Annotated in this window: 47 protein-coding genes, 1 other RNA gene and 1 pseudogene (1 of these 49 running past the window's edge); 47 read left to right on the top strand and 2 right to left on the bottom strand. The window is 50.5% G+C overall.

The features are described from left to right. Positions 1-519 precede the first annotated feature (519 nt). The 14 genes from hemW (at position 520) to AB4124_RS11950 (ending at position 14,281) form a co-directional block, all read left to right on the top strand. Positions 520-1,686: a radical SAM family heme chaperone HemW gene (gene hemW / locus AB4124_RS12015; protein ID WP_076320567.1), complete on the top strand. Its 1,167-nt coding sequence runs from the start codon at positions 520-522 to the stop codon at positions 1,684-1,686. Positions 1,687-1,762: 76 nt separating this feature from the next. Further along, positions 1,763-2,224: an N-acetyltransferase gene (locus tag AB4124_RS12010; protein WP_076320568.1), complete on the top strand. Its 462-nt coding sequence runs from the start codon at positions 1,763-1,765 to the stop codon at positions 2,222-2,224. A 108-nt stretch (positions 2,225-2,332) separates the two neighbouring features. Further along, the gene (gene hrcA, locus AB4124_RS12005; RefSeq protein ID WP_076320569.1) at positions 2,333-3,367 is read left to right on the top strand and encodes a heat-inducible transcriptional repressor HrcA; all 1,035 of its coding nucleotides are present in this window, start codon (positions 2,333-2,335) and stop codon (positions 3,365-3,367) included. A 13-nt stretch (positions 3,368-3,380) separates the two neighbouring features. Further along, entirely contained in the window at positions 3,381-4,922 is a 1,542-nt protein-coding gene (locus AB4124_RS12000; protein ID WP_076320570.1) for a TCP-1/cpn60 chaperonin family protein, read from the top strand. Between the two features lie 63 nt (positions 4,923-4,985). Further along, positions 4,986-5,597: a nucleotide exchange factor GrpE gene (grpE, locus tag AB4124_RS11995; RefSeq protein WP_076320571.1), complete on the top strand. Its 612-nt coding sequence runs from the start codon at positions 4,986-4,988 to the stop codon at positions 5,595-5,597. 85 nt (positions 5,598-5,682) lie between these two features. Further along, positions 5,683-7,521: a molecular chaperone DnaK gene (dnaK, locus tag AB4124_RS11990; RefSeq protein WP_076320572.1), complete on the top strand. Its 1,839-nt coding sequence runs from the start codon at positions 5,683-5,685 to the stop codon at positions 7,519-7,521. A 93-nt stretch (positions 7,522-7,614) separates the two neighbouring features. Further along, a complete protein-coding gene (gene dnaJ / locus AB4124_RS11985) occupies positions 7,615-8,733 on the top strand; it encodes a molecular chaperone DnaJ (RefSeq protein ID WP_098742700.1) in 1,119 nt (372 codons plus the stop codon). Positions 8,734-8,957: 224 nt separating this feature from the next. Then, positions 8,958-9,329: a hypothetical protein gene (locus tag AB4124_RS11980; RefSeq protein WP_076320574.1), complete on the top strand. Its 372-nt coding sequence runs from the start codon at positions 8,958-8,960 to the stop codon at positions 9,327-9,329. A 49-nt stretch (positions 9,330-9,378) separates the two neighbouring features. Next, positions 9,379-9,579, top strand: coding sequence for a YfhD family protein (locus tag AB4124_RS11975; protein WP_009590798.1), 201 nt, complete (start codon positions 9,379-9,381; stop codon positions 9,577-9,579). 299 nt (positions 9,580-9,878) lie between these two features. Continuing rightward, entirely contained in the window at positions 9,879-10,856 is a 978-nt protein-coding gene (gene prmA, locus AB4124_RS11970) for a 50S ribosomal protein L11 methyltransferase (RefSeq protein ID WP_076320575.1), read from the top strand. A gap of 2 nt (positions 10,857-10,858) precedes the next feature. Beyond that, positions 10,859-11,542 carry a site-2 protease family protein gene (locus AB4124_RS11965; RefSeq protein ID WP_441972987.1) on the top strand — a complete coding sequence of 228 codons (684 nt, stop codon included), beginning with the start codon at positions 10,859-10,861 and terminating at the stop codon, positions 11,540-11,542. Between the two features lie 80 nt (positions 11,543-11,622). Further along, positions 11,623-12,393 carry a 16S rRNA (uracil(1498)-N(3))-methyltransferase gene (locus AB4124_RS11960; protein ID WP_076320577.1) on the top strand — a complete coding sequence of 257 codons (771 nt, stop codon included), beginning with the start codon at positions 11,623-11,625 and terminating at the stop codon, positions 12,391-12,393. A 2-nt stretch (positions 12,394-12,395) separates the two neighbouring features. Next, positions 12,396-13,739, top strand: a complete 1,344-nt coding sequence (mtaB, locus tag AB4124_RS11955; RefSeq protein WP_076320578.1) for a tRNA (N(6)-L-threonylcarbamoyladenosine(37)-C(2))-methylthiotransferase MtaB — start codon at positions 12,396-12,398, stop codon at positions 13,737-13,739. An 86-nt stretch (positions 13,740-13,825) separates the two neighbouring features. Then, entirely contained in the window at positions 13,826-14,281 is a 456-nt protein-coding gene (locus AB4124_RS11950; RefSeq protein ID WP_076320579.1) for an NUDIX hydrolase, read from the top strand. On the opposite strand, the gene AB4124_RS11945 is transcribed toward AB4124_RS11950, so the two are convergent. Continuing rightward, positions 14,278-15,249, bottom strand: a complete 972-nt coding sequence (locus tag AB4124_RS11945) for a Na/Pi cotransporter family protein (RefSeq protein WP_441972984.1) — start codon at positions 15,247-15,249, stop codon at positions 14,278-14,280. The genes AB4124_RS11950 and AB4124_RS11945 overlap by 4 nt on opposite strands. Positions 15,250-15,486: 237 nt before the next feature. Between AB4124_RS11945 and AB4124_RS11940 the strand changes: the two genes are divergently transcribed. The 31 genes and pseudogenes from AB4124_RS11940 (at position 15,487) to AB4124_RS11790 (ending at position 54,680) form a co-directional block, all read left to right on the top strand. After that, positions 15,487-16,860 (top strand): class I SAM-dependent rRNA methyltransferase, encoded by a 1,374-nt coding sequence (locus AB4124_RS11940; RefSeq protein WP_076320581.1) that lies wholly within the window; start codon positions 15,487-15,489, stop codon positions 16,858-16,860. Between the two features lie 311 nt (positions 16,861-17,171). After that, the gene (gene addB / locus AB4124_RS11935; RefSeq protein ID WP_441972982.1) at positions 17,172-20,702 is read left to right on the top strand and encodes a helicase-exonuclease AddAB subunit AddB; all 3,531 of its coding nucleotides are present in this window, start codon (positions 17,172-17,174) and stop codon (positions 20,700-20,702) included. A 5-nt stretch (positions 20,703-20,707) separates the two neighbouring features. Then, positions 20,708-24,823: a helicase-exonuclease AddAB subunit AddA gene (addA, locus tag AB4124_RS11930; RefSeq protein WP_441973039.1), complete on the top strand. Its 4,116-nt coding sequence runs from the start codon at positions 20,708-20,710 to the stop codon at positions 24,821-24,823. Positions 24,824-24,874: 51 nt separating this feature from the next. Then, positions 24,875-26,053: an exonuclease SbcCD subunit D gene (locus AB4124_RS11925; protein ID WP_441972980.1), complete on the top strand. Its 1,179-nt coding sequence runs from the start codon at positions 24,875-24,877 to the stop codon at positions 26,051-26,053. A 1-nt stretch (position 26,054) separates the two neighbouring features. Continuing rightward, positions 26,055-29,507, top strand: coding sequence for an AAA family ATPase (locus AB4124_RS11920; protein WP_441972978.1), 3,453 nt, complete (start codon positions 26,055-26,057; stop codon positions 29,505-29,507). A 284-nt stretch (positions 29,508-29,791) separates the two neighbouring features. After that, positions 29,792-30,151 carry a histidine triad nucleotide-binding protein gene (locus tag AB4124_RS11915; protein ID WP_071222932.1) on the top strand — a complete coding sequence of 120 codons (360 nt, stop codon included), beginning with the start codon at positions 29,792-29,794 and terminating at the stop codon, positions 30,149-30,151. A 185-nt stretch (positions 30,152-30,336) separates the two neighbouring features. Beyond that, positions 30,337-30,510, top strand: a complete 174-nt coding sequence (rpsU, locus tag AB4124_RS11910) for a 30S ribosomal protein S21 (protein WP_005547957.1) — start codon at positions 30,337-30,339, stop codon at positions 30,508-30,510. A gap of 16 nt (positions 30,511-30,526) precedes the next feature. Next, the gene (locus AB4124_RS11905) at positions 30,527-30,967 is read left to right on the top strand and encodes a GatB/YqeY domain-containing protein (protein ID WP_053489149.1); all 441 of its coding nucleotides are present in this window, start codon (positions 30,527-30,529) and stop codon (positions 30,965-30,967) included. Positions 30,968-31,281: 314 nt separating this feature from the next. Next, positions 31,282-32,586, top strand: a complete 1,305-nt coding sequence (locus AB4124_RS11900; protein ID WP_083659561.1) for an NfeD family protein — start codon at positions 31,282-31,284, stop codon at positions 32,584-32,586. Positions 32,587-32,678: 92 nt separating this feature from the next. Then, complete coding sequence (gene floA, locus AB4124_RS11895) at positions 32,679-33,680, top strand: flotillin-like protein FloA (protein WP_076320586.1); 1,002 nt, start codon at positions 32,679-32,681, stop codon at positions 33,678-33,680. A gap of 18 nt (positions 33,681-33,698) precedes the next feature. Further along, positions 33,699-34,277, top strand: coding sequence for a hypothetical protein (locus tag AB4124_RS11890; RefSeq protein ID WP_076320587.1), 579 nt, complete (start codon positions 33,699-33,701; stop codon positions 34,275-34,277). Positions 34,278-34,418: 141 nt separating this feature from the next. Further along, on the top strand, positions 34,419-34,712 hold the full coding sequence (gene yqfC, locus AB4124_RS11885; protein ID WP_441972975.1) for a sporulation protein YqfC: 294 nt from the start codon (positions 34,419-34,421) through the stop codon (positions 34,710-34,712). Beyond that, entirely contained in the window at positions 34,709-35,902 is a 1,194-nt protein-coding gene (gene yqfD, locus AB4124_RS11880) for a sporulation protein YqfD (RefSeq protein ID WP_441972973.1), read from the top strand. Before yqfC ends, yqfD begins: the two co-directional genes overlap by 4 nt. 6 nt (positions 35,903-35,908) lie before the next feature. Then, the gene (locus AB4124_RS11875) at positions 35,909-36,880 is read left to right on the top strand and encodes a PhoH family protein (protein ID WP_339271919.1); all 972 of its coding nucleotides are present in this window, start codon (positions 35,909-35,911) and stop codon (positions 36,878-36,880) included. Positions 36,881-36,894: 14 nt separating this feature from the next. Further along, positions 36,895-39,171, top strand: coding sequence for an HD family phosphohydrolase (locus AB4124_RS11870; protein WP_441972970.1), 2,277 nt, complete (start codon positions 36,895-36,897; stop codon positions 39,169-39,171). Positions 39,172-39,198: 27 nt separating this feature from the next. Beyond that, positions 39,199-39,696: an rRNA maturation RNase YbeY gene (gene ybeY / locus AB4124_RS11865; RefSeq protein ID WP_441972968.1), complete on the top strand. Its 498-nt coding sequence runs from the start codon at positions 39,199-39,201 to the stop codon at positions 39,694-39,696. Continuing rightward, on the top strand, positions 39,696-40,079 hold the full coding sequence (locus tag AB4124_RS11860) for a diacylglycerol kinase family protein (RefSeq protein ID WP_076320592.1): 384 nt from the start codon (positions 39,696-39,698) through the stop codon (positions 40,077-40,079). Before ybeY ends, AB4124_RS11860 begins: the two co-directional genes overlap by 1 nt. Before the next feature lie 19 nt (positions 40,080-40,098). Then, on the top strand, positions 40,099-40,506 hold the full coding sequence (cdd, locus tag AB4124_RS11855; RefSeq protein ID WP_076320593.1) for a cytidine deaminase: 408 nt from the start codon (positions 40,099-40,101) through the stop codon (positions 40,504-40,506). A 72-nt stretch (positions 40,507-40,578) separates the two neighbouring features. Beyond that, positions 40,579-41,481, top strand: coding sequence for a GTPase Era (gene era / locus AB4124_RS11850; RefSeq protein ID WP_339271920.1), 903 nt, complete (start codon positions 40,579-40,581; stop codon positions 41,479-41,481). A gap of 134 nt (positions 41,482-41,615) precedes the next feature. Next, positions 41,616-41,756, top strand: coding sequence for a YqzL family protein (locus tag AB4124_RS11845; RefSeq protein WP_441972965.1), 141 nt, complete (start codon positions 41,616-41,618; stop codon positions 41,754-41,756). A gap of 36 nt (positions 41,757-41,792) precedes the next feature. Beyond that, the gene (gene recO, locus AB4124_RS11840) at positions 41,793-42,548 is read left to right on the top strand and encodes a DNA repair protein RecO (protein WP_339271921.1); all 756 of its coding nucleotides are present in this window, start codon (positions 41,793-41,795) and stop codon (positions 42,546-42,548) included. Positions 42,549-42,918: 370 nt separating this feature from the next. Beyond that, positions 42,919-43,806: a glycine--tRNA ligase subunit alpha gene (glyQ, locus tag AB4124_RS11835; RefSeq protein WP_071223067.1), complete on the top strand. Its 888-nt coding sequence runs from the start codon at positions 42,919-42,921 to the stop codon at positions 43,804-43,806. Next, complete coding sequence (glyS, locus tag AB4124_RS11830) at positions 43,799-45,874, top strand: glycine--tRNA ligase subunit beta (protein WP_441972963.1); 2,076 nt, start codon at positions 43,799-43,801, stop codon at positions 45,872-45,874. Before glyQ ends, glyS begins: the two co-directional genes overlap by 8 nt. Before the next feature lie 327 nt (positions 45,875-46,201). Beyond that, entirely contained in the window at positions 46,202-46,681 is a 480-nt protein-coding gene (locus tag AB4124_RS11825) for a YaiI/YqxD family protein (protein ID WP_430113142.1), read from the top strand. Between the two features lie 41 nt (positions 46,682-46,722). After that, entirely contained in the window at positions 46,723-48,540 is a 1,818-nt protein-coding gene (gene dnaG / locus AB4124_RS11820; RefSeq protein ID WP_430112694.1) for a DNA primase, read from the top strand. 42 nt (positions 48,541-48,582) lie between these two features. Continuing rightward, a complete protein-coding gene (rpoD, locus tag AB4124_RS11815) occupies positions 48,583-49,713 on the top strand; it encodes an RNA polymerase sigma factor RpoD (protein WP_076321292.1) in 1,131 nt (376 codons plus the stop codon). Between the two features lie 266 nt (positions 49,714-49,979). Then, entirely contained in the window at positions 49,980-50,738 is a 759-nt protein-coding gene (locus tag AB4124_RS11810; protein ID WP_441972960.1) for a tRNA (adenine(22)-N(1))-methyltransferase, read from the top strand. Continuing rightward, complete coding sequence (locus AB4124_RS11805) at positions 50,714-51,829, top strand: Nif3-like dinuclear metal center hexameric protein (protein ID WP_441972958.1); 1,116 nt, start codon at positions 50,714-50,716, stop codon at positions 51,827-51,829. The genes AB4124_RS11810 and AB4124_RS11805 overlap by 25 nt, the downstream gene beginning before the upstream one ends. 153 nt (positions 51,830-51,982) lie before the next feature. Then, positions 51,983-52,389: RNase P RNA component class A (gene rnpB, locus AB4124_RS11800), an RNA gene on the top strand. Between the two features lie 534 nt (positions 52,390-52,923). After that, on the top strand, positions 52,924-53,202 hold the full coding sequence (locus AB4124_RS11795; RefSeq protein WP_441972956.1) for a hypothetical protein: 279 nt from the start codon (positions 52,924-52,926) through the stop codon (positions 53,200-53,202). A 157-nt stretch (positions 53,203-53,359) separates the two neighbouring features. Then, positions 53,360-54,680 (top strand): annotated as a pseudogene (locus tag AB4124_RS11790) (IS3 family transposase). Positions 54,681-54,757: 77 nt separating this feature from the next. Here AB4124_RS11790 and AB4124_RS11785 read toward each other — a convergent pair. Then, a complete protein-coding gene (locus AB4124_RS11785; protein ID WP_441972954.1) occupies positions 54,758-56,683 on the bottom strand; it encodes a S8 family peptidase in 1,926 nt (641 codons plus the stop codon). Between the two features lie 253 nt (positions 56,684-56,936). Here AB4124_RS11785 and AB4124_RS11780 point away from each other — a divergent pair, with 253 nt between their 5' ends. After that, a complete protein-coding gene (locus AB4124_RS11780) occupies positions 56,937-57,443 on the top strand; it encodes a YpuI family protein (RefSeq protein WP_006209041.1) in 507 nt (168 codons plus the stop codon). 136 nt (positions 57,444-57,579) lie between these two features. Then, a protein-coding gene (locus AB4124_RS11775) for a DUF1540 domain-containing protein (protein ID WP_006209042.1) crosses the window boundary here: on the top strand, positions 57,580-57,671 show its start. It continues 133 nt past the right edge of the window; 92 of the gene's 225 nt are visible here — the first part of the coding sequence; it begins with the start codon at positions 57,580-57,582; its stop codon lies beyond the right edge, outside the window.

Raw genomic sequence — 57,671 nt, 5'->3', positions numbered from 1 at the left:
GTATAGCCTTAGTAAATGATGGGAAAGCCGATTCTCGGCTTTCCTTTCTTTCATTCCAAGAGGCATAGCGTTATAGTAGAGAAGGAACTTCCATGAAGTTACTTAAAGAGGTTGTTCAAAAAGTCATCTTTTGATAAGAAAACCTGATCGATGTCAGTTCAAGGATGAGCGACCGCGATTCAAAGGTAGGCTTTCTTGCGATATAGAATTTCATCAGCTCTGCTGATAACGTATAAATTCTATATCTAACACGAAGCAGCACATGAAGCTTAATCGACATCGAATATTGAATTCAGCCGGGCCTTCCGGTGCTCACGTAGGTTTTGCAAGCTTATGCTTCCGAAGCCGTTTTCTCATGAAAACGTTCAGCTCCGCTCCTCAGTCCCTAGCTTCATCCAACTAAAGCGTTTTGAAAAAACGCACATCGGAAGCATAAGCTTCGGTGCTGAAAACCTGACTTTTTGAACTCGCACTTAAAGTAAGTCATGCCAGAGGTGTACATGAGGGGGCAAGAAAAGAATGAAGGCAAACGATCAACGGACGGAAGCAGTGTACATTCACATTCCGTTTTGTACCAATAAATGTTTTTACTGCGACTTCAATTCCTATGTGTTGAAGGATCAGCCGGTGATGGATTATCTGCGCGCGCTGGATAAGGAGATGGAGCTAACCGTTCAGGCCAACTCGCCGGGACGAATCAAAAGCATTTTTGTAGGCGGCGGGACCCCTACGGTGCTGAAGCCAAATGAAATGGAATACTTCTTGCAAAGCGTGAAGCGTCATTTTCCGGAATGGTCCGATCGTATTGAATTTTCGATGGAAGCGAATCCCGGCACCACGGATTTGGAGAAACTGTCCGTGATGCGCGAAGGCGGCGTGAACCGGATCAGCTTCGGGGTGCAGGCGTTCCAGAACAGCTTGTTGACCGGCATCGGCCGGATTCATGATACGGATGACGTGTATCGAAGTCTCGAGAATGCCAGAAGAGCAGGCTTTGAAAACATGTCCATCGATTTGATGTTCGGGCTCCCGAATCAAACCTTGGACATGCTTGCGGAAAGCGTGGATAAGGCGCTAGAGCTTGGACTTCCGCATTATTCAATCTACAGCTTAAAGGTTGAAGAAAATACGCTGTTCCATACGATGTACCAGCGAAACCAGCTGCCGCTTCCGGATGAGGAGGATGAGCTGAATATGTATCTTCTATTAATGGAGCGGATGCAGGCTGCCGGATATAAACAGTATGAGATCAGTAATTTTGCCAAACCCGGCTTTGAGAGCCGGCATAACATGACGTATTGGCGCAACGAGGATTATTATGGCTTGGGCGCGGGAGCGCACGGATACGTCGGTCGTCAGCGCCATGTGAACATCAAAGGCGTCAACCCATATAATGAAGCAGCGAATCAAGGACTTCCGCGATTGGAGAGCTTTGAGGTATCAAGGGAAGAAGCGATGGAGGATTTCCTTATGGTCGGGCTCCGCGTGCTGGATGGCGTTTCGCGCAGCCGGTTCCGGCAGCAATTCGGAACTTCCATGGAAGAAGTATTCGCCGGGCCGCTGAATAAAATGGTGAGTGCGGGACTTCTTGATTCTACGGAGGACGGATATAAACTGAGCAGTAAAGGCATTCTGTTCGGCAACGATGTGTTCGCTGAATTTATAGGCAGTTTGACGGCAAATTAATCTATTGAACTTATATGCGCTCTGTTGTATATTTATTCATAACATGACGGAGCGTGTAAAGGGGAGACGGACAACCATGTCGGCGGTATGCAGAAAGGCGAAGTTAGAAGATGTCGAGCCGCTGTATCAGATGATTCAGGGATATGCGGAACAGGGGATTATGCTGCCCCGGTCCAAAAAAGTGTTGGAGAAACAAATCGGGGAATTCGTTGTGGCCGAATCCGAAGGGAACGTGATCGGCTGCGGTTCCTTGTGTCAGCTGGGAAATGATTTGGTGGAGATTCGTTCACTCGGCATCTCTGATGGTTATAAAGGGCAAGGGATCGGCTCCATGCTCGTGGATTCCCTTCTGGAGGAAGCGAAACGCCGTGAGCTTCCGAAAGTGATGGCCTTGACGTATGAAGTATCCTTTTTCATCAAAAACGGTTTTGCCGTCGTGGAGAAGGAGATTTTTCCGGAGAAGGTGTGGACCGACTGCGTTCACTGCAAGAAGCAGCATGCTTGTGACGAAATAGCTGTTCTTAAAGTACTGAACTGACTTGACAATCCTCAGGTCGGTTTGGTATTTTTGTTATATCGGTTAGCACTCGATGACGATGAGTGCTAACGAAAGAGAAAATAAGCAGTCAGCAAGGAGGGGAGCGACATGTTAACAGATCGTCAACGCATGATTTTGAATGCCATTGTGGATGACTATATCCGTTCTGCCGAACCGGTTGGTTCAAGAAGCATTTCCAAACGCGGGGATGTCGGATACAGTCCGGCAACCATTCGAAACGAGATGGCTGATCTGGAGGAACTCGGATTTCTGGAGCAGCCTCATACATCAGCTGGACGAATTCCGTCACATAAAGGATATCGTTATTATGTTGATCATCTCACGTCGTCGTTTTCCTTGAACCCTGCGGAACTGCATATGATGAAATCCTTTTTTGCAGAAAAGCTGAACGTGATGGAGCAGATGATACAGCATACAGCGAGCATTCTGTCTCAGATGACTAATTATACTTCCATCCTGCTGGGACCGGAAGTTTTTCATACGTCTTTGCGTCATTTCCAGCTTCTTCCTCTCCATGAGGATCAAGCGGTAGCCATCATCGTCACCAGCACAGGGCAAGTCGAGAACAAAATTGTTTCGATTCCGCAGGGTGTGTCCGTTTCGGATCTGGAGCAAGTGGTAAATCTTCTGAACAAGAAGCTGGTCAATGTGCCTCTATATAAACTCAAGACCCGTTTGTATACGGAGATTGGCGAGGAAATGCAGCGGCATATTTCACATTATGAAGATCTCATGAGTATGCTGGATATCGCCCTTAACAATGAACCGGACCATCGCGGCATATATCTCAGCGGCACGACCCACATGCTGAATCAGCCGGAGTTCAAGGATGTTGATAAGGTAAGGGAAATCTTCGAGCTTCTGGAGCAGACACCCGCACTGTTGAAGCTCATGGCCCCCGCTCCCGGTGAGCATGGTGTCCAAGTGAAGATCGGTACGGAGAATACGCATGAGGCGATTTCCAATTGCAGTTTGATCACAGCGACTTATTCAATAGACGGAAAAGCGCTCGGTTCGATTGGTATTCTCGGTCCTACAAGAATGGAATATGCACGGGTGATCGGCATCTTGAATGTGTTATCCCATGACCTGACGAAGCTGCTGTCACACTGGTACAAGTAAAGGAGTGAGACAGATGAGCCAAGGACAACATAGCCAAGTGGACGGAGATGAGCGTTATTCTACGCTATTGAACAACAGTAATGCCGTCCGGGCCGTCACGTCCGCTGTTGAAGGCACGCTTGGTCCCAAGGGGCTCGACGTGATGCTGGTGGGTCCCCGTGGCGAAGTGGTCATTACCAATGATGGGGTTACGATTCTGGATAAAATGGATGTCACCCACCCGGCAGCGCGCCTGCTCATTCAGGTGGCAAGAGCGCAGCAGGAGAAAATCGGCGACGGAACCACAACGGCTACCGTACTTGCAGGCGCACTCGTGCAGGAAGGGGTCTCCCGCATAACCCGCGGGGTCCCTGCTTCCAAGGTGGTGGAGGGGCTGCGTCAGGGGATCGAGAAGTCGATGCAGCTCTTAACAAAGCGGGTTCGGCTGATTGACGGATTGGATGATCCGCTTCTGGAACGGACGGTGTACGTTGCTGGGCGTGAACGGAAGGACATCGTGGAGCTGATTATGCAAGCCGCGCGGAAAGCCGGAATCACCCGTCTTCAGGATCCTTCCTACTCGCTCGCAGACAGTATAATTGCTCTGGAGAATGCCGAGAATGAAGTGTTCGAGGGGGTTCTGCTCCGGCAGCGGCCGATCTTCGCCCGGGAGTCCAAGTCGTATGACGATGCAAAAGTGTTGGTGCTCTTTGATTCCCTGGAACCAGATGAGATCGATGAAGAGGCGCTCACAACCGAAGCCGGATTTGCCCAATATATGGACCTCCGAAAAGTGTTCGCTTCCGATTTAGAGAGATTGTCCGAACTGTCCGTAAAACTCATCCTGCTTGAAAAAGGCATCCATCCGGATGCAGAGCAGTTTTGCCTGGATCACGGCATGATGGTTGTGCCGCGCGTGTCACGTGCGGATCTTCGCCGGGTAAGCGACATGACGGGAGCTACTCCCATACGCCGGAAGGCGTTACATAAAGACTCGAAGGAGCTTGCAGCCCTTCTGGGTGATACCCCGCGTGTCGCTTACGATGAAGGCATTGAGAAAATCCGGCTGGCCTGCGGCAGCCAGGACCGGGAACGTATTGTGACGGTCATTGTTGGGGCAAGCACTTCGGAAGTCGTAGGCGAGGCGGCCAGAATTGCGGGAGATGCGGCCTCGGCACTGCAGGCTGCCGTTTCCGGCGGGGTACTTCCAGGCGGCGGGACAAGCGAACTCGCGGTGTCCTACGAATTGGAACGGATCCGGGAGGCTCAGAAAGGCATGGAAGCCTTCGGTATGGAAGCCGTTTCGGCCGCGCTGCGCAAGCCGATGTCGCAGATACTTCTCAATGCCGGTTACAATCCGCTCGAGAAGATGGAAGAAGTGCGTGCTGCGCAAATCCGTGCAGACTCTGATTGCATGGGCATTGATTGCGACAGCGGCCGGGTTGTTGATTACGAGGAGCTGGGCGTGCTGGATCCGGCTCCGGTTAAACTTCATGGCCTGCGAGCAGCCGGCGAAGTTGCTGCAGCCGTGCTGCGGATTCATCACGTCATCAAGATGAAAGAAATAGGCGAATAACCCTTACGGGATAAAATGAATCACAGACAGTCTGTTTTAGAATATGAAGGAGGTGAAGGCGTCTTGAATAATGAGCATAAGGATGCCGTTCAAGATACAGTTACAGAAGAAACGATGGAAGAAACTTTGGAGAACACGCCAAACTCGGGTGAGAGTGGGTCTGCGGAGGAAGCCGTAAATCCCGAACAGGAGATTCCTGTAACGGATTCGGCGGATGATGCAGGTTCAGCTGAGCTTGAGAAACTTCAGGCCGAGGTGCTGGAGCACCAGCAGCGTACCCTGCGAGTACAAGCGGATTTCGATAACTTCCGTCGTCGTACACAGAAGGAGAAAGAAGATCTGGGCAAATACGCTTCTTCCAAACTGATTACAGAGCTTCTGCCTGTCATCGATAACTTTGAGCGTGCGCTTCAGGCATCCGAGGAAAACCCGGAGTTTGAATCTTTCTCCAAGGGAGTTAACATGATCTTCCGCCAGTTGGAATCTGTTCTCGCTACCGAAGGTTTAACGGCGATGAAGAGCGTAGGCGAGCCGTTTAATCCGGAGTATCACCAAGCGATCATGCAGGTGGAGAGCGATGAATACGAGGAAGGCATCGTAGTTGAGGAAGTGCAGAAGGGGTATATGCTAAAAGACAAAGTATTGAGACCTGCGATGGTTAAAGTGAGCATGTAAGCGACTTTCGATAGTCGTTTATCATATAAAAATTGATGAAGATCATGCGAGGATTCGTGTGAATGAATAAGGAGGAAAATTTTACATGAGCAAAGTTATTGGTATCGACTTAGGAACAACCAACTCTTGCGTAGCCGTAATGGAGGGTGGGGAAGCAGTAGTTATCCCGAATCCGGAGGGCGCCCGTACGACCCCATCCGTTGTCGGATTTAAGAAAGACGGCGAGCGTGTCGTTGGGGATACAGCAAAACGTCAAGCGATCACAAACCCGGATCGTACCATTATCTCCATCAAGCGTCATATGGGTACGAATCATAAAGAATCCATCGACGGCAAAGATTATACGCCGCAAGAAATCTCCGCCATCATTCTGCAAAAGCTGAAATCCGATGCGGAAGCTTACCTGGGCCAACCTGTAACCCAGGCGGTTATTACGGTTCCTGCATACTTTAATGACAGCCAGCGTCAAGCGACCAAGGATGCCGGTAAAATCGCGGGTCTTGAGGTTCTGCGTATCGTAAACGAGCCGACAGCAGCAGCTTTGGCATACGGTATGGAGAAATCCGAAGACCAGACCATTCTGGTATATGACCTGGGCGGCGGTACATTCGACGTTTCCATTCTGGAACTCGGCGATGGCTTCTTCGAAGTAAAAGCAACCAGCGGTGATAACAAACTCGGCGGTGACGATTTTGACCAGGTCATCATTGACTATATGGTAGCCGAATTCAAAAAAGAGCAAGGCATTGATTTGAGCAAAGACAAAGCAGCGGTTCAACGTCTGAAAGACGCTGCGGAAAAAGCGAAAAAGGAATTGTCCGGCGTACTGACTACCACGATTTCTTTGCCGTTCATCACCGTTGCTGACGGCGTGCCTCAGCATCTTGAGCTCAACCTGACTCGTGCTAAATTCGAAGAATTGTCTGCTTCTCTTGTAGAGCGTACGCTTGGACCGACTCGTCAAGCGCTTAGCGATGCAGGTTTGACAGCTAACGATATTCATAAAATCGTTCTTGTCGGTGGTTCCACTCGTATTCCTGCCGTACAGGAAGCGATTAAGAAATTGACAGGCAAAGAGCCTCATAAAGGCGTAAATCCTGACGAAGTGGTTGCGCTTGGTGCAGCTGTTCAAGCCGGCGTATTGACAGGTGACGTTAAAGACGTCGTATTGCTCGACGTAACTCCGTTGTCCCTCGGTATCGAGACAGCAGGCGGCGTATTCACCAAAATGATCGACCGTAACACCACGATTCCAACAAGCAAATCCCAAGTATTCTCCACGTATGCCGATAACCAGCCGAGCGTTGAAATTCACGTGCTGCAAGGTGAGCGCGAAATGGCTGCCGGCAACAAAACGCTGGGACGCTTCATGCTTGGAGATATTCCTCCAGCACCACGTGGCGTACCGCAAATCGAAGTTACCTTCGATATCGATGCGAACGGGATCGTAAACGTTTCGGCGACAGATAAAGGTACAGGCAAGAGCCAGAAGATCACAATCACGTCCTCCAGCGGCTTGAGCGACGCTGAAGTTGAACAAATGATGAAGGACGCCGAGCTTCATGCCGAAGAAGACCGTAAACGCAAAGAGCTGGTAGAGGCTCGCAACAATGCGGACCAACTCGTATACACAACCGAGAAAACACTCAAGGATCTGGGCGACAAAGTTGATGCTTCCGAAGTGGAAAAAGCGAACGAAGCAAAAGACAAAGTGAAGAAGGCCCTTGAATCCGATAACCTCGAAGAGATTAACGCTTCGGTAGAGGAGCTGACTCAAATCGTACAGCAGCTGTCCGTGAAGCTGTATGAGCAAGCAGCACAAGAGCAGCAGGGTGCTGAAGGTGCCGACTCCGGTGCGGCTAATAAAGACAATGTCGTAGATGCAGATTACGAGGTTGTTGACGAAGATAAAAACAAAGGTTAATCTGAATAGATTGTATGGGAAGGTCAAAGCTGCGCATCTTCGCACTTTGGCTTTCCTTATGTAAAAGAGTAATAAAGAGATTGGGGTGAAACCGTGGCTGATAAGCGTGATTATTATGAGGTGCTCGGTGTCGGCAAGGATGCATCGGACGATGAGATCAAGAAGGCGTACCGTAAAATGGCTCGCCAATATCATCCGGACGTGAACAAAGCGGCTGACGCGGAAGCCAAATTCAAGGAAGTGAAAGAGGCTTACGACGTATTGAGCGATGGTCAGAAACGTTCGACTTATGACCAGTACGGACATATCGATCCGAACCAAGGCATGGGCGGAGGCGGTTTCTCCGGTGATTTCGGCGGTTTTGGAGATATATTTGATATGTTCTTTGGCGGTAATGGACGCCGTGATCCGAATGCGCCTCAGCGGGGGAACGATCTGCAATACACGATGACAGTTGAATTTAAGGAAGCGGTATTCGGTAAGGAAACGGATATTACCATTCCGAGAACGGAGACATGTGATACCTGTCACGGTTCCGGGGCGAAGCCGGGCACGCAGCCGCACACATGTTCGGTATGTAACGGCAGCGGACAGCAAGAAGTCGTGCAGAATACGCCGTTTGGACGGATGGTAAACCGTCGCGCTTGTTCGAACTGTAACGGAACAGGGAAGATCATCAAAGACCGCTGCTCGACCTGTAACGGCAACGGTAAAGTGAAGAAGCAGCGCAAGATTCATGTTCGCGTGCCTGCGGGTGTGGACGACGGAGCTCAACTTCGTATGACAGGTGAAGGCGAAGGCGGCTTCCGCGGCGGCCCGGCCGGTGACTTGTATATCGTAATCCGCGTGAAGCCGCATGACTTCTTCGAACGCGAAGGGGACGACATTTATTGCGAAGTGCCGCTTACCTTTGCTCAGGCTGCGCTTGGCGACGAGATTGAAATCCCGACGTTGACGGAGAGAGTGAAGCTGAAGATCCCGGCCGGCACGCAGACGGGTACCTTCTTCCGCCTGAAAGGCAAAGGAGTGCCTCGACTCCGCGGCATGGGACAGGGTGACCAGCACGTCAAGGTTGTGGTCGTTACGCCAAGCAAGCTGAGTGATGAACAGAAAGAGCTGCTTCGACAGTTTGCTTCACTTGATGGCGAACAGACCCATGAACAGGAACAGTCTTTTTTTGACCGTGTAAAAAAAGCATTCCGCGGTGACTAATACAAACTTATGGGGCTAAACTCCCCTCATAGCATAAAGAACAGCAGCAGGCTAAAGGTGATCAACCTTTGGCCTGCTGTTTTTTTGTTTCTGGGAGCTGCTGGAGTGTCTGCCAGCTTAAACAGGCCCGTTTCTCAAGAATAAAACACTTAATGATGAAGCAAGCTAGGGAAGCTCCATCTTTGGAAGATGCAATCTTGAATAGGAAATGCAGGTGAAATGAAGTGGCAGAGAAAAATATTTTGGCGTATTTCAAAAGTCCGGAAGAAGCCCAGCATGCAGCCCGTAAATTGCAGTCGCTGCGCGTTGCCGATATGTCCATCGACCGGTTTAGCGCGGATCCCGGCGGGGAGCTTAACAATCCGATGAATCCGTTGACAGGTAATATTGCAAGCTTAACAACGCTGACCTTAAATGCGGATATTTCGGGGCCGGGGGCCGGAATCCTGGGGGCGGCGGATCCATCAGCCAGCGGGATGAGTAGCGGCGGACAGGACGGAACCGAGGGCCGGGATATTTTGCTGACGGTGGTATTGGACGAAGGCGTATTCCCGCAAGCTATGCGGTTAATCGAAGAATCCGGCGGCATGATTTGAGGTTATAGGCACAGCTCTGATCGTTTATACGGAAAGGAGAATAGCACACATGATGAGACGCGTAAAAAAAGGGAAAATCTCGAGCAAAACCGAAAAGATGATTGCGCTTCAATCCGCTAAGGCGGAGGATGTCGAGTTTTCGGCTATGGAAGCCGACCACGATGATGTGGAGGCGCTGCGCAGAAGCGAGGCAGCGGATGAACGCCAATTGAAGAAAATTCTCGATGAAACCAGTAAAAATGTAGATTGATCATTATGATTATCAAGTGATGAAGGAGTCCTCTTACCTTTCTTGTTACGGAGGTGGTAAGCAGGGCTTTTTTTGAAGACATAAGAAAGTATAAACTTTGGAGGCTTATCGTTCTTATTTCGCAACAAAAATTTCTGCCATATGTGGTCAGTCATCTGGAGAGAGTACGTTGATAACGTTTTTCGTATTCGATCGACTTGTAAGAAAAGTCATCATGGTATTTTAGTACAAACTTTGTATCCGGGGTCCTCTATATAGTACAATAATATTTATGTATGAATGAGGAGGAACAGTAGCACATGTTATGGCATGAATTAACGATACATACCACGGAGGAAGCCGTGGAGATGATTACGAATTTCCTGCATGAAGCGGGAGCCGGAGGCGTTTCGATTGAAGAATCCGGTACGACGAACAAGAAGCGGGACACATCCCTTGGACAGTGGTTTGATGAGATCGTTCCTTTTAATGATATTCCTGAAGGTCAAGCCGTTATTAAAGGTTATTTTGATGAGACGGTCACCTTAGAAGCGATCCGTGATGAGATAGCGCCACGCGTGAATGAACTGAAGGAATTTGGGATTGATACAGGCGAAGTCAGGTATGAGATGAAGACGGTTGATGAGAATGAATGGGCAACGGCCTGGAAGCAGTATTTCAAACCGATCCGCGTGTCCGAGCGGTTAACGATCAAGCCGACATGGGAAGAGTATACGCCGGAATCCGATCAAGAATCGATTATTGAGCTGGACCCGGGCATGGCATTCGGCACAGGAACGCATCCGACAACTTCGTTATGCTTGCGCACACTGGAGATGGTGATCAAGGGCGGAGAGGAAGTCATAGATGTTGGGACAGGCTCAGGTATTCTTTCCATCGGCGCAGCGCATCTGGGAGCTTCACGGATACTGGCTCTCGATCTGGATCCGGTTGCTGTATCCAGTGCAATAGAGAATACCCGTCTTAACGGCTTGGAAGATCGGATTACGGTGAAGGAAAGCGATCTGCTCTCGGTACTCACCCATTCGTCCGATCAATCGGATCTGGGCGTGACGCTGCCGGTACAAGTTGTAGTGGCTAACATTTTGGCTGAGGTCATCCTGTTGTTTGTCGACGATGTATACCAGGCTCTCAAGCCGGGAGGCGCTTATATCGCCTCGGGCATTTACAAGAACAAAGAAGAGATCGTGGAGAAGGCGCTGATTGCCTCCGGTTTCGAAATTGCCGACATCTGCCGCGAGGATGATTGGGTTGCCTTCGTGGCGAGGAAGAACTGATTATGGATTTTTTGGATCGACTGTTATTCTATCCGCTGGAACAACTTCCATTTTATTTGATTGCTTTAATCATTGCCTTTACCGTGCATGAGTTTTCGCATGCCTATTTTGCGAATAAATTCGGAGACCCAACGGCCAAGCTGCTGGGAAGGGTCACGCTGAATCCGGCGGTGCATTTTGATTTTATGGGGATTATTCTCTTGCTGATAGCGGGTTTCGGCTGGGCACGGCCGGTACCGATCAATCGCGAGAACTTTAGCAACCCCCGCCGAATGAGTATCATTGTGGCGGCGGTTGGTCCGCTGAGCAATCTTATGTTAGGTATACTTGGAACGCTGATCTATGCGGGACTCTATCAGTTCGGTGTGATCGAGCCGATTGGCGTCACCAAAACAGATCAAGCGATACATTTGTTTTTCAATACCTTCATACTTCTCAATTTCTTTCTGTTCCTCTTTAATCTGATTCCGTTACCACCGCTTGACGGCTACCGGATTCTTGAGAATGTGCTTCCTCCGCGCGTCAGTGCGAGGATTCAGAAGTTCGAGCAGTGGTCGATACTTATTTTTCTGTTGATCATATTGCTGCCAACCTTTCAGAGATATACGATTAAGCCATTATATGATGCAGCGCATGCATTATCCATCGACTTTTTGAATCTGTTCATTAAGATGTTCGGGGGATAATGGCGCGGATTTCTCTGGTCAGTTTGCACGAAAAGTTGTATGATGGGGTTTGGCGATTTTGGAGTTAGGTGAGGATAAAGATGCAGCGATATTTTGTCACTCCCGCACAATTCGAGGGAGACCGTGTTGAGATTACGGGCGATGACGCCCGTCATATTACCAAGGTCATGCGAGGCAGACTTGGTGATAAATTGATTGTAAGCGATGGGGAATCCCGCGAAGCCATGGTGGAGATTGAGAGCATCGAAGCGGCCAGTGTCATCGCCGTTGTGATTGAACCCATGGAGATGACGCAGGAACCGCGTCTGCAAGTGAGCATCGCTCAGAGTTTGCCGAAAGGCGATAAGATGGAGACCGTCATCCAAAAGTGCACCGAGATTGGCGCGGTGTCCTTTGTGCCCTTCCTATCGGACAGAACGATTGTTCAGTACGATGCCAAGAAGGAAGGAAAACGGCTGGAACGCTGGCGCAAGATTGCGAAGGAGGCGGCTGAACAGGCGCATCGTAACCGGATACCGTCTGTTGAACAGCCTCTGTCGTGGAAAAATCTGCTTGCAGCATTTTCCGGCTACGATGCCGTATATTTTTGTTATGAAAAAGAGCATGGCTCCCAGCTGAGGGACGTGCTGAAGCCTTTTGTAGAGCAGGCGCTGCCGAATTCGGCCGAGAAGGCCAGCTTGCTGCTGGTCGTAGGACCCGAGGGCGGCTTTACGGAAGAGGAATGCCAAGCGGCCGAAGATGCAGGAGCCGTATCCGTTGGGCTTGGAAAGAGGATCCTTCGCTGCGAGACTGCCGGCATGACGGCGCTTGCCTGCACACTATATGAATCTGGAGAAATGGGGGGCGTTTGAACATGCCATCCGTAGCGTTTTATACGTTGGGTTGCAAAGTCAATTTTTACGATACCGAGGCCATCTGGCAATACTTCAAAAATGAAGGCTACGACCAGGTGGACTTCGAACAAACCGCAGATGTTTATTTGATTAACACCTGTCACGTTACCAATACAGGGGACAAGAAGAGCCGTCAGATGATCAGACGTGCGGTTCGCCGCAATCCCGAGGCCATCGTGGCTGTAACGGGCTGTTACGCTCAAACCTCGCCTGCAGAAATTCTGGATATCCCGGGTGTGGATCTTGTGATCGGGAACCAGGATCGCGATAAAATCATGGATTTCATCCATGATATTGAAAAGACGCGTCAGCCGATTAATGCAGTTCGCAATATTATGAAGACCCGGGTATTTGAGGAAATGGATGTTCCGGATTTTGCGGAACGTACTCGCGCATTTCTAAAAATCCAGGACGGATGCAACAACTTCTGTACGTTCTGCATTATCCCTTGGTCCCGCGGTTTGTCACGCAGCCGTGATCCGAAGAGCATCATCAAGCAGGCGCATCAGCTGGTTGGAGCGGGTTATAAGGAGATCGTGCTGACCGGTATTCACACAGGCGGATACGGAGATGATCTTGAAGATTACAGATTGTCCGATTTGCTGTGGGATCTTGACCGGGTAGACGGTTTGGAACGGATCCGCATCAGCTCCATCGAAGCAAGCCAGATCGATGAGAAGATGCTGGATGTGTTGAATCGCTCCAGTAAAATGTGCCGCCATCTTCATATACCGCTGCAAGCGGGGGATGATACGGTACTGAAACGGATGCGCCGTAAATATACAACCGAAGAGTTCTATAACAAGATGGGCTTGATTCGTCAAGCCATGCCCGATGTGGGCATTACGACGGACGTTATCGTTGGCTTCCCTGGCGAAACCGATGAGATGTTCCGTAACGGCTATGACCTGATGAAGGCAATTCAGTTCTCCGAGATGCATGTATTCCCGTATTCGAAGCGTACCGGTACGCCGGCAGCACGGATGGAGGATCAGGTGGACGAGGAAGTGAAGAATGCACGTGTGCATGATTTGATTGACTTGTCGGAGCAGCTGCAGCTTTCTTATGCTGAACGTTTTGTAGGTCAGATTCTGGAAGTGATACCGGAGCGTGAGTACAAGGGTGCTCCTAATGGCGGAAAGATGCAGGGTTATAGCGATAATTATCTGCAGCTTGTTTTCAACGGATCGCCTGATCTCGAAGGCAAACTGTGCCGCGTAAAAGTAACCAAAGCTGGTGTAAATGAATGCGAGGGCGAACTCCTCAGCGTCATAGATCATGGACTAAAGGCAGCTGCCCAGTAATTCCAATAGCGGCCATACCAGACAAGGATTTCATTTCCTGGCTACCGGAAGTGGAATCCTTGTTGTACATGAAGGAGGAATAGGACATGACATATACACAGATTTCCGCAGGCGGCGTGGTATACCGTCATCATGAAGGGGCGCTTCAGATCCAGCTTATTTTGGACCGTTATGGAAAAACCTCGCTTCCCAAGGGCAAGATGGAAGCCGGTGAAACCGTCGAGCAGACTGCACTTCGAGAAATTTGCGAGGAGACAGGTATAGTCGGATCCATCACCTCTCCAGTGGACATTATTGCATATAAATACCATCATCCCGAATTCGGCCAGGTGGACAAGGAAGTCCATTACTATCTGGTTAAAGCAGAAAAAGGTAGCTTAAAACCCCAGATCGAGGAAATCAACGGCGTGGACTGGTTTGAGCCTTTGGCCGCATGGAGGAAGCAGCGCAGCAACGGATATAACAACAATGATATCATCCTGCGTAAAGCGCTAATGCTGCTTGAGGTTAGCATTCCTGCGGATGAAGATATGAAACTTTAGGTCTGTGCCTGCTTGTTCCAGAAGGGCAGATAGCATAGTGGAAGCGCAATAAGCGAGCATACGATATTAAATAAGGTTTGCGCATGGGCGATTTGTCCAGCAGGATCCGCCGCTAACCATCCGGATACGGTGGTTAAGCCTGATATGAACGGAGTAAAGAGCAGAACACCGCCGATATTCAGCCCCATATGGGACCAGGCCACAAATCGCCCTGCTCGGGTACTGCCAATCGCTGCTATAAGTGCTGTTGCGCAGGTGCCGACATTGGAGCCCAGAACGATGGCAACGCCGATCTCCGGAGGCAGCGCACCGCTGGCTGCAAGCCCCATAGCCATAGCGATGACAGCTGCGCTGCTGTGCATCAGAGCAGTCAATATCGTTCCGGCTGCTATACCCCAGAGGACGCTCCGCGAAGCGTGGTCCAGGAACCACTGGAATAAACCGAGGCTTTGCAGAGTCGGACCAATAGACTGCATGAATTGTATAGCAAGCAGCACCAGTGAGAATCCGGTGACAGCGAGGCATAAAAACTGACTGCGGATCAAATTGTTTTTTACCTTGTCGTAGCTCGGAGGCACGCGCTCGCTGACGATTACGGCCCCGACCCATAGCATGAGCGAGAGGACAAGCAGAGGCATGGCGGCTTGTCCAATCTGCAGGCTGATGAGCTCGGTGGTTACCGTTGTGCCGATGTTCGTGCCGAGAATAATGCCCAAAGTACCGGCGAGGCTCAACAATCCGGCATTGGCGAAACCTATTGCCAGCACAGTAACGGCGGTACTGCTTTGCAGCAGGGCCGTGACCGCTGTACTGGCGATCATGCCTTTCAGGGGCGTGGATGTCGCTTTATGGAGCCACTTATGCAACAGCGGACCGGCCCAGCGTTGGAGCGCAACCTCCATGACCTTCATGCCGAACAGGAACAGGACAAGACCATAACAGATGGGAAACCAGAGTGAGGATAGCATGATGTTCTCCTTTTAGAGGTTGTTCAAAAAGCTCTCTTTTGATAAGAAAACCAATCGAGGCCAATCAAGGATGAGCGACCGCGATTCAAAGGTAGGTTTTCTATATCTAACACGAAGTGAATCAGGAAGTCACTCAGCATCGAATCGATAGACTTTTATCTTAATTACGTATATGACCCTTGGCGGACATGCATGCCTATTGAAATGGTCAGGGGATAACTTAAGGAGTGAAATACAGTGCCATCGGTAATTTTGGAGCGCAGTCGAAAAAAGAGACTGGAGCAGGGGCATCCCTGGGTTTATAAAAGCGAGATTGCCTCTGTCGAGGGTGAACCCAAGCCGGGTGATATCGTATCGGTATTAACCCATCAAGGCCGTTTTCTCGCCTCCGGTTATTACAACCCGCAATCTCAAATCACCGTACGCACCGTTTCGTATGAGCCGATTGAGACGATGGACAAGGCCTTTTTCGCCGCCAGGTTTCAGGAATGCCTGAAACATCGGGAACGGTTTATCGGAGATGAGAACGCCTACCGGCTGGTTTATGGCGAGGCGGATTTTCTGCCAGGGCTGATTGTGGACCGTTTTGATGACGTACTGGTCATCCAGCTGCTGACGCTGGGCATGGATCGCTGCCGTGAGGATATCGTGAACGCGCTTGTCGAGGTGGTCCAGCCAAAAGGAATCTATGAACGAAGCGATGTATCCATCCGGGAATTGGAAGGTCTGGAACAGCGCACGGGTATTCTCTACGGGGAGTGTCCTCGCCACGTGACGGTGACGGAGAACGGCTTGAAGATCAAAGTGGATATTGAAGAAGGTCAGAAGACGGGATATTTCTTTGATCAGCGCGAGAACCGGGCATCCATAAAACCGTTAATGAAGGGTTGGGGAGACCGCAGCGGGATCACGCTTCAGACTGTGGAACGGGACGGTGAGATGAAGTCCTTGCCGGTGAACAAAAGCGGAAAAGAAGTCACGTTTCCCTATTGGGACGGTGCTACGGTGCTGGAATGCTTTTCGCATACGGGCAGTTTCACGCTGCACGCATGCCTTTATGGGGCCAAGAAAGTAACCTGTCTTGACATATCGGAGCATGCTATCGAAAGCGCCAAAGAGAATGTGGAATTGAACGGATTCCAGGATCGCGTGGAGTTTGTAGTGGACGATGCCTTCCAATATTTGCGCAACCAGGTAAAAGGCTTGGAAGAACGTGAGCAGCGTGCGCAAGGGGATCAGAAAGTGGATACCTCCAAACCGCTGACCGCGGGAGGTGGACGTTCCTGGGATGTGGTCATTCTGGACCCGCCGGCGTTTGCCAAAACCAGGTCTGCTGTCAAGGGAGCTTGCCGGGGATATAAGGACATCAACCTTCATGGAATGAAACTGGTGAATGAAGGCGGTTATTTGGTTACGGCAAGCTGCTCGTACCATATGCGGCCGGATTTGTTCCTGGAGACGATTCAGGATGCTGCAAAAGATGCCGGCAAAATTCTAAGACTCGTGGAATGGCGTGCGGCTGGCAAGGATCACCCGCAAATTCTCGGGGTCGATGAGGGGCATTATTTGAAATTTGCCGTGTTTGAAGTGCGCAGCAAATCAAAGCTGTAAACTGCCACAGCTATAGCGGTTGATGCGAAGGATTTTGCCATGGTGGGTAAACCACGATGGCAGGATCCTTTTTTGTATGTCCGCAATATTTTGGAATGGGAATGAAATCCAAACGTATGTTCCATCAAACGATACTTATGCTATACTAGTAATCAACATCTTTTTTGATAGACAACGAACCAAAACGTGGATTTCATATGAATTTTGATACATTTGACTCATAGATTCAAGGGCATGATTTCACCGGAAGCGCAGCTTGTTAAGAAGGGTGAAGGAGTCCCTTTCGAAAGACGATGTAAAGGGGGCATAGCATGAGCATTCAATTTGTTATTGGCAGGTCGGGCAGCGGCAAGAGCACGTCGATCCGCCAAGAGATGATCGAGCGATTGGAGCAAGATCCCAAGGGGAATCCGATGATACTGATCGTTCCCGAACAAGGGTCCTATGAAGCAGAGCATGCACTCGTTAATGCGGGAGGCATTCGCGGGATAATGCGCGCGCAAGTGCTTAGTTTCCGTCGACTGGCTTACCGCGTCATGCAGGAAAGCGGCGGGGCCGCAAAGGTGGCGATCAGTGAAGAAGGCAAGCGCATGCTGCTGTACAAAATTTTGCGGAGGCGCAAAGAAGAGCTCCAATTGTTCGGTGCTTCGGGAGAGCAGCATGGTTTTGTCGGTAAGCTGAGCGAGTTGTATACGGAAATGAAGCGCTATTGCATTGACGCATCCTGCGTAGAGGAGCAGCTGGGACAGATGATATCTGGCTCCGGGAATTCACCGATGCTTCGGCGCAAGCTGGAGGACATCGTAACGGTCTTTCGTGATTTTGAGCTTGAGATTTCACGGTTCTACATGGATGAGGAAGATACGCTGGCCTCATTAGCAGCGGGCGTGACCCAATCGGACTATATCAAGCGCGCCGACATTTGGATCGATGGTTTCCATGGTTTTACGCCGCAGGAGTACCGGGTGCTCCGAGAAATTATGGCCCATGCCAACCATGTAACGATTGCGTTGACACTGGACAAGCCTTATACGAACGGCAATGTTCCGCATGAGCTGGATCTCTTTCATCCTACCGCAGTGACGTACATAAAGCTTAAAGGCATTGCCGATGAGATGGGGTTGGATATGGAGCATCGTATTCTGCAAACCGATGTTCTTCCACGGTTTCAAGAATCCCCTTTGCTTGCCCACCTCGAGCGCGGTTATGATCGGAAGAAACGTTGGACGGAAGCTGCGCGAGATGGAAATACAGTGAGCAATCCGGACGGCAGCAGGACAGGTCTTCTTCTGCATTCTGCCAGTCACCGCCGGGCTGAAATCGAAGGAGCTTTACGTGAAATGGTTCGTCTCGCCCGGGAAGAAAGAACACGATACCGGGAAATGGCCGTGTTTGTCCGGAATATGGGAGAATATGAGCACCTGATAGGTCCTATGTTCAAGGAATACGGTGTTCCTTATTTTCTGGATCAGAAGCGGAGCGAGCTGCACCATCCGCTGGTCGAATTTATTCGATCTGCTCTTGATGTCATTGGACGCCGCTGGCGTTACGAGGACGTATTCCGCTGCGTGAAGACGGATCTGCTGCTGCCGCTGGACGGTTCGCTTACCCGTGAGGACATGGATCGTCTGGAGAACCACGTGCTGGCTTCCGGAATTCAGGGTTCGCGCTGGACGGATGGCCGCCCGTGGAAGGGAATTCCTAGCCTCTCATTAGAGGATGGGGAGAGCGAGGTGCGCAATCCGGATGGCATGCAGGTGATTGAGTATGCCAGAAAGGTGATTGTGGAGCCGCTGCATGCGTTTGAGAAGCGGATGAAAAAGGCAACGAGTGCAATGGATCAGAGCACCGCAGTTTATCGGCTACTGGAGGAAACCGCTGTTCCCGAAAAGCTGGAGCTGTTAAGCCGCGCTGCTCTGGATGCCGGGCGTCCTGAGGAAGCCAGGGAGCATCGCCAGGTATGGGGGGCTGTGCTTGACCTGCTCGACCAGATTGTGGAGATGATGGGTGCGGAGAAGCTCAGCACCGAATTGTTCACGGGTGTGCTGGGTACGGGACTTACGGAGATGAAAATGGCTCTGGTGCCTCCGTCTCTGGATCAAGTGCTGATCGGCAGCATGGATCGGACACGGACGGGCGGGGTGAAATATGCTTTTCTGCTCGGCATTAACGATGGTGTTCTCCCAGCCCAGTTTCAGGACGATGGGATCCTGACAGAACCGGAGCGTGTTCAGCTCGAAGACCGCGGCTTGGAGCTTGCTCCAAGCATATCCCGAAGACTGCTGGATGAACGGTTCCTGATTTATAATGCTCTGACTTCGGCCAGCAAGCAGCTTTGGGTCAGCTATCCTGCGGCAGATGATGAAGGTAAGACGTTACTGCCATCCGAGGTCATCCGCCATTTGAAGCTGATGTTTCAGATGGAAGAGGTGCTTTTGTTTCCAAGACCGCATGCCGGGCAATCGGCCTGCGAGCAGGAGCATTATGCGTCACGTCCTAATAAGACGTTGGCTTACTTGACGGGTCGGCTACGGGACTGGAGAAATGGAGAGGAGATTCCGAACATTTGGTGGCATGTGTACAATTGGTACGCGGAACGGCCGGATTTAAGGTCGCGTCTTTCTTCGATGCTCTCGTCCTTGTCTTACCGGAATGAAGCCCGGCCACTTAAGCAGGAAACGAGCAGGCAGTTGTATGGAACGAAGCTGCGAACAAGCGTATCTCGGATGGAGCGCTTTGTTGCGTGCCCGTTTTCCCATTTTGCCTCCCATGGATTGAAGCTGAGAGAACGGCAGCTGTACCGTCTTCAGGCTCCCGACATCGGACAGCTATTTCATGCTGCCTTGAGCAGCATGGCCATGAAGTTTCAATCCCAGCATCGAAGCTGGGGAGACCTGACCGCGGAGGAATGCTTGCGCGAGGCGGAAGCGACCGTCGATCGGCTTGCTCCCATGCTGCAGGGTGAAATCCTGCTTAGCTCCAAGCGATACGGATATATTTCGCGCAAGCTGAAAAATATCGTGGGCAGAGCATCCGTGATTCTGGGTGAACAAGCAAGGCGCGGCAAATTCGAGCCGATCGGCCTTGAGCTTGATTTCGGTCCAGGGAAGCCGCTGCCACCCCTGACGTTTGAATTGCCGAACGGGGTCAAGATGGAGATTGTCGGGCGCATTGACCGGGTCGACATGGCACGCGGAGAGCATGGGATCATGCTTCGGGTCATCGATTATAAATCCAGCCAGAAGGATCTGCGATTGCATGAGGTCTATTACGGATTATCCCTGCAGATGCTGACCTATCTGGACGTGTTGCTGACGTTTGCGGAGGACTGGCTCGGTGAACAGGCTTTGCCTGCGGGAACCTTGTATTTCCACGTTCATGATCCAATCTTGCAATCTGCAAACGGCATGACGCCGGAGCAGGCGGCAGAGGAGCTGCTCAAACGTTACAAAATGAAGGGCTTGCTGCTGGCAGACCGCGAAGCGGTTTCCCTCATGGATTCTTTCCTTGAAAAAGGACACTCGGCTATTCTGCCTGTCGCCGTCAAAACGGACGGAAGCTTCTACAGCAGCGCAGCCGTGGCAACACCTGACCAGTGGGAGACCTTGTTGTCCGCCGTGCGGGAGAATATGCTGAATATCGGCTCCAGAATTACGGGGGGCGATGTCGCGATTGTGCCGTATCGGATTCAGCAGGAGACCGCCTGCACGTACTGTTCCTTCCGGCCTGTATGCCAGTTCGACGACGCAATTGAGGGCAGCGAATATCAGCTACTGGGTAAACCGGGTAAAGATCAGGTTTGGGATATGCTTGGACATCCGAAGGGAGGAGAGAGCCGGTGAGAGAGATGATAGCAAAACCCGAGGGCAGCATGTGGAGTGACGACCAGTGGAAAGCCATCGCGCTGTCGGGCGATGATATGCTGGTTGCAGCTGCAGCGGGTTCAGGGAAGACCGCCGTGCTGGTTGAACGGATCATTCGCAAAATCCTCGACGATTCCGCGGGGTTCAGCGTAGACCGACTTCTTGTAGCTACGTTTACCAAGGCTGCGGCTGCCGAAATGCGGGGACGGATTCGGGAAGCGCTTGACCGTGAGCTGGACCGGGAACCGGACAATGAGCATATCCGGCGTCAGCTTGCTTTGCTTGGTAGGGCGTCAATTACAACGCTGCACTCCTTTTGCATGGAAGTCATTCGGCGATATTATCAGTTAATACCGCTGGATCCGGGATTCCGCATTCTGAATGAACATGAGGCGGATTTAATGCGGCAGGATATGCTGGAGGAGCTGTTTGAAGAGAAATACGGCGAGGCCGAGGGCGACCAGGAAAGTCGGTTTCTTCATTTGGCGGACTGGTTCAGTGGCGAGCGAACGGACGACGCGCTGTACCGTCTCGTTCAGCGCCTCTATGATTTCTCCCGCAGCCATTCCTGGCCGGCACACTGGCTAAGGGAAACGGCTGCCGGCTTCCAGGTACAAGATACGGAGGCTCTCGGACAAACGCCATGGGTTCAAAGCATTTTGGCTGATGCCCGTCTGGCTTTGAACGGAGCGGCTGGCTTGCTGCAGCAAGCCAGGGCGATCGCCATGCAGCCGGGAGGGCCTGCACCGTATGTGGACAATCTCGATGAGGACTTACGATTGGTCGCCTCCCTGCTTGAGGCCATCGATAGTTCGCCGTGGGAATCGTTGTACGGCATTTTTCGCGAGGCGTCTTTCGGCAAGCTCAAATCCGTTCGGAAGGATGAGGTGCTGCCGGAGCTTCAGGAACAGGTTAAGGAACTGCGCGACAACGTGAAGAAAATCGTCAATGAGCTGAAAAGTGCATTGTTTGGCCGTCCGGCATCGGAATTTTTGCAGGAACTTCACACGGCAGCGCCGCTGATGATGGAGCTGGCCGAGACGGTTATCGCTTTTGGCGAGCGATATCGTGAGGCCAAAGCCGCCAAAGGCATGGTCGACTTTAACGACCTTGAACATTACTGCCTTCATATTCTTCGTCACCCTGATTCCGTGCCGGGGCATATGATGCCTTCCGATGCGGCTATGGAATACCGCGAGCAGTTTGATGAAGTGCTGCTCGACGAATATCAGGATACGAACAGCGTACAGGAAGACATTGTACGATTGATCTCCAGGGAAATGCCGGGCAACCGGTTTATGGTCGGTGACGTGAAGCAGAGTATTTATCGGTTCCGCTTGGCGGAGCCGGGATTGTTTCTCGATAAATATAAGACGTTTTCTTCCGACGCAAGCACGGCCCAAGCCGGCATCCGGATTGATCTGGCCCGTAATTTCCGCAGCCGGATGGAAGTGGTGGATGCCGTCAATTTGTTGTTCCGGCAGATCATGAATGAATCCGTAGCCGAGATTGCCTATGATGCTCGAGCGGAGCTTGTATGCGGCGCATCCTTTCCGGAGCAGGAGGTTCAGGGCGGTACGAACCCTTACACGCCTGAATTGCTCCTGATCGACCGTCTTGGAAAAGGGACGGAGGAGCAGTCCGAAGAATCATCTTCCGAAGAGGACGGGGTTCATCTTGAGGTTGAGGCGCTTGAGATGGAAACCGCCCAACTGGAGGCCCGCGCCATTGCCCGCAGAATTCGTGAGATGACAGGCGAAAACGGGAAGCCGCTCATGGTGTACGATAAAGGACTGAAATCGATGCGGCCCGCGGAGTATGGGGACATGGTTATTTTGCTTCGCTCAGCCATGGTATGGGCACCGTTAATTATAGAGGAACTGCGGCAGGAAGGGATTCCGGCGTTCGGCGAGCAGAATAAAGGGTACTTTCAGGCGACGGAAGTGGAGATCATTTTATCGCTGCTGCAGGTGATTGATAATCCCCGTCAGGATATTCCCCTGGCTTCCGTATTGCGCTCGCCGATACTCGGATTATCCGAGGAAGAGATGGCACAGGTGCGTCTGTGTGCCAAAGGGACTTACTACGATGCGCTTAAGGCAGCAGTCGCGTTAAGTGTCGTCCCGCCGGTCATGGATTTGGCGCGCCCTGTGGGCTTCGTGGATGGCAAATGGACGCCGGGTGTAGAACTGGAAGGTTTAGCCGAAGCAGCAGCAGGTCATGAGTTCGTGGCAGGCAGCCTTCTTTCGGATGCTCCGTTATCAGCGGAAGGTCAGAATATCGAAATATCTCCGGAGCTTAGCTCAAAACTTGGATTGTTTATGGATCGGCTTCAGCGCTGGCGGCAGGAAGCGCGCCAAGGAAGTTTGAGTGATCTGATCTGGGGAATTTACAGTGAAACCGGCTACTTGGATTGGGTTGGCGGTCTACCTGGCGGCAAGCAGCGTCAGGGCAATCTGACCGCCTTGTATGACCGGGCCGTGCAGTATGAACAGGATACAGCCTCCAGAGGTCTCTTCCGTTTCCTGACCTTTATCTCCCGGCTCCGGGAGCGAGGCGGGGATCTCGGCACTGCCGGCGGTACGGAAAGCCAGGGCAATGCGGTACGGTTGATGACCATTCACAAGAGCAAGGGGCTGGAATTCCCGGTTGTTTTTGTAGCGGGATTGTCCAAAAATTTTAACCAGCAGGATTTGAATTCCCCTTTCCTTATGCATAAGGAGCTTGGCTTTGGACCGAAGTTTGTGGATGAAGGCATGCGCGTTAGCTATCCCACGCTGCCTAACCTGGCGATCCGGCGCAGGTCGCAGCTGGAGCTGTTAGCTGAGGAGATGCGTGTGCTCTACGTTGCCCTTACGCGGCCTAAAGAGAAGATGATTCTGGTCGGCACGGTGAAGGATTTGCCGAAGAAGGTGGCTGCGTGGGCACAAGCCGATTTTAACCCGGAGCTTCTTCTGCCGGATTACGTCCTTGCCCGGGGCCGGAGTTACTTGGATTGGATCGGCCCGGCCGTGATACGCCATCCATCCGCAGGTCTGCTCCGCGAGAAGGCGGGCTTATCCGGGGAGACGAACTCACGCGTGTTTAGAGAAGATCGATCGCAATGGATATTTTCGATCGAGACGCCGGAATCCTTGGCGCAGGGCATGATCGGTATTAAGGATGACGTGCAGGCGGATAACGATGACCGGATGAATAAGCTGAATGCCCTGCGCAAGCTCGAGCCGGTTGTTCCGATGGCTAGTAAAGCCGAAGCGGAAGATATGGGTACGGATGATCAACGTGCAAGCATCTATGAGCGCTTGTCTTGGAAATATCGTTATGAAATGGTCAGCCAAATTTCCGCCAAAACGTCCGTAACGGAGATGAAGAAGCTGCTTGCCTTGCAGGACAGCCCCTCCCTGGATCTACTGGAGGAGCAGGCCGTAAAACGTCAGAGCAAGGAAAATATCGGGGCAGGTGCATCTTTCACACTAAGCTTGCGACGGCCGAAATTTATGGAGTCAACGAAGCTGACACCTGCGGAACGGGGAACCGTGTATCATACGATCGTGCAGCATGTGCCTCTTCAACGATTGGAGGGAGCCGCGGAACCGACGCCGGAAATCGAAGACACGATCCGCGACCTTGTGGAAAAAGAAATCATAACCGGTGAGCAGGCAGCCGCGGTGGAAGCCACGGAGATCAGCGGCCTGTTTGCTTGCGAGGTAGGGAAGCAGCTGCTGACTGCAGAGGATGTCTGGCGCGAGATGCCGTTTTCATATGCACTCCCCGCAGCTGAAGCTTATCAAGGACTCGCTTTCATGGACCAATTCTCGGAACAAGCGGCCGAAGCAGCGCCGGATGTGCAGCTCCTTCAGGACGAAACCGTGCTGATCCAAGGGGTTGTGGACTGCCTGTTCAGGCAGGGCGGTAGACTTGTGCTGCTGGATTATAAAACGGACCGGGTGCTGGAGCATCGCGGCGGCGTTTCGGCCTTGGCAGAGCAGTATCGTTTTCAGCTTGATCTATATGCAAAGGCCTTGGAAGATATTTTAGGCGAGCCCGTTCATGAAAAATGGCTGTACTTTTTTGATGGGGGACATGCCGTTCAACTATAGTCATTTCGATTTGTTTGATTGGGAAGTTTGAAGCGGGAGAGGAGATTAGCGATGCGTATTTTGCATACCGGAGACTGGCATCTGGGGCGCGCACTTGAAGGCCGGAGCAGGCTTGCAGAGCAGGAGCGCTTTCTGGATGAACTGGTTAAGCTGGCAGATGAAGAGCAGGCCGATCTGATCCTCATGGCGGGGGATGTTTATGATTCCGTAAATCCGCCTGCGGCTGCAGAGCAGTTGTTTTATGATGCGGCCGCCAGACTTACGGAGGGGGGCCGTCCTATGGTGGTCATTGCAGGCAACCATGATCAGCCGGAACGGGTTGCATCGGTCACGCCGCTTGTTGCAACCAGGGGCATAACGCTGATTGGGACTCCCGTCGCCGATGCGATCACTGTTGCAGCGACACGTACCGGAGAAACGGCCAAGATTGCAGCACTGCCTTATCCGTCTGAGGCCAGGCTCAATGAGCTGCTATCGATCGATGGAGATGAGGATCAGCTCCGGCTTGCCTATAGCAAGAGAGTCGGACAACTGATGAGGAAGATGGCAAGGGAATTTTCTCCGCAGACGGTCAATCTGGCCATGAGCCATATTTATGTACTTGGCGGCGTCGAGAGCGATTCCGAGCGGCCGATTCAGGTCGGTGGAGCGTACACGGTTGATCCGTTGGCACTCTCTGTAGGCGCATCTTATACTGCGCTTGGTCACCTGCATCGTTCTCAGGCAGTAAAAGGGGAGGGAATCATCCGCTACAGCGGTTCACCGCTGGCCTACAGCTTCTCGGAAGCGGGACAGGCCAAGTCGGTGACCCTGGTTGACGTATCGCCAGGAGGAGCACCCGTGATCGAAGAGCTGTTTCTCAGCAGCGGTCGCCCGCTTGTTCGCTGGAAGGCCAAAGGCGGCTTGGAAGAGGTGTATCGATGGCTTGATGAGGGGCGTGATCCCGAAGCTTTCATAGATCTGGAGGTATCCCTAACGGAGGCCATGGGGCTTGCCGACATTCAGCGACTTCGAAAGAGCAGGGACGGCATTGTTCACATCCGTCCGGTTTACCCGGAGATGGAGGCGCTGGAGCTGGAGAGCGAACGGTCCCGACTGCCGCTGCCGGATCTGTTCCGAAAGTTCTACCAGCGGCAAACCGGCGGGGCGGAGCCCGAGGATCATCTGATCGATTTGTTTCTGGAGCTTGTAGAGGAAGAGGAGTCTGACGGGATGGAGGTGAAGCCGTAAGATGAAACCGATCTTGTTGAAGTTATCCGGACTGCAGAGTTATCGAGAAACGCAGGAGATTGATTTTGAGACGTTGTGCGAAACCGGACTCTTCGGTATTTTCGGACCGACGGGAAGCGGGAAATCCACGCTGCTGGATGCTATTACTCTAGCCATGTATGGAAAGGTGGAGCGCGCAGTTAACGGAACCCAGGGCATCATGAACCATTCGGAGGACAGCTTGACCGTTTCCTTTACGTTTGAGTTGTCTTCCGCTGCCGGGCTGGAGCGATATCGGGTAGAGCGCCGATTCAAACGGGTCAACGAGCTCTCCATCAGCAATACGGTGAGTCGATTTATCCACGTTACCCCCGATGGGGATCAGGTGATGGCGGATAAATTGGCCGAAGTCACCCGCTGCGTAGAAGAGAAAATCGGACTTAAAATGGATGATTTTACTCGCGCGGTCGTCCTTCCTCAAGGAAAGTTTGCCGAATTCCTCTCCCTGAAGGGGAGTGAGCGTCGGCAGATGCTTCAGCGGCTGTTTCATTTGGAACGATACGGAGACCAGCTTGCGATCAAGCTCAGCCGCCGCGTTAAGGATACAGAGGGTTCGCTGAAATCCGTCGAAGCTGAACAGCAAGGGCTGGGCAGTGCAGGCAAAGAAGCTTTGGCGGAAGCGACTACGAGGCTGGAAGATGCCAAGAAACACGCGGTGTCATGCCGGAATCATCTCCAGGTCGCCATCGAAGCCCATGAAGCCATGGGTAAAATCCGTGAGTTGGATATGGAAAAACGGCGGCTGCAGGGGAAACTGGACGAGCTTGCCCTTCATGAGGAAGAGATGAAGGAGCTGGAACGAAAGCTTGAGCTGACAGGGGCGGCAGCCGCTGTTCTCCCTGCACTTGAGGCATGGCGGGAATCCGGCAAGGTCTGGGAGCAGCGGCGGCAGATTGCCGAAGGACTCACCGCCCAGGCTGCATCCGCTCAGAAGGCGGCGGAACAGGCCGTAAAGGCGGATGAAGCTGCCCAGGCAGCCCTTCGGGCCGAGGAGCCGAAGCTGGTGCTTCGGGAGCAGCAGCTGGAGCAAGCTGTTATATTGCAGCGGGAACGTGATGGATTACGGGAAGAACTGATTAGGCTGGATGCACAGCGAGTGGATGCACGCAAAGAGCTTGAAGGGGGAACTGCCCAACTGCAGAAGGAGCAAGAGCTGCTTGAACGAGGGAGAAAGCGGCAGGAGGAGCTTCAAGCCAAGCTGAAAGGGCTTGAGACCCGCTCTGGTGAGCGGCAGGCGCTTCATATGGCGATGCAGAAGGTTCAAGCCCTCGAGTCAGCCGGCAGACTCAAGCAGAAGGCTGAGCTTGATTTAAAGACACAGGAGAGCAAGCTGAAGGAGCAAAAGGCAAGGTTTATTGCCCTGCAGAAGCAGGAGCAAGAATTGCAGCAGCACTACATACAGCTCTCCGTGCAAGTTGACAGCTTGCAGCGTGATGCAGCCGAGGCCTCATCGTTTGCCGATCGGATGGCAGCCGCGGCAGCTCAGGTAAACCAGTCGATGAGCCAATCGCTTCGCGACAAACAGCTTCATGCCCTTTCCCTTTCGCTGGCCGCCGAGCTTCAGGCAGGAGCGCCTTGTCCGGTTTGCGGGAGCGAACATCATCCTCGCCCTGCTGCCTCATCAGGGCAGCCTGAAGATAATCTTGATGAGGGCATGGATCGGCTGACGCAGATCACGCATCAGATCCAGGAGGCCAGATTAACCCTGCGGGGGCAGCTTAACGAAGCGGAAGCGCTGGCTACACAGACGCGCTCGCAGATTGAGTCGTACGCAGATGACGAGCTGCTTGCCGTCAAACGCGACGGGCAAGAGCAGGAACGCGGATGGATGGAGGCGGCAGTGTCAGCCATACCTACCGCTGATAAACTGTACGATGTGGAAAGGCTTGCTTCGGATACAGCATGGCTCCTAAAAGCAGCCGAAACTCAGGCTGCTGCCATCGGACCATGCCGTACGGAAGCCTCCAAGGTACAGCAGAGTTTCTCCACATGCCAGCAGGAGCTTATGAAACAGAGCGCCGCGCTTGAGAATGGTCAAATGACATGTAACCAGCTGCGGGATCAGCTTGCAGGACTGGAAGCAGAAGCTGAGGGCATTCTGAATTCCTGGCAGGAAGTCAAGCCGGATTTCTCTCTGGAAGAGGCGGCCGGCCGTTTTAAGCTCATGCAAGAGAAGGATGCGGAATCCGAGTCGATCAAGGAAGGGCTTGAGCGGAGCGTTCCATTTATCGAGGAGAAGAAGCAGGCCGTCCTTCACTTGGAGCAGCAGCTTCGTGAGCTGGAGAAGCAGCTGATTCAATGGGATGCGCAGCGTGAAGGTAAGATGGAGGGGCTGAAGGATAAAGAAGAGCGTCTTCAGGCATGGATCGGCGACCGGTCGGCTGAGGAGCTGCTGGGCGAATGCCGGACCAGAATGACGATGCTGAATGAATCCGCTGAACAAGCCAGAAGCGAGTGCAGGAAGGCAGAGGAGAAGGCTCAGCATGCAGCCAAGGAAGCGGCTCTTGCAGAACAGGCTGAGGGAGCCGCGCAGGAGCAGCATCAAGCTGCCAAGCTTGCCTGGGAGAACCAGCTGGCAGGCTCACCGTTCGCTACGGAGCATGCCGTCATGGAATCCTGTTTAATCCCGGAAGAAATTGAACGATGTGCACAATTAGTGAAAGCCCATCGGGAAGGACAGCGGGAATGGACGCTGAGACTTCGCGACGTCGAACAGAAGCTAGGCGTAAGCCCTTTTCATGAAGAGGAGTGGGAACGGTGCTCAGGCGAGCTTCAGGCGGCCCGTACAGCCGATGAGGAGGCCCTTCAAGCGAGAGCTCGAGCTGAGCGGGACTTGGAAGACCTGAACAAACGTCACATCCGTTTTATGGAATTGGAAGAGCAGCGTCTTAGCCTTCAACGAGAGAGCGAGCGCTTGTCCAAATTGCAGTCCTGCTTGCGCGGAAACGCGTTTGTGGAATACATTGCGGAGGAGCAGCTGATGCAGGTGAGTCAGTCGGCTTCCCAGCGCCTTCGCTATTTGACCAAGCAGCGCTACTCACTTGAGGTGGACTCCGGGGGAGGATTCGTCATTCGGGACGATGCCAACGGCGGCGTCCGGCGTCCGGTATCCACACTATCTGGCGGCGAGACATTCCTGACCTCATTGGCCTTGGCTTTGGCACTCTCGGCACAAATTCAACTGCGCGGGCAATATCCACTGCAGTTCTTTTTCCTCGACGAAGGGTTCGGCACACTGGATCCGGAGCTGCTGGAGACGGTCATTACCGCGCTTGAGCGTCTCCATACGGATAAGCTGACCGTTGGCATTATCAGTCATGTGCCCGAGCTTCGGGCGCGTCTGCCGCGCAAGCTGGTCGTACGGCCGGCGGAGCAAGCGGGAGCTGGATCGCAGCTTGCGATCGAATCGATGTAATAGCGAAACATGGATGATGTGATCTAGATCACGGAAACAGCAACATGGCACTGTTATAGTACAGATAAGCCGACATATGTAAGAAGCACCGGGCAGGCGCTTGATCATGAGAGATTCCTATCTTTTTCCTTGCTCTCATGATCAAGCGCCTCCTTACTGGACAGCTGCGTTCCAGGGGTGCTTCTCTTTTTTTTTGTGAGTATGCCTTAATTGTCATCTATTGGACGCACTGCCTAATTTCTTATATGATAAAAGTATGTAAACGTAGGAAAGGGGTAACCGTAATGGATTGTCTTTTTTGTAAAATCGTAGAGGGTGAGCTTCCTTCCACGAAGGTACTCGAGAATGATAAGGTGCTTGTTTTTCAAAACATTAACCCGGAGGCACCGGTTCATGTCCTGATCATTCCCAAGAAGCATATCGCATCCATGAATGATATTCAGGATGAAGATTTGCTGCTGATTGGCGAGATGCACAAAGCGGCTAAAGAAGCCGCGGCGAAGCTGGGCATTGCGGAGAGCGGTTATCGATTAATTAACAACTGCGGGCCCGATGGGGAGCAATCGGTTTTTCATGTGCACTATCATCTGATGGGCGGTCGCCGTTTGGGCGCTTTAACAGGCATTTCACCTGCTCATACATAACATCAGGCCAAGGAAGAAATAGATCAGCCTCGCAGCGGAAGCGTCGCAGCGGGGTTGTTCTAATTCTTGCCACTATCGTAAAATAGACGTCTAAGGTTGACACCCTATTTCCGTTTGCCCTATAATGAAGTTTGATGAACCGTGTTAATGCTCTTGGACGGTCTGGTCGGAGGGAGGGAAAACTGGTGTCTGAAACTAAAGTTCGCAAAAACGAGACAATTGATGCTGCACTTCGTCGCTTCAAGCGTTCCATTGCTAAAGATGGCGTATTGGCTGAAGTGAAGAAACGCAAGCATTATGAAAAGCCAAGCGTAAAGCGCAAGAAAAAGTCCGAGGCTGCTCGTAAGAGAAAGTTTTAGGAGGATCTGAACTAGCATGAATCTTAGCGAACGATTGAACGAAGATATGAAGCAAGCGATGAGGAGTAAGGACAAGTTCAAACTCTCAACGATTCGAATGGTTCGTTCGACGATAAAAAATCTTGAAATAGATTTGAAACGAAGTTTGGATGACAACGAAGTGCTTGATATTTTTAGTCGTGAAATCAAACAGCGCAAAGATGCCCTCCAAGAATTTGAAAAAGCGGGACGCGACGATCTTGCCGCCGATGCAAAAGCAGAAATTGAGCTCCTTAGCGCCTACCTCCCGGAACAGCTTACTGAAGAAGAAATTAAAGTCATTGTACAGCAGACCATCCAGGAAACCGGTGCTTCTTCAAAAGCCGAGATGGGTAAAGTAATGAGCGCTCTCATGCCGAAAGTTAAAGGGCGTGCAGATGGAAAGCTTGTCAATCAAGTTGTTCAACAATTTCTGTAACAACATAAGTGAAACACCCCTTGTTTTCTCAAGGGGTGTTTTTTCTTTTTTTGTGGGTAATGCTTTCGAGGACCGCCTCTTCGCGATGTTTTTTTAAGAATGGGAATACTTTTTGAAACGAAATCGTTTCTGATTCGTAATAACTACCATATGAGTGCAAGTAGATACATATGCTTATGCAAAAGGCAGCTCGTTGAACCCTATTTGTCGAAGTAAGGGTACAGATGGCTTAATACGTCGAAAAGGAGGGGAACAGATTGAACAAACCGTTTTGGATCCGCAAATTCCTGACATTCACGGCAGCCGCCGTTCTGATGCTGATATCGGTCGGAATGTATGTTGGGCCAGTGAAATCCGCAATGGCGGCTAACATCGGCTCGGTTTACGTCATTCCGGTCAAGCAGCAGATCGAGCGCGGCTTAACAAGTTTTATGGAGCGCGGATTTAAGGAAGCCGAGGAGATGTCGGCGGGTCTTATTGTTCTGGAGATCGATACACCCGGCGGTCTTGTGGATCAAGCCGGCAAAATTGCCACCTTGATGAAGGACAGCAAGATTCCGATCGTGGCTTACATTACGGGCGATGCCGCATCAGCCGGCAGCTATATCGCGCTTAATGCAGATAAGATTGCTATGTCGCCTGGCAGCATGATCGGCGCAGCTTATATGGTCGATGCCAGAGGCAACCGGATTGAAGATGCTAAGCTGGTGTCCTGGTGGAAGAGCAAGATGGCTGGCGCTGCTGAAGCGAGCGGTCGAAACAAACAAATCGCGATGGGTATGGCTGATGTCAACCTAAAGGTCGATATGCCTGAAATCGGTTTGACCAAGCAGCCCGGCGAGGTGATATCTTTAACGGCTGATGAGGCACTCAAGACGGGGTACGCGGATACGATTGCAAGCAGCACCGACGAGGTGATAGCTTGGATGGAGTATTCCACCCAGGACGTATTTCGGATGGAGCCCACGTTCTCGGAGAAGCTGGCAACCTTTCTTACGCATCCGGGTGTGATGACACTTCTGTTGTTCATTGGTATTGCAGGCGTTATTATCGAGGTTATTGTTCCAGGATTTGGTGTGCCGGGAATCTTGGGTGTAGCGGCATTCGTACTGTATTTCTTTGGTAACCAGGTGGCCGGATTTGCCGGTTGGGAGACCTGGCTGCTGTTTGTGATCGGTATCGTGATGCTGGCTATGGAGCTGTTTGTGCCAAGCTTTGGCATACTGGGCATCATCGGCTCGGTAAGTTTGATTGCCGGCGTTGTGATGGCGGCCTACAGCACTTCTCATGTTGCCCTGTCCCTGGGCATTGCGGCAGCATCGGCTTTGGTGGCCATTATCGTGGTTGCCCTCGTATTCAAGGAACGAGGAGTATGGCGCAAATTCATTCTCAGTGACAGCTTATCGAGGGAGGAGGGCTATATTCCGAACGAAGACCGGGATGTGCTTATCGGTCTGGTCGGAACTTCGATTACGCCGCTTCGCCCGGCTGGAACGATGGAACTTGAGGGACGCCGACTCGATGTGGTTACGCTTGGAGGATTCATCGATTCCGGTCGACCGGTACGCGTCATTAAGACGGACGGTACAAGAATTGTTGTAGAAGAAGAAAAAGGGTGAACCCTACCACGGAATTGTGTAATATTAAAGAGCTAGTGTTTAAATGTTCCAAGTGATGAAAGCAAATACTCAATAATGGAGGGTAAACGAATATGGATGGTTCATTGGTACCGATTCTTCTGATCGGGGTTGTCGCGATCATCGTACTTAGCGTGTTTTTCAGTTTCTTCCCGTTAATGCTCTGGATCTCGGCGATCGCCTCCGGCGTTCGCGTCGGAATAATTACATTGGTGGCTATGCGCCTGCGGCGCGTAACACCAAGCCGAATCGTGAATCCGCTGATTAAAGCGACAAAAGCAGGCCTTGGTTTAAACATAAACCAGTTGGAAAGTCACTATCTCGCAGGCGGTAACGTAGACCGGGTGGTCAACGCCTTGATTGCAGCCCAACGTGCGAATATTCCGCTTGAATTCGAAAGAGCAGCCGCGATTGACCTTGCGGGACGCGATGTTCTGCAAGCTGTTCAGATGAGCGTTAACCCGCGTGTCATTGAGACACCAACCGTTGCCGCTGTAGCAAAAGATGGTATTGAAGTGAAAGTTAAAGCACGTGTAACCGTACGTGCCAACATTGACCGTTTGGTCGGGGGTGCAGGGGAAGAAACGATCATCGCCCGCGTCGGTGAAGGTATCGTTACCACGGTCGGTTCGAGTAATTCTCATAAAGACGTATTGGAAAATCCGGATTCGATCTCCAGAACGGTTCTCTCCAAGGGATTGGATGCCGGTACTGCATTTGAAATCCTGTCCATCGATATCGCGGACGTGGATGTAGGCAAAAACATCGGCGCGTACTTGCAGACCGAACAGGCGGAAGCCGACAAGCGTATTGCCCAAGCGAAGGCGGAAGAACGCCGCGCGATGGCGGTAGCCCAAGAGCAAGAGATGAAGGCTCGCGTCGTAGAGATGAGAGCACGCGTTGTGGAATCGGAATCCCAAGTTCCGCTGGCTATGGCTGAAGCGCTTCGCAGCGGCCAACTGGGCGTGATGGATTATATGAACCTAAAGAATATCGAAGCCGACACGCAAATGAGGGGTTCCTTCGGTAAGATGGGTGAGAATAATGACAATCCCGGTGACAACAAAACCAAGTAACGATGAGGTGAGCCTATAGTGAGCTGGTTATTCGATAATATTTACATTGTAGCTGTTATAGGCTTCTTCATTATCTCCGCCCTCGGAAGACGCGGCAAGAACCCTGAGGAGGGGAAAAACCCCCGTATGCCGTCCTTTGGTGGCGAAGGGGACCGTCCTGCAAGACCGGGGCAGCAGCGGCCACAGCGGCCTGAAGCAAGACGGGTACAGACGACTCCGCAAGTCTCCCGTCCGGCACCTGTTCAGGAAAGCACCCGGATCGAGCGGATGGATGAAGAAGAAGCGGGTACCGGAAACGGATATTCTCTTGAGCATCAAGAAATAGACCGAATGAAACGTGAGCTTGAAATGAATTCTAGCCATGACAGTATGGATTACCGAATCGAGATGATGCAGAGGGATCTGGACCGGATCCACTCTCATTTGAATCGGATGACCCTCGATATACCGGAAACCGTTGTCGAAATCCACGACGAAGAGCGAGAACAGAACAAGAATGATCGATCGTTTCTTGCAGAACAAGCTCGAAATGGCATTGTTTGGGCCGAAATTCTGGGAACTCCGCGTGCCAAGCGCCCCATGAATCCTCGGCGTTAAATTGGATGCAGTTAATAGATTCATAGAAGCGGGAGACCGCCTCGTCAGATTTTTTGACGGGGCGGTCTTTTTGCTTTTCATCTCATAAAACAGCTTCATGGGGCATAAAGTGTACAGTACAGGAAGGGGGAAAGTCTCCATATGTCCCGCATCAGCCGCAAGCTGCAGAAATGGACCCAAGAAATGCTTGATTTGCCACAGGACCTGTTATTTGATTTGCCGCGGTTGACCCTGATTGGCAATAAAGAGCTGCATATCGAAAATCATCGCGGAGTCCGGCATTTTTCCGAGGAGCGACTTGTGTTGTCTTTAACGCAAGGTTCTTTGGAGATTTCGGGAATCGGACTTGCGATTCAGGCTATTCAAAGTCATGAAGTGACCATCATTGGCACCATTCATCATATTCAATACATAGGAATGGGGGAGAAACCGTGAAGATTCCGACGATGATCCATCTTCGAGGATATTTGAAGCTCGCTGTTCGCGGTGAGCATGTGGAAGCATTCATCAATTCATTGGCGGAGGCGGGGATTCCGGTTTGGGATGTAACACCGACAGGGGCTCACTCAGCAGAGCTTAAGCTGCTGCTGAAGGATTTCAGAGGGCTCCGTCCGCTGTTAAAACGGACAGGCTGCCGTACGCGCATTAAGGGGCGTTACGGATCCCCCTTCAAAGCTCGCCGCCTGCTGAAACGCAAAGCGTTTGTTATCGGCGTTGTTGCGTTTTTTATGATCCTGCTGACGCTTTCCTCGATGGTGTGGAACGTGGAAGTAGAGGGGAATGAAACCATCGCTTCAGAAGATGTGCTAGATGCGGCCAAGTTGGAAGGGATCTACCCGTTTCAATGGATATTCAAGCTGCAATCGCTGGACAAGCTGTCCGGGAATATGACGGCCCGCCTCCCGGGAACTTCATGGGTAGGGGTGGAACGCAACGGGACGCGCATACGCATACAGATCGTAGAGGCGGCTGTACCGGAGAAACCGCCGCTTCAGAGCCCAAGGCATCTGATCAGTACGCAGGACGCTGTCATCACCCATATTTACGCCGAGAAGGGGGTTCCTAAAGTAGGGATTAACAGCCGGGTAAAGAAGGGCGACGTTCTGATCTCCGGTGTCCTTGGCGATGAAGAAAACTCGGAACGAATTGTAGCCAAAGGGGAAGTGAAAGGCCTTGTATGGCATGAATACGATATCGAGATTCCATTGGTGAAGACTCATAAAGTTTATACGGGGGAAGGGAAGAAGCGCTCCTATATCGTATTTGGCGATCGGGCCGTCCAGTTGTGGGGCTACGGGGATATTCCGTTTTCGCAGCAGGAGACCTTGACTTTCTATGATCCGCTTACTTGGAGGACGCGCGTGCTGCCACTCGGCTGGATGACGGAAAAGATCATGGAGGTTACCGAGGTCCAGCGGACCATAGGCGAGGATGAAGCCAAGAAAGAAGGAATCGAGGGGGCACGCCGGGATATTTTGGCGAAATATGGGGCGGATTCCAAATTCGTGAGCCAAAAAATTTTGCATGATAAGAAAGAGAATGGTAAAGTTTATATGAAAGTGCTTTTTGAGGTGGAAGAGACCATCGCGAAAGAACTTCCCATAGTATATGATCAAGGAGAATGAGGCTATTTGTCACAGCAAACGACCAGCATTCAAATTTTACTTCAAAGCGCGTCAGAAGGTCTGTCCTTATTCGGACCACAAGATACATTTCTTAAATTAATCGAAAAAGAAATTCCTGCGACGATTGATTCACGGGAAGCGGTCATCACCATTCGGGGACAACATCGAAATGTGGAGAGTCTTCAGCAGCTGTTTGAAGTGCTGCTCCAGCTTGTGCGCAACGGCTACATTTTGACCGAGCGTGATATTCTTTATGCAGTAGAACTTGCCAAGGATCTGAGAGCGGATCAATTGCTGGATCTGTACAAGGGCGAAATCACGACAACCTTCAAGGGTAGGCCTATTCGTGTGAAAACCATCGGTCAAAAGCACTATGTGACCACCATCAAGAAACGGGATATTGTATTCGGTATCGGTCCTGCCGGAACAGGGAAAACCTACTTGGCCGTTGTTCTGGCTGTTGCCGCACTGAAGGAAGGATCCGTCAAACGGATCATTCTGACAAGGCCGGCAGTCGAGGCTGGAGAGAGCCTAGGCTTCTTGCCGGGAGATCTGCAGGAGAAGGTTGACCCTTATCTCAGACCGTTGTACGATGCCCTATACGATGTCATGGGCCCGGATCAAACGGCCAAGGCACTAGAGCGTGGGTTGATTGAAATCGCGCCGCTTGCTTATATGCGCGGGCGGACGCTGGATGATTCATTTATTATTTTGGATGAAGCACAGAATACCACACCGGAACAGATGAAGATGTTTCTGACACGGCTTGGATTCGGCTCGAAGATGGTCATAACAGGGGATGTAACCCAGATTGACCTGCCGCGGGGCAAGAAATCAGGACTTATCGAAGCTAAAAGGATATTAAGCGAAATTGAGGAAGTCGGATTCGTCTATTTTGCCGAACAGGATGTCGTACGTCACTCTTTAGTACAAAAAATCATCGTCGCTTATGATAAAGCAGCAGAAAACCAAGATTAAAGGGGATTGTCGCAATGGCCTCCAAAGAACCATCGACGGACAAGTCCATATGGGGTAAAAACAGCGGATGGAAATATAGCGTGGCAACACGCTATATTCTGTTTTTGCTGCTTGCATTACTCTTTTATATCAGTCTAGCATCCAAGCTTTTGCCGGAGCGGTATGACATACAAGTCAATACGAAAAGCGAAAAAAATATCGTGGCGCCCGTGCAAATTGAGGATAGCAAGGCAACGCTGAAGGCACAGGAGGCGGCGGCGGAGAACGTACAGCCGATTTACCCTCTCGTTCCTCTGCGGAATGACGTTCTCGTTACACAAATCCTTGATCGCATTGAACGTGTGAATCAGGACGTGGATATAAGCTCCGCGGAAAAGGTGGAAGTTTATCGCAGAGAAATTCCGAGGATGGCCCGAGAATTCGTGCAAAACTTCGTGTCGGCCAACAGCACGAATGAAGCTTATTCCAAAGAGCTGCTTCAGGAAATGCAGCGGGTTATCGAAGAACAAACCTATCGGATCCCTGAGGAAACATTCATTAAGATACCGAGGTTGAATTCGGAAGATATTATTCAGATGAAGCCTGTAGCTCGCGAGATTGTATCCAGGCTGATGCTGAACGAAATCGTGGATGCCGATACGGCTCGTACCCGCGTGGCGGAGAGAGTGAATACAAGCTCGTTGAATGATCGGACCGCCAGGGAAGTCGTTCAGGAATTGGCGAGTTTAACGATTACGGCCAACAAGTTCTATGATGAGGTTGCCACGAAGAATGCGAAGGTTGAGGCCAGAGAGAATACCCCGCCCGTATTTATCAAACAAGGGGATATCCTTGTAGCGAAGGGCCAGATGATCACACCGGAGCTTTACGAGCTGCTTGGTAAAAATGGCCTGCTGAAGGACGATATCAATTACTGGCCGGAGCTGGGCGTTCTGCTTCTGTCCGTCTTGCTGTCTCTTGGCATACTCAATTTCATTCGGCAGTCGGAACCCGGTAAATTCAAATATAACAACTCGCAGCTGCTAATGCTGGTCCTGGTGTATGTGATCACGCTGATCCCCATGCATTTGACCGCATTTCTGCAAAGCGATTCCCAGATGTATGTGGGATATCTTGCACCTGTCGCGATTGGCGCGATTCTGATTACCCTGCTGTTGGAAACCTCGCTGGCCTATTTCAGCGTTATCATTTTCAGCATCATGGCAAGTGTTATATTGAACGTCCAAGGCGAATTGTTTGACTTCAAGTTCGGGTTATTCGCAGCCGTGACTTCTTGCGTGGCGATCTTCTCGATTCACCGCGCGAGCCAGCGGTCGACGATGCTGAAGGGCGGTATTATGGCTTCTCTCTTCGGCTCATTGATCGTGTTTATCATGCTGCTGCTCAATAACGATACATGGACTACGAGCGAAACGCTGTATTCGATCGGTTTTGCCATCGCGGGCGGCTTGTTAACGGCCATCCTGGTTATCGGGTTAATGCCGTTCTTCGAAGTAACTTTCGGTATTCTGTCGGCGCTGAAGCTGGTGGAATTATCGAACCCGAACCATCCGCTGCTCCGCAAACTGTTGACGGAGACGCCGGGCACTTATCATCACAGTGTCATGGTCGGAAATTTGTCCGAAGCTGCGGCGGAAGCGATTGGCGCCAACGGACTGCTGTGCCGCGTCGGTTCCTATTATCATGATATCGGAAAAACTAAGCGTCCGATCTATTTCATCGAGAACCAGAACAATATGGAGAACCCGCATGATTCCATTGAACCGAAGCTGAGCAAATCCATTATCGTTGCTCACGCAAGGGATGGCGTAGAAATGCTCAAGGAGTACAAGCTGCCTAAACCGATACGGGATATCGCAGAGCAGCACCATGGCACAACGTTTTTACACTATTTTTATCATAAAGCGGTTCGTCAGGCTGAAGAACAGGGCATCGAACCGGATTTCACCGAAGATGATTTCCGTTATCCAGGACCGAAGGCTCAATCCAAGGAGTCTGCGATTGTCGGCATAGCCGACAGCGTGGAAGCGGCTGTCCGTTCATTGCGTAAACCGACGGTGGAACAGGTTGAATCGATGATCGAGAAGATTATCAAAGGTCGTCTGGATGACCATCAGTTTAATGATTGTGATTTAACGATGAAGGAACTGGATATTATCGCCAAGACATTAAAGGAAACGGTGATGGGGATTTTCCATTCCCGGATCGAATATCCGGAAGATGTGAAGCGTCCCAAGCCGTCCGCACCAAATGGCGATATCTCGACTGCTTCCGAGACATCCGCAACATAGTGAGGAACAGAGAAGGAGCGTATAAGAATGAGCCTGCAGCTGGCATGGAATAATGAACAAGAGGATTTTCAGATTAGCGAGGAATGGATCGCCCTGCTTGAAGTGATTCTTCAGAAGGCCGGAGAGGCTGAAGGCGTAACCGATGGAGAGGTGGATCTGACCTTTGTCGATGATGAGCAGATCCATGAATTGAATCGGGAGTATCGTGGAATCGATCGTCCGACCGACGTTCTCTCCTTTGCAATGAATGAGATTACGAACGATGAGCTCGAGATCATTTATGAGATCGAAGAGGGAGAAGATCTGGAGAGCGTGCCGGATGTTCTGGGTGATATCATTATCTCGGTCCCTCGGGCGAAGCTGCAAAGCGAAGAATATGGTCATTCCTTGGAACGGGAGCTTGCTTTTCTGTTCGTTCATGGATTTCTGCATTTGCTCGGATATGATCATCAGGATGAGGCGAGCGAAGCGGAAATGATGGGCAAGCAGGAGGCTGTACTTGCAGAAGTAGGATTGACAAGATAGTGAAGCCGCACAGACAATCGTTATACAGGGCATTTGGGTGCGCGATACGCGGCATCTTGACGGCTGTACAAACGGAACGCAATATGAAAATCCACATTGCTGCTGCCTTGATTGTATTCATCGCAGCAGCTTTGCTGCAATTGGATCGAATGAGCTGGTTGTTTTTGTTATTGGCGATTGCCCTCGTATTTATCGCGGAGCTGGTGAATACTGCAGTAGAGGCCATTATCGATCTGATCTCGCCAGAAGAACATGTTTTAGCTCGGGTGGCTAAGGATACAGCAGCCGGTGCAGCGTTAGTTGCAGCGGTGTTTGCCGTCGTAATCGGTATTCTGGTCTTCTATGAACCGCTATGGGAATGGATACAATCAATGACAAGTTGAACAATAGGAGGAACTGGATATGGATGCAGGATTATTAATGCAGGAAGCGATTAAAGCACGTACGCGGGCGTACATACCCTATTCGGCATTTGGGGTGGGGGCAGCCCTGCTCGATTCGCACGGAGAGGTACATCTTGGCTGTAATGTAGAGAATGCCGCATATGGCCCTACCAATTGCGCTGAGCGTACAGCATTGTTCCGTGCGATTGCCGATGGTCATGAAGCAGGAAGCTTCCAGGCCATTGCCATCGTTGCCGATACGGAAGGCCCGTGCACGCCTTGCGGGGTATGCCGGCAAGTGCTGGTGGAGCTGTGCAAGCCGGATATGAAGGTGATCATGGGAAATATGAAGGGTGACATCAAGGAGACGACCGTCAGTGAACTGCTGCCGGGAGCGTTTGGTCCTTGGGATTTAAACAAGCAGTAAGTTTGCAAATGAACAGGAACATATCAAGGTTTACCCAACATGTAGAAACAGGAACAGTAGCGGAGGAATGGTATGCAAAAAAAACAATTTAAGTCCGGGTTTGTGGCTATAATCGGAAGACCAAACGTAGGGAAATCAACGCTGATGAACCAGGTGATCGGTCAGAAGATTGCCATCATGTCGGACAAACCGCAAACAACACGGAATAAAATTCATGGCGTTTATACGACCAACGATTCTCAAGTGGTGTTTCTGGATACACCGGGAATTCATAAACGTCAATCCAAGCTCGGGGATTACATGAATCAGACCGCTTTGAGCACGCTGGGCGAAGTTGAAGCCGCCTTGTTTCTGGTAGACGCTTCCGAGGGAATCGGCGGGGGAGACCGTTATATCGCCGAGCAGCTGCAGAAGATCAAGACTCCGATCATCCTGGTCATGAACAAAATCGACAAGATTGAGCCGCCCGCTCTGCTGCCTCTGATTGAGCAATATCGGAAGCTGCATGATTTTGCTGAGATCGTCCCGATTTCCGCGAAGCTCGGCAATAATGTCGACACGCTGCTTGAACAGATACAGAAGTATTTGCCTTCTGGCCCGCAGTATTATCCTGAAGACCAGGTGACGGATCATCCAGAGCAGTTCGTGTGCGCAGAGCTGATTCGCGAGAAAATTTTGCATATGACAAGAGAGGAAATTCCTCATTCCATTGCGGTTACCATCGAGGATATGCGGGTGGAGGAGAACGGAACCGTATATATTTCAGCCGTGATTTTTGTAGAACGTGACTCCCAAAAGGGCATCATTATCGGCAAGCAGGGTGCTCTGTTAAAAGAAGTTGGCAGACAAGCTCGTCAGGATATTCAAAGGCTGCTCGGGTCCAAGATTTTCTTGGAACTCTGGGTGAAGGTTAAAAAAGATTGGCGCAACCAAGAACGCGTTCTTCGCGATCTCGGATTTCACCGCGGGGAATAAAGCCGTAGTGCAAATCGGAGCCAAATCATACACGGCGCCGCCTGCCAACAATTGCATTTCATAAATCTGCTCTAGGCGCACATCCTAATTTTCGTAGATGCGAAACGTCATTTCCGAAGAGAGGATGAATACGAATGCGAGATTTTTCGTGGAAGTATTTTGCGATGACTGGAGATGTCGATGCGTATTTGCTGTATAAGCAAACCGAGTGTGAGTCGGTTCTTACAGCTGCATCCGTTGAAGATGAGGCGGCCCCGCATGAAGAAGACGAGTAATTATTGGTTGTTCCAGGAATGGTTGGGGGAAAGCGCATGCTATATCGGGCGGAAGGGATTGTCATCCGCAGCATGGACTACGGTGAAGGGAACAAAATCATTACACTTTGCACCAAAGAATCGGGCAAGGTAGGCGTGCTGGTCAGAGGAGCAAAAAAGGTGAAAAGCCGACATGCTGCTCTGACTCAGCTATTTACCTATGGAGAGTATGTTTTCTTCCGAAATGGTACGGGGCTCGGCAACTTGAATGCCGGTGAGATCATGGAGTCTCATCACGGGCTCAGGGAGGATCTTGTGAAAGCTGCCTATGCTTCTTATGCTTGCGAGCTCTTGGATCGGGTGCTGCAGGATGAGGAGACGGGCGCTTTTTGGTTTCATCAGCTCAAAGCTTGTCTGGAGGCTCTTCAGGAGGATAAGGATCCTCAAATTATCATCAATCTGTACGAGATGAAAATTCTGCAGGCCGCAGGGTACGGGCCGGAGCTGGATGTGTGCATCTCGTGTAATCAGCCGAGAAAAGACGAGGATTTGCTGGTGAGCCCCCGTCTTGGCGGCGTCCTGTGCCGTTACTGCAAACATTTGGATCCGCCGGCGATGGCGATCTCGCCCAGAACGTTGAAGCTGCTCCGCCTGTTTGGACGGCTGGATTTAAGACGGCTCGGCAATGTGGATGTAAAGGACGAAACGAAGGCCGAGCTCAAAAAAATCATGCGGGCCTTGATGGATATGCAGCTTGGGCTGCGTCTGAAATCGCAAAACTTTTTGGATCAAATGGACAAGTACAATATTTGACGTAAGATATAGAATGAGGTATTATATTTATCAGTTTATTAGTTTTTTGAATATTGACATGCATTGAACGGGAAAGTAGTGAATGATCGATCCGAGAAATAGCGAGCCGGGGGCGGTGGAAGCCTGGTGGGAGATATTCATGAACAGGGCACCCGGGAGCATGATGAAACGATAAAGTGGGTTTTGTTGATCGCTGAAGACTAGGATTCTGTAGGCGACGCAGCAGGGCCAAGTAGGGTGGAACCGCGGGAAGCTACAGCTCTCGTCCCTATGTCTGTACAACAGGCGTAGGGCGAGAGCTTTTTGTTGTACAGAGAATGGATACGTATGACGGAATGAATTAGAAAAAGAATGTAAAGGAGCTAAAATCATGAATTTTCAGCAGATGATTTTGACGCTGCAGCAATTTTGGGCAGAACAGAATTGCATCATCGTGCAGCCGTACGACACGGAAAAGGGTGCCGGTACGATGAACCCGATGACATATTTGCGTTCGATCGGACCCGAGCCTTGGAATGTGGCTTATGTAGAGCCTTCCCGTCGCCCTGCTGACGGCCGCTATGGAGAGAACCCGAACCGTCTGTATCAGCATCACCAATTTCAGGTCATTTTGAAACCTTCGCCGGACAATATTCAAGAGCTGTATTTGGAGAGCTTGAAGCGTCTTGGCATCAATCCGCTTGATCATGACATCCGTTTTGTTGAGGACAATTGGGAAGCGCCGACGCTTGGTGCATGGGGCCTTGGCTGGGAAGTATGGCTGGATGGTATGGAAATTACGCAGTTTACGTACTTCCAGCAGGTTGGCGGCATTGACGCTAGCCCAGTCGCTGTAGAGATTACCTATGGTATGGAGCGTCTTGCCTCCTACATCCAGGATAAAGAGAACGTGTTTGATCTGGAATGGGTAGACGGCATCACCTATGGAGACGTATTCCATCAGCCGGAATTCGAGCATTCGAAGTACACTTTTGAAGTATCCGACGTGAAGATGCTGTTTACGCTGTTTAACATGTATGAAGAAGAAGCGAACAAAGCAATGAACCAAAATTTAGTATTCCCGGCCTACGATTATGTTCTAAAATGCTCCCACACGTTTAACCTGCTGGATGCCAGAGGGGCGATCAGTGTAACGGAGAGAACGGGATACATTATGCGCGTGCGAAACCTGGCTCGTCAGGTTGCAGCCACATATTTGGAGGAGCGCGAGAAGCTGGGCTTCCCGCTGATTAAGAAAGGGGGCGCAGACCATGTCTAAGGATTTATTGTTTGAAATCGGTCTGGAAGAAGTCCCGGCGAGATTTCTGCGCGCCGCGATGGAACAGCTTCAAGACAAATTGGTCAAATGGCTGGATGCTTCCAGAATCGGACATGGCGAAGTAACGGCATATGCTACGCCGCGGCGTTTGGCGGTATGGGTACAGAACGTTGCGGACAAACAAGAGGACGTCAGCGAAGAAGTGAAAGGGCCTTCCCGTAAGATCGCATTGGATGACAGCGGACAGTGGAGCAAGGCAGCGCTTGGCTTTGCAAAAAGCCAGGGCGTAGATCCCGCGAGTTTTACGTTTAAGGAGCTCGGCGGAGTAGAGTATATCTATGTGACGAAGAATAGCGTCGGCGTGGATACGAAGTCGATCCTGTCCGAAGGACTTCTTGGCATTTTGACTTCGATGACATTTCCGAAAAATATGCGCTGGGGGGCGCACGAATTTAAATTCGTTCGTCCGATTAAGTGGATGGTCGCTTTGCTCGGCAGTGAGACGATTGATCTGGAAATTACGGGCATGAAGGCGGGCAACGTGACCCGTGGTCACCGTTTCCTTGGCGGAGAAGCCGTTATTCCTGAGGCATCCGCTTACCGCGATGTATTGCGCGAGCAGCATGTCATCGTAGACGTGAATGAACGCCAAGAGATGATTGTGTCGCAGATTCAGGCATTGGCCAAAGAGAAGGATTGGAATATCGCCATCAAGGATGATTTGCTCGAAGAGGTATTGTTCCTGGTTGAGACTCCAACTGTGCTGTATGGATCATTCGACTCCTCATTTCTCCATATTCCGCAGGAAGTATTAATTACTTCAATGCGTGAGCATCAGCGGTACTTCCCTGTACTGGATAAGCAGGGACAATTGCTTCCGTTCTTCGTAACGGTGCGCAGCGGAGACAGCCGTTCCCTTGACGTTATCGCAAGAGGGAATGAGAAGGTGCTGCGGGCTCGTTTGTCGGACGCCAAATTCTTCTATGAGGAAGATCAGAAGCTTCAGATCAAAGATGCCTTATCGAAGCTGGAGAGCATCGTTTTCCATGAGGAGCTGGGGACCATCGGTGATAAAGTCCGCAGAATCCGCCGGATTTCCGATCAGTTGTCCGCGAAGCTTAGCATTTCGGCTGACGAAGCCGATTCTGTGAGCCGTGCAGCTGATATTTGCAAATTCGATCTGGTGAGCCAGATGGTTTATGAATTCCCTGAACTGCAGGGGGTTATGGGAGAGGATTATGCAAGAAAAGCCGGTGAGAAGGAGCAGGTCGCCAAAGCGGTGTTTGAGCATTACCAGCCTCGCTTCGCCGGTGACGCAGTGCCTTCCACCTCGGTGGGATCCATCGTAAGTATCGCGGATAAAATCGATACGATTGTGGGATGCTTCTCCATCGGCATCATTCCGACAGGCTCCCAGGATCCTTACGCACTGCGCCGTCAGGCTGCGGGCATCGTTCAGATCATCTTGGAGCACAAATTCCCGGTGACGTTATCGGACGTCTTCGGCGTGGCCCTGGAGGTTCATGAGAACATTCGCGTATTGAAGCGCTCGACGGATGAAATCCGTAAGGACCTTAAAGAGTTCTTCGGGCTTCGCGTGAAGAAGCTGCTGTCCGAAGATCAGCGTTATGATGTGGTGGATGCCGTGATTACCGCTGGATTTGATCATGTGGTGTCGGTTGTATCCCGCGGTCACGCGCTGATGAATGCTGTGGATCATGTCCAGGACTTCAAGGCGACGGTGGAATCCTTCAACAGGGTCAGCAATTTGGCTGCCAAGGCCGGCAAGGCTGCGGTCAATCCTGAACTGTTTACGGAAACGGAAGAAGGCAAGCTTTATGAAGCTTGGAGCGCGATCCGCGAAGATTACCATGCCGCGCTGCAAGCTGCTGACGGTGAACGTTCATTGTCCTTGCTGGGTGGACTCAAAGAACCGATTACCGGGTTCTTCGACTCCGTTATGGTCATGGCTGAGGACGAAGCCGTTCGGGCCAATCGTCTCGCACTGCTCTCCGGTATTGATGGAGATTTGAAGCGTTATGCCGATTTCACAAAATTAGTGTGGTAGTAGTGACAGCATGATTTTACTAATGTTATAATGCATTGTTCAGTGAAAGCGACAGCCCGTGATTATGCACGGGATGGCGCTTTCGCTATGAACGGACGGAATCAAGCAAGTGAGGGTCATTGTTTATTTGAAGAGATAAGAAAGTATAAGCTTCAGAGGTTTACCATCCTGTATCTCGCAAGAAAAACTTCCGCTATACGCGGTCTGTCTTCTGTGAAAGTACGTCGATAGACGTTTTTCTTAGAAGCAGGATTTTAATCGGTCAAAGACGTATATAATAATATACAGCATAAAGATGAATCCCAAGATTAACGATAAAAGCCGGTGATGCGAATGAACGAAAGCAACTCCATTTCGATCGTGGTTGACGGTGATGCATGTCCAGTCAAGAAGGAAATCGCAGAGACTGCTCGTACATTTCGTGTGCCGGTACTGCTTGTTTCTTCCTATGATCATCTGCAGCAGGCAGAAGAAGGGGTTACGACGGTCCAGGTGGATCGGAGTGATCAAAGTGCGGATCTATACATCGCTAACCACATATCCAGGGGGGATATCGTGGTGACGCAGGATTATGGACTGGCTGCACTTGCGCTTGCCAAATCATGCCATGTGATATCTTTTCGTGGTCGTATTTTCCATAATGCGGATATCGATTTCATGCTGGATTCCCGTCACCATCAGGCGAAGGCGAGGAAGCAAGGAAAGTATGGCAAAGGGCCCAAAAAACTGCTTGACGAAGACCGGAGTTATTTTCAACATAAACTGACAAAACTTTTGCATGAATTGCAGGAGAATGTCCACCCGTAGCGAATACTATTTACGTGCCAAAAGAGATGAAGGTGGTTTGGATGAGTACCGGACAAGGTAATATTCCGGATGATGTCATTGAGGAAGTACTGGCCAAAAGCGATATTGTGGACACGGTCAGCAAATACGTGCATCTTACCAAACAAGGGAAATACCTGAAGGGCTTGTGCCCGTTTCACTCAGAGAAGACTCCTTCCTTTACGGTTACACCGGAACGCCAAATCTTTTACTGCTATGGCTGCGGTAAGGGCGGAAACGCCATTAAATTTAGAATGGAAATCGAAGGATTTTCTTTCCCCGAAGCCGTAAAGACAATGGCAGAAGAGAATGATATCTCGTTGCCGGAAGGTCAAGGAGTTCCCGTAATTCCTCGTAATCCGGAAAAAGAACGTTTGATTGAAGCCTATGAGCTTAGCGCCAAGCTGTACCATTTCCTATTGAAGAATACGGAGCATGGTACAGAAGCCATGAAGTATTTACGATCCCGTGGAATGAGCGACAAAATGATTGACCAGTTCCAAATCGGTTATGCGCCAGATCGTTGGGACACGCTCGTTCAGTTCCTGACGAAGCGAGCCTTTGACTTGAAAGAGATGGAAAAGGGCGGTTTATTATCCGCAAGAAATGAACAAGAAGGCTATCTCGACCGTTTTCGCGGACGAATCATGTTTCCGATACATGACCGCAGCGGCAAGGTCATTGCTTTTGCTGGCAGAATACTGGGGGACGGTCAACCGAAGTATCTGAATTCCCCGGAGACACTTCTATTTAATAAGAGCCGCACATTGTACAACCTGCACCAGGCAAAGACATCCATACGCAAATTGCGTCAAATTCTGTTATTCGAAGGTTACGGTGATGTCATTTCGTCATGGGAAGCAGGACTTCACAATGGTGTGGCAACGATGGGGACCTCTCTAACGGAAAACCAAGTAGCAATCATGAAATCGGTGGCTGAAGAAGTTGTTGTTGTCTATGACGGTGATAAAGCCGGTATGGCTGCTGCGTTAAAAGTCATTCCAATGCTGGAAGGCGTTGGTCTCAGAGTACGAATCGCTTTGGTGAACGAAGGAATGGATCCCGATGATTACATCCGCAAATTCGGTGCCGAGCGTTTCAGGCATGTAGTAGAAACAGCTGTTTCAACAACAAAATTTAAACTTATATATCTGAAGAAAAACCATATACTGCTAGAAGAAGATGGTAAGATTGCGTACGCCAAAGAGGCATTGCCCATTATCGCAGTACTGAATTCCTCAACTGAACGAGAAGTTTACTTGAGGGAATTGTCCTCCGAGCTTCATCTTTCCTACGAAAGTCTTAAGCAGGATTGCAATCTGCTACGGCAATCGATGCAAAAAAAGATGGGCGATGGGGATAATAAGGAAAAAAGGTGGAATAATGGTAGGCATAAAAAAGGGCGCCAGCCCGCCCCGGTACTTCTGCCTGCTTACCATGCTGCAGAACGGCGGCTGCTGTCGCTGATGCTGCAGGATGCGGAAGCCGCGCGATACGTTGGCGATCGCCTGGGAGAAGCGTTTAATATTGAAGATCATGCGGCAATTGCTGCTTATCTATATGCTTTTTACGCACAGGGTAAATCTCCGGATATCAGCCGTTTCATGTCATCGCTCCACGACGATCGTTTGGAAATGACGGTCAGCTCGATCATGATGATGGAAGCACCAGCCGATTGGAATGTTCAAGTGCTCGATGATTGCATACGTGAGGTGCTGAAATTTCCGCAGCAGAGAGAGATCGACCAGAAAAAAGAAGAGATGATAAAAGCGGAGCGCTCAGGTGATTTTTTGCGAGCCGCACAAATTGCAAGTGAGATTATCGCCCTAGAAAGACAATAAAGCCCCGCACATTGCTGTTTCTAGGGAGGAGGGAGTCGAATGATGGCGAATGATCAGCATACTGAACTAGAAACGGAATTTACGCTGGATCAAGTCAAGGATCAGTTGATTGAACAGGGTAAAAAGAGATCCGTATTGAGCTATAAAGATATTATGGAGAAATTATCGCCATTTGATCAGGACACGGAGCAGATGGAAGAGTTCTATGAGCAGCTGGCCGACCTGGGTATCGATGTAGTAAATGAGAATGATGAAGAGGGTACTCACCGGCAATCGGGAGATTCTGAATCCCATGATAATGAGGATTTTGGGTTTGACGACGATCTTTCACTGCCTCCTGGGATTAAGATTAACGATCCGGTGCGGATGTACCTGAAGGAAATTGGACGGGTTCCGCTGTTGTCAGCTGATGATGAGATTGAACTAGCCAACCGGATTGAACAGGGGGATGAGGAAGCCAAGCGCCGTCTGGCTGAAGCCAACCTGCGTCTTGTTGTAAGTATCGCGAAGCGTTATGTCGGACGAGGAATGCTGTTCCTGGATTTGATTCAGGAGGGCAACATGGGTTTGATCAAAGCCGTGGAGAAGTTCGATTACAAAAAGGGTTTCAAATTCAGTACGTATGCGACCTGGTGGATTCGCCAAGCGATCACCCGTGCTATTGCTGACCAGGCCCGTACCATCCGAATTCCTGTGCATATGGTGGAGACCATCAACAAACTGATTCGTGTATCCAGACAGCTTCTGCAGGAGCTCGGACGCGAGCCTTCGCCGGAGGAAATTGCTGCAGAGATGGAACTCAGTGTTGAGAAAGTTCGGGAGATTATGAAGATTGCCCAGGAGCCGGTTTCGCTGGAAACGCCAATCGGTGAAGAAGACGATTCCCATCTTGGCGATTTCATCGAGGATCAGGAAGCGCTCGCTCCTGCGGATGCGGCTGCTTACGAGCTTCTAAAGGAACAGCTCGAAGATGTGCTGGATACGCTGACAGAGCGCGAGGAGAATGTCCTTCGTCTTCGTTTCGGACTCGATGATGGGCGCACGAGAACACTGGAAGAGGTCGGCAAAGTGTTCGGTGTTACACGCGAACGGATTCGGCAGATCGAAGCGAAAGCGCTCCGTAAGCTTCGTCACCCAAGCCGCAGCAAGCGGTTAAAGGATTTTCTCGAATAGCTTAATCCACGGACCTTCTGCAGTAACGGCAGCAGGTCCTTTTTTTCGAATTCATGCATCGCATGTATAAGTTTCTTGGTTATGGAATTTCTTCCTGCATTTGTTTTATTGGTCTTTATTTTAGCTCTTTTTCAGACCCATTGCAAATGACCTGGCACAACTTATTTTCACCGGCTTTGCCGGTTTGCAGTTTGGTATCGTCTCTGTTAGGGTAAGGAATAGATCGTGATTTGGACGAAAATATGGAATGGTAAGGTGTGTCAACCGTGAAATTATCAAGAAGATTAACGCAAATACTGGAGAAGATTCCACGCGGCAGCCGACTTGCAGATATCGGTTCCGATCATGCCCTGCTGCCTGTGGCTGCCGTAGAGAGCGGAGCTGCAATTCAAGCGATCGCCGGTGAAGTTAATCCCGGCCCTTATGATGCTGCTGTCAAGCAGGTCATCGAATCAGGGATGACGGATGTCATCAGCGTGCGAAGAGGAGACGGTTTGAACGTACTCTCAGCCGGTGAGGCCGACGTCATTACGATTGCCGGTATGGGCGGCAGCTTAATTGCAGCGATTTTGGACCGCGGCATCAATAAGCTGGAAGGCGTCCGTAGGCTGGTCCTGCAGCCAAATGTAGGAGAAGATATCTTGCGCAAATGGCTGTACTCCCATGGCTGGGTGCTGATCGAGGAATTGATCCTGGAGGAAGACGGCAAAATTTACGAAGTGCTGATCGCCGAGCCTTCGCATACAGCAGACATGACGAATGAGCAGGTTTACACGGAAAGAACGTTTGGAGACGGTGTCCAGCTATCCTCGGACTGGCTTTTCCGTATGGGACCTTGGCTGACGAAGTCCCCGAATCCGGTGTTCTACGATAAATGGAAGTCGGAGATGGAGAAGCTAGGGTATATTCTTCAATCGCTTTCGCGTTCAGATCTCACCACGGCAGCCGATAAGGCGAGTGAGATTCGATCGGATATCGAGTTTATTCAGGAGGTGCTGGCATGCTTGCCAAAGGACAAACGGTAATTCAATACATGGAGCAATTGGCCCCGAAGCACGTGGCGGAACCCGATGACCGAATCGGACTCCAGCTTGGAACATTGCAAAAGGACATTCGTACGGTGCTGATTGCACTGGATGTCAATGATGAAGTGGTGGATGAAGCCATCGAGCTTGGAGCTGACCTGATTATCGCGCATCATGCAATTATATACCGTCCGCTGAAACAATTGCAGACGGATACCCCAATGGGCAAGGTATACGAGAAGCTGATCAAACACGACATTGCGGTATATATAAGTCATACCAATTTGGACGTAACCGAAGGCGGGATGAACGATTGGATGGCGGAAGCCTTGGGAATCGAGAATACGTCGCCTATTCATGATATGCATAATGAACAGTTGTCCAAGCTGGTGGTATTTGTGCCGAAGAGCCATCATCAAGAGGTGCTGGATGCTGTGCTCGGCGCTGGTGCAGGCTGGATCGGAAATTACAGCCACTGCAGCTTCAACATCGAGGGCTTTGGCACCTATGTTCCGCGAGAAGGCAGTAATCCTTTTCTAGGTAAGGAAGGTAAGATGGAACGTGCAAATGAGGTTCGGATCGAGACGATTGTTCCTCATGCCATCCGAAATAAAGTGATCCAGGCCATGCTGAAGGCGCATCCTTATGAAGAGGTTGCCTATGATCTGTATGCGATGGATCTTAAGAGTAGATCCCTTGGTCTTGGCCGGGTCGGTAAGCTAAAGGAGCCGAAGACGTTGGCTGAGCTGGTAGACGTGGTAAAAGAGAAACTGGAGGTTCCTCATGTTCGTGTCGTAGGTGACCTCGACCGCACCATCCGCAAGGCGGCCGTCATAGGGGGCTCCGGAGGACGCTACATGATGAAAGCACTGTTCCGAGGAGCTGATGTGCTGGTCACGGGAGATGTGGATTATCATACAGCACAGGATGCCCTTGCAGCGGGACTTACGATCATTGATCCGGGTCATAATGCCGAGAAGATCATGAAGGTCAAAGTGGCCGAGTGGATGGAGCAGAAACTGCAGGAGCATAAGTACGAAACCCGGGTTGTCGCTTCCTGCATCAATACAGAGCCGTTCCAGTTCATTTAAAGAACAGCATTGTAAGTCATGGAAAAGAGTTCTCTTTTTGACACGTGACCATGAACATTACGTCGTCCAAGCTGGGAAATTAATCAGTTGTTGTTAATGTTTAATGGGTTGTGTACCGCTTCAAATCACTGTATAATATATAATGTTGTCCGGAAAGTTTGACAGACAATCGCTGGCGGCGTCAAAGCCGCGAGAGGAAAGTCCGGGCTCCATAGGGCAGGGTGCTGGATAACGTCCAGTCAGCGCGAGTTGAAGGATAGTGCCACAGAAATGGACCGCCGATGGCCGCCTTAGGGTGGCACAGGCAAGGATGGAACCGAGGTGTAAGAGACCCCGAGGAACGCTGGTGACTTCGTTCCTGGTAAACCCCACCTGGAGCAAGACCTAATGGGACGCAGTCTCCTTCGAGGAGACAGCCTTAGCCCGAGGCGCGTCCGGGTTGGTCGCTTGAGTCGATTAGTAATGATCGGCCTAGATAGATGATTGTCGCTCATGGTGGCAGGGTAGTTCCCGCTATGACCACGAAGAGCACAGAACCCGGCTTACGGAAAGCTTTCCCAACTGAACAACATATTGTTTTACGGATATCGCAATGGTACAAGCGCGCATTTTCTTTACATTCCTCATCAGGTGTGTAAAGGAAATGCGCGTTTTTTCAAGATATCAGAAAGTATAAACTTCGAAGCTTGGGTCTTCCTGATATCGCAAGAAAAACTTCCTCTAACCGTGGTCTGTCTTCTGAGAAAGTACGTCGATAGACGTTTTTCTTTTAGATATCAGAAAGTATAAACTTTCCTGATATCGCAAGAAAAACTTCCTCCAACCGCGGTCTGTCTTCTGAGAAAGTACGTCGATAGACGTTTTTCTTTTAGATATCAGAAAGTATAAACTTCGAAGCTTGGGTCTTCCTGATATCGCAAGAAAAACTTCCTCTAACCGTGGTCTGTCTTCTGAGAAAGTACGTCGATAGACGTTTTTCTTATGGTTTTGTGAAAATATTGGGAGTTCATCCGCCCTTTAAGGATAATCGTCCATACCAAATAGCCCTTTGGGTAATAAGCTATAATCATCAACGGAAAGGAGATGCAAAAAACATGTCTTGTTATAACGAAAATCCATGTCCTCCTGTGTCACCGATAGTGTGCGAACCGATCGTTGTCGTTAGAGACCACTATGTACCGCAAATTGTACCCGTTATTCATCCGATTAAAGTGGTGGATAAGATTCACTGTGTACCTGTAGAAAAACATGTATATACGTACAGCGAAGAAGAAGTCGTATCCGAGAAGGCAGGCTATGGCGGAGTTACCGTATCTGGCAAGCGTTCGAAGAAAGTTGCAGCACGTGCTAGCCGTTCCCGCCGCAAGAAATAAATGTAACGGCGCTTTGCCTCTGAGTATGAATAAAGCAGCTAACGCTAGCGAGTGAACTGTGACCCATAAGAAGGACACTTAAAAAAAGTGACCCTCTTGTGGGTCACTTGTGTTTTAATCAAGGTATAAGATGAGGGGCGAGATGAAGATGGGAAAATTGAAACGAGTAGTTTTTACAATAGAGCAGATGAGAAAATTGGAGAGAAACCCCAATGTACAGCACGTAACCGAATCTGCCATTACGTATACATCTGAGTTCAAACGTGCGGCGCTGCGAGCCTACAAGGAGGGGCAAACACCTTCAGAAATCTTCATTCGGGCTGGGTTCGACCTAGACGACATTGGTCATAAGAAGCCCAAACATAGCCTGAAGCGTTGGCGTGACACCTTCGACTTGTACGGTGAAGAAGGACTTGCCATAGAACGACGAGGTAAGGGAAGTGTAGGGCGAAAACCACTTGGCGAGCTATCGGCGGAGGACGAATTAAAACGAGCAAAAGCTAAGATTAAATTGCTTGAAGCGCAGGTGGACTTGCTAAAAAAGCTCGAAGCGCTCGAAAGGCAGAAGAAACACTAAAGCCCTCCGAGCGTTACGAGCTCATTTATCGCACGATTCGTGCATATGGAATGAAGCGTATGACTCGTTATTTGTGTAGGCTCGTCACTGTAAGTCCAAGCGGTTATTACAGATGGATTGCAGCCGAGGAGAAGCGTCAGGTTCGTATGGCAGCGGACGAGCAGGACATTCTCCTCATCAAGCAGCACTTTGAGGCCCTGAATGGTAAGGCAGGCGCACTCGTGATTAAGATGCGACTTGAGCAAATAAGTGGTGTTGTCATGAATCACAAGAAGATCCGCCGTCTTATGCGCAAAGCTGGCTTGGTCGCAACGATCCGTCAAGCGAATCCATACCGTAGGATGGCAAAAGCTACACATGAACACAAGACCTGTCCGAATCTGCTTCAGCGGCAGTTTGACCAAGGAGAGCCTGAGAAAGTGTTTCTAACTGATATTACCTATCTGCGATATGGAAACGGACAATGGGCCTATCTTTCCTGCGTCAAGGATGGAGCTACTAGGCAAATCCTCGCCGAGTGCGTTGGGGCCACGCTTGAACTCTCACTAGTCGAACGGACACTTCAACGTCTACTAGCGCGACTAGATGGTAACATGCATCCAGAAGCCATATTGCACTCCGACCAAGGTATGCACTACACGCACCCTAAAACACAGTTGTTCATTGCCAGGAACGGCATGAAGCAATCCATGTCACGCCGTGGGAACTGCTGGGATAACGCCCCCATGGAATCATTCTTCGGTCATATGAAAGATGAGGTTGATTTTACGGATTGTGAATCCATTCATGAAGTCAGGATGCGTGTTGCTGATTACATAAGTTACTCAATGCTGAGCGATACCAATGGACATTAAAAAAGATGACCCCTGACGAATTCAGAGGCCATCTGCTTGCTAGTTAAGTTCAGGCTGTTTTTTTATAAATCCTCCACAATTGGGGTCACAGTTCAGAGGCGGAAGCTGCTTTATTTCGATTATTTTATTCCTTTGAGCTGTTTAATTTGCGAAGCTCCCGCTCCAGATTCCGAAGCGTTTGACCTGGCCACATTTGGAGTGGGACTTCGGGCGCGCCAACCGATTTCAAGGATTGGAAAATATCAATCTGACCATGACCGTAATATTTATCTTTTCCTTTATCGCCAAGATCGACCGCTTGGTTTATCATGGCGTCCATGACTTCCTGATTGGTCAGGTCAGGGTTAAGGGAACGAATGAGACCGGCCATGGCAGCTGCGTGGGGGCTAGCCATGGAGGTTCCGGATAGAGCCGCGTATTGATTCCCTGGAAAGGTGCTTGCAATATTGGTCCCTGGAGCAGCCACGTCGATATAATCGCCGTAGTTGGAATATTCCGCCCGCTTCTGATTGGAATCCGTTGCGGCGACGGCCAGCACTTCCGGATAGGCGGCAGGATAACCAGGGCGCTCCGTGTTGTCATTGCCTGAGGCGGCAACAAGGACAACGTCACGGTCATAAGCATATTTCACGGCATCATGCAGGAACTGGGAGTCCGCATAGTTGCCTAGACTCATATTGATCACCTTGGCTCCGTGATCTGTCGCCCAAATAATCCCTTCTGCGACGGCATAGGTTGTTCCTGATCCGGATCCGTCAAGCGCTTTGACCGGCATGATTTTGTTGTACCAGCTTACCCCGGCAACACCTTCACCGTTATTGACCAGGGCTCCAATGATCCCGGCCACATGCGTTCCATGACCAACATCATCCAAGGGCTGCTTGTCCTTATCTACGATGTTGTACCCCTCCACCAACTGCCCATTCAAATCGGAATGCTGAAGATCCACTCCCGTATCAACCACTGCAATGATCACGTCTTCACTGCCCCTGGACAAATCCCAGCCCCGGTTCGTCTCAATGACGGGCAAATTCCACTGATACTCAGAAAACAGCAAATCATTCGGGATATTGACCTGCGCGTTCGCTCCATCGGGTAAGGAATCCGAGCTTACCCTGGATTGATGGATGCGATCATTGGTTAAATAGATGTAGTGGGGCTCGGTATATTTGGGTTTCCACTTCTGCTCGAAATAGGAGCGGAGTTTAAGGTAGTCCATATCCTTGGAACGGAAAACATAAGCATAGCCAAGTTTCCTCGGAGTTTCACACGATATTTCCTTAGAGATATCGAGGAGCTGCTGCTGTGACGGCTCATTTTGAAAGGACACCACAATTTCATTTTCGTAAAAGTGACTGGCCTTTTCATTATCATGTCCGGTTTTGACGGTGATGTCGGAGAGGGTATCCGCATGAATGGATTCGACCTTGAATTTTCCTTCCTTTGGGTACGGAATTAATCGCAGATTCCGCTTCTGGTGATTGCTTACTTCATGCAGTATGCCTTGATTAACCAAAGCAGCGGCGCCATATTTGCCATCCTTGGACGGCTCGGCAACAACAAAATAAGGCTGTCCCGCGACATTGAACTTGGGTGAATCATAAGTTTCTCCCCGTTTAAGTTTCTGCTGCGCGATTTGGAAATGATCGGTAATCAGTTTTTTATCTTTTTTGCTCATTTTGGGAAGCAGACCCTGTATATCTGTCATTGTGTTTTGCTTAAGGTTATACCACCGTACTTGCTGAAAATGCTTGTGAAACTTTTGTTCTTTTTGCGTATAGGCTTTTATTTGACCTGGGCTGCGCAAAGCGTTATTGTTCAGCATCCTGCGCAGATGACCTTTTGCATCAATACGGTTTAGTTGATCCGTTGCCTGGATATCGCTTTGCATAGTAAAGTGCTTGGCCTTGTTCTCCTCTTGGGGCCTTAAAGGCTGTACCGGTTCAGCTGTTGGAGCAGGCTGTTTCGAACCGGGGATGAACAGTAAGATCAGAAGCGCGCCAAGAACTGACGCTGCACCTAGGATGCTCCATAGGGTACGAGATTTCACAAGTTTTCCTCCTCGCCGCATTTCATGATTTAAGTAGTCTTAGCGTGGGAAGAGTGAATCCTTTTTATGCGTTCCATTTCGTGATAAAACGGATGTGAGTTCGCAAAATGAAATGTACTAAAAATAACCGTGTAAGTGTATTCATGATAGGGATTTCGTTATCCCAAAATTTGTGTTAGGATAGTACATATTATAATGACCGCCAGGTTATATGACCTGTAGGGTCACGACCATTTAAGGGGGATCTATCGTAATGCCAGCAGACAATCTTCAGAAATTATGCTCAGAGTCCAGAGAAAAGTTGAAATCTGCTATTTCGATTATGGAAACGTTTTTGAACGAACATGCTTTATCCCAATTGGTAACGGAACAGGACGAGGAAACCGTTCATTTTTACAAAGGATTTCTGTCGGATGTTCGCCATTTGCTTGTGTTTTCTGAAGTTTCCTATGAGAAGCTAGGTGTTGTACAGCGTCGCCCTAATTTTGATATCGATTTTGCCGAGAAGGCTTTGTATAATTTGTATCACCGCTGTGTTAACAGTTTCTTCTATCCCAAAAATGAAAGCTATTCCGAAGATGGTCGTTACGCCTATACCGGACAGGATGCGATCCGTTTCCGGAAGAAGCCGGTTCGTCCTGCCCGTGATGTCATTATGAACATTACCAAGATTTATGAAGAGCTACGTGATGATCTTGCTTATTACGAAAGCGATTATTTGACGGAGCGCCGTATGCAATCAGAGAAAAGTCACGCTTAACATATTAAGGAATACTCATGAGATGCCAACCATTGGCATCTCTTTTTGCGTTTTGCTGCTTAGGCACCAACTGACAATCGTTCTTGTGCATACCGGCAGTAAACTAAGGAAAAAATGTTGACGAGGTGATGCTAAAATGGCCAACGAAGCCAAACCATTAGTGAAGTGCAGTGTCAGCAATTGCCATTACTGGGGAGAACAAAACTTATGTCATGCCGAGATGATTAT

It is taken from the genome of Paenibacillus sp. 2KB_20 (genome assembly GCF_052115765.1).
GTDB lineage: Bacteria > Bacillota > Bacilli > Paenibacillales > Paenibacillaceae > Paenibacillus_AQ.
This window is presented reverse-complemented; position numbering and strand designations above follow the sequence as displayed.

Bases quoted from the DNA above. Each gene is read 5' to 3' on its own strand.
- hemW (WP_076320567.1), top strand. From the start codon at position 520: ATGAAGGCAAACGATCAACGGACGGAAGCAGTGTACATTCACATTCCG.
- AB4124_RS12010 (WP_076320568.1), top strand. From the start codon at position 1,763: ATGTCGGCGGTATGCAGAAAGGCGAAGTTAGAAGATGTCGAGCCGCTG.
- hrcA (WP_076320569.1), top strand. From the start codon at position 2,333: ATGTTAACAGATCGTCAACGCATGATTTTGAATGCCATTGTGGATGAC.
- AB4124_RS12000 (WP_076320570.1), top strand. From the start codon at position 3,381: ATGAGCCAAGGACAACATAGCCAAGTGGACGGAGATGAGCGTTATTCT.
- dnaK (WP_076320572.1), top strand. From the start codon at position 5,683: ATGAGCAAAGTTATTGGTATCGACTTAGGAACAACCAACTCTTGCGTA.
- AB4124_RS11975 (WP_009590798.1), top strand. From the start codon at position 9,379: ATGATGAGACGCGTAAAAAAAGGGAAAATCTCGAGCAAAACCGAAAAG.
- prmA (WP_076320575.1), top strand. From the start codon at position 9,879: ATGTTATGGCATGAATTAACGATACATACCACGGAGGAAGCCGTGGAG.
- AB4124_RS11965 (WP_441972987.1), top strand. From the start codon at position 10,859: ATGGATTTTTTGGATCGACTGTTATTCTATCCGCTGGAACAACTTCCA.
- AB4124_RS11960 (WP_076320577.1), top strand. From the start codon at position 11,623: ATGCAGCGATATTTTGTCACTCCCGCACAATTCGAGGGAGACCGTGTT.
- mtaB (WP_076320578.1), top strand. From the start codon at position 12,396: ATGCCATCCGTAGCGTTTTATACGTTGGGTTGCAAAGTCAATTTTTAC.
- AB4124_RS11950 (WP_076320579.1), top strand. From the start codon at position 13,826: ATGACATATACACAGATTTCCGCAGGCGGCGTGGTATACCGTCATCAT.
- AB4124_RS11945 (WP_441972984.1), bottom strand. From the start codon at position 15,249: ATGCTATCCTCACTCTGGTTTCCCATCTGTTATGGTCTTGTCCTGTTC.
- addB (WP_441972982.1), top strand. From the start codon at position 17,172: ATGAGCATTCAATTTGTTATTGGCAGGTCGGGCAGCGGCAAGAGCACG.
- addA (WP_441973039.1), top strand. From the start codon at position 20,708: ATGATAGCAAAACCCGAGGGCAGCATGTGGAGTGACGACCAGTGGAAA.
- AB4124_RS11925 (WP_441972980.1), top strand. From the start codon at position 24,875: ATGCGTATTTTGCATACCGGAGACTGGCATCTGGGGCGCGCACTTGAA.
- AB4124_RS11920 (WP_441972978.1), top strand. From the start codon at position 26,055: ATGAAACCGATCTTGTTGAAGTTATCCGGACTGCAGAGTTATCGAGAA.
- AB4124_RS11915 (WP_071222932.1), top strand. From the start codon at position 29,792: ATGGATTGTCTTTTTTGTAAAATCGTAGAGGGTGAGCTTCCTTCCACG.
- AB4124_RS11905 (WP_053489149.1), top strand. From the start codon at position 30,527: ATGAATCTTAGCGAACGATTGAACGAAGATATGAAGCAAGCGATGAGG.
- AB4124_RS11900 (WP_083659561.1), top strand. From the start codon at position 31,282: ATGCTGATATCGGTCGGAATGTATGTTGGGCCAGTGAAATCCGCAATG.
- floA (WP_076320586.1), top strand. From the start codon at position 32,679: ATGGATGGTTCATTGGTACCGATTCTTCTGATCGGGGTTGTCGCGATC.
- yqfC (WP_441972975.1), top strand. From the start codon at position 34,419: ATGTCCCGCATCAGCCGCAAGCTGCAGAAATGGACCCAAGAAATGCTT.
- AB4124_RS11870 (WP_441972970.1), top strand. From the start codon at position 36,895: ATGGCCTCCAAAGAACCATCGACGGACAAGTCCATATGGGGTAAAAAC.
- ybeY (WP_441972968.1), top strand. From the start codon at position 39,199: ATGAGCCTGCAGCTGGCATGGAATAATGAACAAGAGGATTTTCAGATT.
- cdd (WP_076320593.1), top strand. From the start codon at position 40,099: ATGGATGCAGGATTATTAATGCAGGAAGCGATTAAAGCACGTACGCGG.
- era (WP_339271920.1), top strand. From the start codon at position 40,579: ATGCAAAAAAAACAATTTAAGTCCGGGTTTGTGGCTATAATCGGAAGA.
- AB4124_RS11845 (WP_441972965.1), top strand. From the start codon at position 41,616: ATGCGAGATTTTTCGTGGAAGTATTTTGCGATGACTGGAGATGTCGAT.
- recO (WP_339271921.1), top strand. From the start codon at position 41,793: ATGCTATATCGGGCGGAAGGGATTGTCATCCGCAGCATGGACTACGGT.
- glyQ (WP_071223067.1), top strand. From the start codon at position 42,919: ATGAATTTTCAGCAGATGATTTTGACGCTGCAGCAATTTTGGGCAGAA.
- glyS (WP_441972963.1), top strand. From the start codon at position 43,799: ATGTCTAAGGATTTATTGTTTGAAATCGGTCTGGAAGAAGTCCCGGCG.
- AB4124_RS11825 (WP_430113142.1), top strand. From the start codon at position 46,202: ATGCGAATGAACGAAAGCAACTCCATTTCGATCGTGGTTGACGGTGAT.
- dnaG (WP_430112694.1), top strand. From the start codon at position 46,723: ATGAGTACCGGACAAGGTAATATTCCGGATGATGTCATTGAGGAAGTA.
- rpoD (WP_076321292.1), top strand. From the start codon at position 48,583: ATGGCGAATGATCAGCATACTGAACTAGAAACGGAATTTACGCTGGAT.
- AB4124_RS11805 (WP_441972958.1), top strand. From the start codon at position 50,714: ATGCTTGCCAAAGGACAAACGGTAATTCAATACATGGAGCAATTGGCC.
- AB4124_RS11795 (WP_441972956.1), top strand. From the start codon at position 52,924: ATGTCTTGTTATAACGAAAATCCATGTCCTCCTGTGTCACCGATAGTG.
- AB4124_RS11780 (WP_006209041.1), top strand. From the start codon at position 56,937: ATGCCAGCAGACAATCTTCAGAAATTATGCTCAGAGTCCAGAGAAAAG.